The 57,671-nt window shown below is 61.0% G+C and carries 46 protein-coding genes and 3 pseudogenes (1 of these 49 running past the window's edge); 26 read left to right on the top strand and 23 right to left on the bottom strand.

All coding sequences use genetic code 11. The annotated features are described in order from the left end of the window. The 5 genes and pseudogenes from ACODSV_RS21100 to ACODSV_RS21080 form a co-directional block, all read left to right on the top strand. Positions 1–1,007, top strand: partial view of an NAD(P)-dependent alcohol dehydrogenase gene (locus tag ACODSV_RS21100; protein WP_068575866.1) — the 3' portion only. Its footprint begins 1 nt before the window's first position; the window shows 1,007 of its 1,008 coding nt (coding positions 2–1,008); only part of the start codon is in view: it crosses the left edge, with 2 bases visible at positions 1–2; the stop codon is at positions 1,005–1,007. A 30-nt stretch (positions 1,008–1,037) separates the two neighbouring features. Then, complete coding sequence (gene cysC / locus ACODSV_RS21095) at positions 1,038–1,670, top strand: adenylyl-sulfate kinase (RefSeq protein ID WP_060765849.1); 633 nt, start codon at positions 1,038–1,040, stop codon at positions 1,668–1,670. Positions 1,671–2,400: 730 nt separating this feature from the next. Further along, positions 2,401–2,666: pseudogene (locus tag ACODSV_RS21090) on the top strand (Arm DNA-binding domain-containing protein); the annotation flags it as partial. Positions 2,667–3,410: 744 nt separating this feature from the next. Further along, positions 3,411–4,454, top strand: a complete 1,044-nt coding sequence (locus tag ACODSV_RS21085; protein WP_150055995.1) for a methyl-accepting chemotaxis protein — start codon at positions 3,411–3,413, stop codon at positions 4,452–4,454. Positions 4,455–4,522: 68 nt separating this feature from the next. Continuing rightward, a pseudogene (locus ACODSV_RS21080) lies at positions 4,523–5,230 on the top strand (PDC sensor domain-containing protein); the annotation flags it as partial. A 284-nt stretch (positions 5,231–5,514) separates the two neighbouring features. Here the strand turns inward: ACODSV_RS21080 and ACODSV_RS21075 are convergent. From ACODSV_RS21075 to ACODSV_RS21045, 7 genes are all read right to left on the bottom strand, one after another. Then, a complete protein-coding gene (locus tag ACODSV_RS21075) occupies positions 5,515–6,867 on the bottom strand; it encodes an OprD family porin (RefSeq protein WP_024073253.1) in 1,353 nt (450 codons plus the stop codon). A gap of 262 nt (positions 6,868–7,129) precedes the next feature. After that, positions 7,130–7,897, bottom strand: coding sequence for an ABC transporter ATP-binding protein (locus ACODSV_RS21070; protein ID WP_024073252.1), 768 nt, complete (start codon positions 7,895–7,897; stop codon positions 7,130–7,132). 6 nt (positions 7,898–7,903) lie between these two features. After that, positions 7,904–9,235 carry an ABC transporter substrate-binding protein gene (locus ACODSV_RS21065; protein WP_024073251.1) on the bottom strand — a complete coding sequence of 444 codons (1,332 nt, stop codon included), beginning with the start codon at positions 9,233–9,235 and terminating at the stop codon, positions 7,904–7,906. 48 nt (positions 9,236–9,283) lie between these two features. Further along, entirely contained in the window at positions 9,284–10,351 is a 1,068-nt protein-coding gene (locus ACODSV_RS21060) for a branched-chain amino acid ABC transporter permease (protein ID WP_024073250.1), read from the bottom strand. Positions 10,352–10,372: 21 nt separating this feature from the next. Next, the gene (locus ACODSV_RS21055) at positions 10,373–11,254 is read right to left on the bottom strand and encodes a branched-chain amino acid ABC transporter permease (RefSeq protein WP_102624497.1); all 882 of its coding nucleotides are present in this window, start codon (positions 11,252–11,254) and stop codon (positions 10,373–10,375) included. Between the two features lie 2 nt (positions 11,255–11,256). Beyond that, positions 11,257–12,057, bottom strand: coding sequence for an ABC transporter ATP-binding protein (locus ACODSV_RS21050; protein ID WP_102624498.1), 801 nt, complete (start codon positions 12,055–12,057; stop codon positions 11,257–11,259). Between the two features lie 8 nt (positions 12,058–12,065). After that, positions 12,066–13,157: an AMP-binding protein gene (locus ACODSV_RS21045; protein WP_069075229.1), complete on the bottom strand. Its 1,092-nt coding sequence runs from the start codon at positions 13,155–13,157 to the stop codon at positions 12,066–12,068. Positions 13,158–13,589: 432 nt separating this feature from the next. On the opposite strand from ACODSV_RS21045, the gene ssuD reads away from it, so the two are divergent. From ssuD to pgeF, 8 genes are all read left to right on the top strand, one after another. After that, the gene (ssuD, locus tag ACODSV_RS21040; RefSeq protein WP_024073246.1) at positions 13,590–14,735 is read left to right on the top strand and encodes an FMNH2-dependent alkanesulfonate monooxygenase; all 1,146 of its coding nucleotides are present in this window, start codon (positions 13,590–13,592) and stop codon (positions 14,733–14,735) included. Then, positions 14,732–15,577, top strand: coding sequence for an amidohydrolase family protein (locus ACODSV_RS21035; RefSeq protein WP_102624499.1), 846 nt, complete (start codon positions 14,732–14,734; stop codon positions 15,575–15,577). The genes ssuD and ACODSV_RS21035 overlap by 4 nt, the downstream gene beginning before the upstream one ends. A 79-nt stretch (positions 15,578–15,656) precedes the next feature. After that, positions 15,657–16,829, top strand: coding sequence for an acyl-CoA dehydrogenase family protein (locus ACODSV_RS21030; RefSeq protein WP_454843099.1), 1,173 nt, complete (start codon positions 15,657–15,659; stop codon positions 16,827–16,829). Positions 16,830–17,043: 214 nt separating this feature from the next. Beyond that, the gene (locus ACODSV_RS21025; protein WP_024073243.1) at positions 17,044–18,471 is read left to right on the top strand and encodes an LLM class flavin-dependent oxidoreductase; all 1,428 of its coding nucleotides are present in this window, start codon (positions 17,044–17,046) and stop codon (positions 18,469–18,471) included. A 31-nt stretch (positions 18,472–18,502) separates the two neighbouring features. Then, positions 18,503–19,753, top strand: coding sequence for an acyl-CoA dehydrogenase family protein (locus ACODSV_RS21020; RefSeq protein ID WP_150056210.1), 1,251 nt, complete (start codon positions 18,503–18,505; stop codon positions 19,751–19,753). Positions 19,754–19,946: 193 nt separating this feature from the next. After that, positions 19,947–20,726 (top strand): PhzF family phenazine biosynthesis protein, encoded by a 780-nt coding sequence (locus tag ACODSV_RS21015; RefSeq protein ID WP_150095170.1) that lies wholly within the window; start codon positions 19,947–19,949, stop codon positions 20,724–20,726. A 36-nt stretch (positions 20,727–20,762) separates the two neighbouring features. After that, positions 20,763–22,592, top strand: a complete 1,830-nt coding sequence (gene ggt / locus ACODSV_RS21010) for a gamma-glutamyltransferase (protein ID WP_150095169.1) — start codon at positions 20,763–20,765, stop codon at positions 22,590–22,592. 23 nt (positions 22,593–22,615) lie between these two features. Then, positions 22,616–23,338: a peptidoglycan editing factor PgeF gene (pgeF, locus tag ACODSV_RS21005; RefSeq protein WP_102624501.1), complete on the top strand. Its 723-nt coding sequence runs from the start codon at positions 22,616–22,618 to the stop codon at positions 23,336–23,338. Between the two features lie 55 nt (positions 23,339–23,393). On the opposite strand, the gene ddlA is transcribed toward pgeF, so the two are convergent. Continuing rightward, a complete protein-coding gene (ddlA, locus tag ACODSV_RS21000; RefSeq protein ID WP_069075235.1) occupies positions 23,394–24,488 on the bottom strand; it encodes a D-alanine--D-alanine ligase in 1,095 nt (364 codons plus the stop codon). A 43-nt stretch (positions 24,489–24,531) separates the two neighbouring features. Further along, positions 24,532–25,170 carry a LysE family transporter gene (locus ACODSV_RS20995; protein ID WP_069075236.1) on the bottom strand — a complete coding sequence of 213 codons (639 nt, stop codon included), beginning with the start codon at positions 25,168–25,170 and terminating at the stop codon, positions 24,532–24,534. A gap of 138 nt (positions 25,171–25,308) precedes the next feature. Here ACODSV_RS20995 and ACODSV_RS20990 point away from each other — a divergent pair, with 138 nt between their 5' ends. After that, positions 25,309–26,118, top strand: a complete 810-nt coding sequence (locus ACODSV_RS20990; RefSeq protein WP_069075237.1) for an AraC family transcriptional regulator — start codon at positions 25,309–25,311, stop codon at positions 26,116–26,118. A gap of 40 nt (positions 26,119–26,158) precedes the next feature. Here the strand turns inward: ACODSV_RS20990 and ACODSV_RS20985 are convergent, their stop codons facing one another. The 3 genes and pseudogenes from ACODSV_RS20985 to ACODSV_RS20975 form a co-directional block, all read right to left on the bottom strand. Continuing rightward, positions 26,159–26,734 carry a flavin reductase family protein gene (locus tag ACODSV_RS20985; protein WP_024073235.1) on the bottom strand — a complete coding sequence of 192 codons (576 nt, stop codon included), beginning with the start codon at positions 26,732–26,734 and terminating at the stop codon, positions 26,159–26,161. A gap of 50 nt (positions 26,735–26,784) precedes the next feature. After that, a pseudogene (locus tag ACODSV_RS20980) lies at positions 26,785–26,891 on the bottom strand (methyl-accepting chemotaxis protein); the annotation flags it as partial. An 85-nt stretch (positions 26,892–26,976) separates the two neighbouring features. Continuing rightward, positions 26,977–27,309: a DUF2790 domain-containing protein gene (locus ACODSV_RS20975; RefSeq protein ID WP_069075238.1), complete on the bottom strand. Its 333-nt coding sequence runs from the start codon at positions 27,307–27,309 to the stop codon at positions 26,977–26,979. A 225-nt stretch (positions 27,310–27,534) separates the two neighbouring features. Here ACODSV_RS20975 and ACODSV_RS20970 point away from each other — a divergent pair, with 225 nt between their 5' ends. The 3 genes from ACODSV_RS20970 to ACODSV_RS20960 all read left to right on the top strand — a co-directional run bounded on the left by ACODSV_RS20970 (position 27,535) and on the right by ACODSV_RS20960 (position 31,268). Then, a complete protein-coding gene (locus ACODSV_RS20970) occupies positions 27,535–28,854 on the top strand; it encodes an OprD family porin (protein WP_150055432.1) in 1,320 nt (439 codons plus the stop codon). A 339-nt stretch (positions 28,855–29,193) separates the two neighbouring features. After that, positions 29,194–29,868, top strand: a complete 675-nt coding sequence (locus ACODSV_RS20965) for a heavy metal response regulator transcription factor (protein WP_024073232.1) — start codon at positions 29,194–29,196, stop codon at positions 29,866–29,868. Then, the gene (locus ACODSV_RS20960) at positions 29,865–31,268 is read left to right on the top strand and encodes a heavy metal sensor histidine kinase (protein ID WP_150055433.1); all 1,404 of its coding nucleotides are present in this window, start codon (positions 29,865–29,867) and stop codon (positions 31,266–31,268) included. The genes ACODSV_RS20965 and ACODSV_RS20960 overlap by 4 nt, the downstream gene beginning before the upstream one ends. Before the next feature lie 114 nt (positions 31,269–31,382). On the opposite strand, the gene ACODSV_RS20955 is transcribed toward ACODSV_RS20960, so the two are convergent. The 4 genes from ACODSV_RS20955 to ACODSV_RS20940 form a co-directional block, all read right to left on the bottom strand. Next, positions 31,383–34,526, bottom strand: coding sequence for a CusA/CzcA family heavy metal efflux RND transporter (locus tag ACODSV_RS20955; protein WP_310168568.1), 3,144 nt, complete (start codon positions 34,524–34,526; stop codon positions 31,383–31,385). 18 nt (positions 34,527–34,544) lie between these two features. Beyond that, positions 34,545–35,651 carry an efflux RND transporter periplasmic adaptor subunit gene (locus ACODSV_RS20950; RefSeq protein ID WP_454843098.1) on the bottom strand — a complete coding sequence of 369 codons (1,107 nt, stop codon included), beginning with the start codon at positions 35,649–35,651 and terminating at the stop codon, positions 34,545–34,547. A gap of 18 nt (positions 35,652–35,669) precedes the next feature. Beyond that, positions 35,670–36,893 (bottom strand): TolC family protein, encoded by a 1,224-nt coding sequence (locus ACODSV_RS20945; RefSeq protein WP_150053874.1) that lies wholly within the window; start codon positions 36,891–36,893, stop codon positions 35,670–35,672. A 108-nt stretch (positions 36,894–37,001) separates the two neighbouring features. Beyond that, positions 37,002–37,907 (bottom strand): cation diffusion facilitator family transporter, encoded by a 906-nt coding sequence (locus tag ACODSV_RS20940; protein WP_150053875.1) that lies wholly within the window; start codon positions 37,905–37,907, stop codon positions 37,002–37,004. A gap of 216 nt (positions 37,908–38,123) precedes the next feature. On the opposite strand from ACODSV_RS20940, the gene ACODSV_RS20935 reads away from it, so the two are divergent. Further along, entirely contained in the window at positions 38,124–39,494 is a 1,371-nt protein-coding gene (locus ACODSV_RS20935) for a GntT/GntP/DsdX family permease (RefSeq protein WP_150053876.1), read from the top strand. A gap of 3 nt (positions 39,495–39,497) precedes the next feature. Here the strand turns inward: ACODSV_RS20935 and ACODSV_RS20930 are convergent, their stop codons facing one another. Further along, entirely contained in the window at positions 39,498–40,787 is a 1,290-nt protein-coding gene (locus tag ACODSV_RS20930; RefSeq protein ID WP_150053877.1) for an MFS transporter, read from the bottom strand. Positions 40,788–40,972: 185 nt separating this feature from the next. Here ACODSV_RS20930 and ACODSV_RS20925 point away from each other — a divergent pair, with 185 nt between their 5' ends. From ACODSV_RS20925 to ACODSV_RS20910, 4 genes are all read left to right on the top strand, one after another. Continuing rightward, positions 40,973–42,391: a short-chain fatty acid transporter gene (locus ACODSV_RS20925; protein WP_150053878.1), complete on the top strand. Its 1,419-nt coding sequence runs from the start codon at positions 40,973–40,975 to the stop codon at positions 42,389–42,391. A 92-nt stretch (positions 42,392–42,483) separates the two neighbouring features. Then, positions 42,484–44,184: an acid phosphatase gene (locus tag ACODSV_RS20920; RefSeq protein ID WP_102624509.1), complete on the top strand. Its 1,701-nt coding sequence runs from the start codon at positions 42,484–42,486 to the stop codon at positions 44,182–44,184. A gap of 122 nt (positions 44,185–44,306) precedes the next feature. Beyond that, positions 44,307–45,476, top strand: a complete 1,170-nt coding sequence (locus ACODSV_RS20915; RefSeq protein WP_150053879.1) for a hypothetical protein — start codon at positions 44,307–44,309, stop codon at positions 45,474–45,476. Positions 45,477–45,618: 142 nt separating this feature from the next. Then, positions 45,619–46,143, top strand: a complete 525-nt coding sequence (locus tag ACODSV_RS20910; protein ID WP_150053880.1) for an SET domain-containing protein — start codon at positions 45,619–45,621, stop codon at positions 46,141–46,143. On the opposite strand, the gene can is transcribed toward ACODSV_RS20910, so the two are convergent. Continuing rightward, entirely contained in the window at positions 46,140–46,784 is a 645-nt protein-coding gene (gene can, locus ACODSV_RS20905; RefSeq protein ID WP_010213394.1) for a carbonate dehydratase, read from the bottom strand. The two genes, ACODSV_RS20910 and can, sit on opposite strands and share 4 nt — an antisense overlap. Before the next feature lie 154 nt (positions 46,785–46,938). On the opposite strand from can, the gene ACODSV_RS20900 reads away from it, so the two are divergent. Beyond that, positions 46,939–47,343 (top strand): serine kinase/phosphatase, encoded by a 405-nt coding sequence (locus ACODSV_RS20900; protein WP_150053881.1) that lies wholly within the window; start codon positions 46,939–46,941, stop codon positions 47,341–47,343. 121 nt (positions 47,344–47,464) lie between these two features. On the opposite strand, the gene rimI is transcribed toward ACODSV_RS20900, so the two are convergent. Both rimI and ACODSV_RS20890 read right to left on the bottom strand, forming a co-directional pair. Further along, positions 47,465–47,917: a ribosomal protein S18-alanine N-acetyltransferase gene (gene rimI, locus ACODSV_RS20895; RefSeq protein WP_003188286.1), complete on the bottom strand. Its 453-nt coding sequence runs from the start codon at positions 47,915–47,917 to the stop codon at positions 47,465–47,467. Beyond that, positions 47,910–48,653, bottom strand: a complete 744-nt coding sequence (locus ACODSV_RS20890; protein WP_051448866.1) for a hypothetical protein — start codon at positions 48,651–48,653, stop codon at positions 47,910–47,912. Before ACODSV_RS20890 ends, rimI begins: the two co-directional genes overlap by 8 nt. A gap of 187 nt (positions 48,654–48,840) precedes the next feature. Here ACODSV_RS20890 and mksB point away from each other — a divergent pair, with 187 nt between their 5' ends. From mksB to mksF, 3 genes are read left to right on the top strand one after another with little or no spacing between them, the layout of a single operon-like run. After that, positions 48,841–50,118: an Mks condensin complex protein MksB gene (gene mksB / locus ACODSV_RS20885; RefSeq protein WP_069075245.1), complete on the top strand. Its 1,278-nt coding sequence runs from the start codon at positions 48,841–48,843 to the stop codon at positions 50,116–50,118. Next, the gene (gene mksE, locus ACODSV_RS20880) at positions 50,108–50,815 is read left to right on the top strand and encodes an Mks condensin complex protein MksE (protein WP_024073214.1); all 708 of its coding nucleotides are present in this window, start codon (positions 50,108–50,110) and stop codon (positions 50,813–50,815) included. The genes mksB and mksE overlap by 11 nt, the downstream gene beginning before the upstream one ends. Next, the gene (gene mksF / locus ACODSV_RS20875; protein ID WP_024073213.1) at positions 50,812–53,652 is read left to right on the top strand and encodes an Mks condensin complex protein MksF; all 2,841 of its coding nucleotides are present in this window, start codon (positions 50,812–50,814) and stop codon (positions 53,650–53,652) included. The genes mksE and mksF overlap by 4 nt, the downstream gene beginning before the upstream one ends. A 172-nt stretch (positions 53,653–53,824) precedes the next feature. Here the strand turns inward: mksF and ACODSV_RS20870 are convergent, their stop codons facing one another. Genes ACODSV_RS20870 through ACODSV_RS20860 form a run of 3 tightly spaced genes read right to left on the bottom strand, consistent with a single transcriptional unit; the run spans position 53,825 to position 57,390 of the window. After that, complete coding sequence (locus tag ACODSV_RS20870; protein WP_024073212.1) at positions 53,825–56,128, bottom strand: PqiB family protein; 2,304 nt, start codon at positions 56,126–56,128, stop codon at positions 53,825–53,827. Then, positions 56,121–56,744 (bottom strand): paraquat-inducible protein A, encoded by a 624-nt coding sequence (locus ACODSV_RS20865; protein ID WP_024073211.1) that lies wholly within the window; start codon positions 56,742–56,744, stop codon positions 56,121–56,123. Before ACODSV_RS20865 ends, ACODSV_RS20870 begins: the two co-directional genes overlap by 8 nt. Continuing rightward, entirely contained in the window at positions 56,731–57,390 is a 660-nt protein-coding gene (locus ACODSV_RS20860) for a paraquat-inducible protein A (RefSeq protein ID WP_069075247.1), read from the bottom strand. Before ACODSV_RS20860 ends, ACODSV_RS20865 begins: the two co-directional genes overlap by 14 nt. Positions 57,391–57,671 lie beyond the last annotated feature (281 nt).

Raw genomic sequence — 57,671 nt, 5'->3', positions numbered from 1 at the left:
TGACACGCACTACTAACGGCTGGGCCGCCTATGGGCCGGGCTCTCCACTGGAACCGTTCACCTACCTACTCCCGGATCCCGGGGCCAACGAAGTGGAGATCCAGGTGACCCATTGCGGAGCCTGCACCAGCGATCTGCATTTGATTGAAGGCGATTGGGGTGAAGCTTCCCAATACCCACAGGTGTGTGGCCATGAAGTTGTGGGGCGCGTGGTGCGCACCGGGTCGGCAGTTACCCACCTTAGCCCCGACCAGCGCGTCGGCGTCGGCTGGTACAAGGGCGCCTGCCTGGCGTGCGAGTGGTGCCTCAAGGGTGAAGAGCAACACTGTGCGGCCGTGCTGCCAACCTGCAGTAACGGGCAAAAAGGCGGGTTTGCCGACTTCCTGACCTGCGACAGCCGCTTCGTGTTCTTGCTCCCCGACAACCTGCCCTCTCATGTGGCCGCGCCGCTGTTCTGCGCCGGGCAGACGGTGTTCACCGCGTTGCTACGGGGCACCCGGCCAGGCATGCGAGTGGGCGTGTTGGGCATCGGTGGGCTCGGCCACCTGGCCATCCAGTTTGCAGCCAAGTTCGGCTGCACGGTCACCGCGTTATCGAGCTCCGATAACAAGAAAGCCCAGGCATTACAGCTGGGTGCGCGCCATTTCTACACCCTGGACTTGGCCACGTTGCAGGCACAGGAAAATACCCTGGACTTCTTGCTAATCACCGCTTCCAACGACCAGGACTGGGAACGGGCCATCGCCCTGCTGCGCCCCCATGGCACCCTGTGTTTTGCCGGGATGCCCGGCCCGGTCACGCTGGACATTCCTGCCATGACCTACAAGACCTTGACCGTCAGTACCGCCAACGTCGGCGGGCGTCACGACATGCTGAAAATGCTGGAATTTGCCAGCGAACACCATGTCTGGCCGATGGTGGAGATTTTCCCGACAGAGCAGATCAACCAGGCCTTGGACGCCCTGCGCAACAACACAGTGCGCTACCGAGCGGTAATTGAATTCTGACTGTCATCCGCCCCCATGGAGATGTCTTTCATGCCCCCGTCACTGGTACTACCTTCACATCCCCTGCGTACCCCGGACCTGGTGCCCCACCCGTTTGAGATCGAACGCCAGGCCCAGTCCACCCTCAAAGGGCATCGCTCATTGCTCTTGTGGTTCACCGGTATGTCGGGGGCCGGCAAGTCGTGCATTGCCAATCGCGTGCAGGCCGGCCTGCACGGTAAGCGGCTGCACACCTGCCTGCTTGACGGCGACCGGCTACGCCAGGGCTTAACCGCCGACCTGGGCTTTGCCGATAACGACCGCAAGGAAAACATTCGGCGCACGGCCGAGGTCGGCAGGCTGATGGTAGATGCTGGGGTCATCACCCTGGTCTGCCTGATCTCGCCCTTCGAACAGGAACGCCGCATGGCCAGGGCGCTGTTCGTCCCCGGCGACTTTATTGAAATATTTATCGATGCGCCTCTGCATGTCCTGGAGCAGCGCGACCCCAAGGGCCTCTACGCCAAGGCACGTAAAGGCCTGATCAAGAATTTCACCGGCATTGACTCGCCCTATGAACGCCCGGTGGCCCCCGACATTGTCATTGACAGCACAACCTCCTCAATCGAGCAGGCCGCACACACCATCGAGAGCTTCCTCAAACGCCAGCAGGTATGGGGGTAACCGTTACATCAGCAACAGGCAAGCACTACGAAAACACTTGTTGTCGTCCAGGCCGGTTTCAACGGTGTGGCGGCGTCCAATAAAACCAAGCATCGGAAGCTCGTACCAATACGCTTAGCACTAACTGGTTAGCGCCGAAGCCGCAAACGACACCCCATCTGCGGAGATAGCTTGTTTGACGACTGTCGCCAACACCAAAGTCATTAAGACTTTCAGACCAAGCCCCTGAACATAGGAAGGCTCCGCATTCCTATGTTCAGGGGCTCACATCAAAATAACGATTGGCGGCTAACCATCTATCCAACATCACCCACAAATCCAGTTTTTCCAGCCTATTTGGCTAGTAATGCCACTTGAAGGCAATGGACGCCATGTTTTGGTAGATCAGTCCGAGGTCCGTCGTTTTGTCGAGACGCACGACATTATGCCAAGATCAGGTATGAGAGGAGCATTCGTTGAGATCCCGGCGGCATGTATGCCTACATGTATGCCAACCTGACTTAACAGCTAAAAAAAATATTAAATACAGTAGGTTATGAATTTGGTTCAAATGACTGTGTACACCAAGTACCGATCCATAGATGTCTACAGCAGTCTATGAATCACCTCAAGAAGCCCGCCTAGTGCGGGCTTTCTTGTTTCTGGCTGTTCACCTCTATCCTCCTATCATCCCCCTCCGCCTATGCCCACGTGTATGTTTCACAAATAATTGAACTGAAGACATACAAGGATGAAACGCACCGATATCAGGCGACGCGCCCTCTCGCTGGCACGACACTTTCCAGCCTGGAGCCTGAGGCCGGGGCATACCGCGAACTAGACAGCCCAGGCCTGTATTTCAGGGTCAAGCCAAACGGCCAAAAGTCCTGGGAGTTACGCTACAAGAAGCCAGACGGCAAATGGTCATGGCTTGGTCTTGGCGGCTACCCGGAAGTGGGCGGCGCTTTCGCTCGGCAGAAAGCGGCTGATCTACGCGCAGACGCATCCCAATCAAGGGCCGGTGGTGCGCAGCGATTCATCCTTACTGGTCGCGCTTCACTATGAGAACCGTCCCGATCCCGTAAAAAATCGCGCCGAGAACAAGCGAAATTCCATAATTCGCCAGCACACTTGGCAAAGGATCACCTCGGTAGAGTTTCCAAAGGTGAAACGCTGCCATACCAATTGCGTAACCCCTCATATACTGCCAAAAACTAAGCTTCATCGTCTTTTCCCTTAGCTGATGATATTCCTGATGATCCGTGCAAGACCAAGTGGATTTCACGGGTAGCAACCCAACTGACAACCAGAACCAGAGCTATCTATCCGATCTGAACGATGCTCATGTGATTGCTCCACCCGAAGCAACTCCCTGCACTGCACTGAGTTTTCTGAATGAAACCGTCTAGGTTCGGCGCTTGATGCGCACAGGGTCAACCCTATGCGGCACGGCCGCCCTGCCCTCCTAGGACTGACCACGTCAAGAATGCCGTATTCAAACTGCTGAGTCTCTAGGCTCTTGCCAGCGCTCAGGGGGGCCCCATTCCTTACGACCCAAGCCAAGAGGGATCCGGGGCTTGAATATTTGGATTAATTTTTTCGGATTCACCTAATGGCCCAATGAAATCAGCCGATCTTGTTGTGAGAGGGGTCCCAACCTTCATTCGATTAGAGGGCAGCTATAGCCCAGTTTTGTATTTTCTTCGTTCATTGATAAGCAACCCACTGCCGCCATCAATAACTGGTAGAAGCAGAAAGAAAATGATCGAACCCGAACGGATCGTCTCCCTTTCCCGGGAAGTGGAGTCTCTGGCGAATCGTGGTGTCAGTGATATACAGGCAATCACTCGCCAAACTCGGTTGCTGGCAATCAATGCACTCATTGAAGCCGCCCATGCAGGCAAGGCCGGGATGGGGTTCTCGGTTGTGGCCGAAGAAGTCAAAAATATCTCCGAACGTATCTCGAAAATTGCCAGCGGGCTGACCGAAGACTTGCAGGTTTCGGTCAATGAACTGACAGCGCTCGGTCGCGGTATGTGCTTTGACGTACGGGGTCAGCGATTGGCTGATCTGTCGCTTAACATGATCGAGATAATCGATCGAAACCTTTACGAGCGCACATGCGACGTGCGCTGGTGGGCAACTGATGCATCGTTGGTAGACGCGCTGACCAATCGCTCACCAGAAAGCTGCGTCTATGCCAGCGAACGCCTTGGCATCATTCTCGACAGTTACACCGTGTACTTAGATATCTGGGTCGCTGACAGCAGTGGACGAATCATAGCGTCGGGCCGACCGGGGACCTTTGGCAGAGTCATCGGAGCCAATGTCGCGAACGAGCCTTGGTTTAAAAGAGCAATGCTTCACTCTTCAGGTGATCAGTATTTCGCTGGCCAAGTAACTGCCGAGCCGCTTCTGAACGACTCACAAACCTGCGCATTCAGTGCGGCTGTGCGCAGCAAGGCCGGTAAACAGACGCCTGTGATTGGCGTTATCGGGATTTTTTTCGACTGGAAAAATCAAGCCGATTCCGTTCTAAAAGGAGTTCGCTTGAGCGAAGAAGAACGCCCGCGAAGTCGATTGATGATAATCGACGACAACCACAGGATAATTGCTAGCTCAGATACACAGAATCATCTGGGCGAAAGCGTCGAGTTAAAGACTAAAGCCACCCAATCGAGCGGATACAGCGTCCTGAGTAAAAACCTCATTCAGGGCTACTCGATAACGCCAGGCTTTGAAACATATCCGGGTATGGGGTGGCTAGGCGTAATCGAACAGCATTTGCCCTCAATTGACGCGTAACCCAAAGCGCTTGAGCGTTACCAACGCGCTGGACGAGCACCGCTAGCTCGCTTAGCAGATCTCTAAGCCTGGAAAACTATTTGACTGAAATGGGTGACTCTACCTCCACCAATATTCGCAACCTGCTGGAGGGGCGGATTAATTTGGTGAGGAATCTGGCGCAGAACATTGCCAGGGAGCCTGCCAATGCCGAGACGCTGATGGATGAGAGCGTCGTGACCTCAAGTTTTCTCACCGACTACCTAGGCAAGGTCGACGGCAGTTTCAGTATTCGTCCGAACACCAAGATGCCCGATGGTTATGACCCGCGCTCCCGCCCTTGGTACAAGGACGGTATGAACGCCAGCGGCGCCATACTGACTGAGCCCTATATTGATCTGGCCACCAACAAGATGGTCATTAGTGTCATCAGTAAGGTTTCCAGCAGCATCGGTGTGGTCGGCGGCGATCTGGCGCTGGATGGCCTGGTGGAACTCATCAACTCGTTGAACTTTGGCGGCATGGGGTATGCGTTCCTGGTCAACGAGCAGGGCAAGATACTGGTCCATCCGGACAAAGCGCTGGTCATGAAGTCGCTTTCGGATTTGTACCGTACACACACACCGAAACTTTCCGGCGAGCTGACCGAGGTCCAGTTCAACGGGCAAGCCCGCTTGCTGACCTTCGCACCAATCAAAGGGCTACCTTCCGCCAACGGGTACATCGGCCTCTCTATCGATAAAGACAAGGCTTACGCGACGCTGAGCCAATTCCGATATTCGGCGGTGATTGCCACCAAAGATGCTCGAGGAGCGGCAAGTCGGCGCGCGGGATTCGGTCAGCACCATGGGCGACAGCCAGCGCCATAGCCAAGACAGCATGGAAATCGCCAACCTGGTCGGCGAGCGCTTGAACAGCAGGCGGCACGGCTGAAGCATCTGGTGGGCAGTTTCCGCATCTGACCTATTCCAAGCACCGATCCATAGACGTTCACAGCCGCCTATGAATCCCCAAGAAGCCCGCCTCGTGCGGGCTTTCTTGTTTCTGCCATTACACTCTGTGGCAGGAATGGATGGCGCGGTTACAGCATGCGCAAATCCAACGGGTATTCGACGATGACCCGCAGCTCGTCAACGTTGGAGTCGTAGTTACCGAAATCGCCTCCCACACGGTGCGTGGCTTGAAGTACCTGAAGCTTCAAGTCCTTTGCCGGGCCGCTCTGAACGACGTAGCTCGCCCAGAAATCGCGCTCCCAGTGCTTGCCGTCACTGACGCTATTGAACGCCGTGTAGCCGCCCGTTGCCCGTGTGCCATCAATGTTGTCACCGCGCAGGTAGCGGCCCGTGAGGCTAAGCCCCGGTAGACCCAACCCGGCGAAGTCATAGGTATAGCTGGCCTGCCAGGAGCGTTCGTTGGGGTTGTTGAAGTCCGACCATTGGGAGGCGTTGTCGAGTTCCAGGTCGTAGGTGTTCCACACGTAGTCGAACGGCGAGTCACCGCGCACTTGCTCGTATGCCAGCAGAAAACGGTTGAATCCGACATTCAGCCCCAGGTGAGTACTCCAGCTATCGTTATCGATTTTCCCGAGCAAGGCCTCGCCACTGTCACGGGTGCGGTAGTAATTGAGCCCCGTATCCCACGTGATGGTGGGGGTGAGCCTTTGCTTGAAGTCGACCCGGGCAAAGGACTGGTTCCAGACGTTATCCAGGCGGCTGGTGTGCAGCTTGAAACTCCAGTTGTCGTTGAAACGATAATCCGCGCCGATGTACTGGACATTATCCGCCCCGGTCAAGCGACCACCGTAGACCGTGCCCAGGTCGCCGCTATGGTTGACGCCGCTGCGATCGCTGGACGCCGTCAGTTTGCCGCCCTCAATTTTCAAGCCGGCGATGGAGGTGTTGTCGAAGATCAGACCGGTCAGGGTTTGCGGCAACAGGCGGATATCACCGGCATGGAGTACCGGGCTGGTTGGGGATACATCGCCGTATTTGACCACCGTATCGAACGCTCGCACCTTCACGGCGCCGCCGGCCTTGCCCCACTCATCCTTGGGCTCGCCGTTATTGTCGCCTTTACGCGGAATCAACCCCGGCCCGCCGACACCGTTGCCCACCACGCCATCACCGCCGTCGAGCTTGACCCCGAACTGCCCGTAAGCATCGACCCCAAAACCCACGGGGCCCTGGGTAAAGCCGGATTCAAAGCGCCCGATTACCGCATGCGCCCATTCCGCCCGGCGACTCTGGGGCGCGCCCGTGTGAGGGTTGGTTGCACTGCTGCCATTCCGGAAGTCCTGACTGAAATAGAAATCCCGGTTGAGAATGTTCAAATGGCTATCTTCAATAAATCCATTTTCATTTTTATCACTGTCGGCCCATGAATAACCGGGCGTGGTAACGGCAAAAAACGCAGACAAAGCGGCCACTTTACGCATGATGTTCTCTTCAAATTATTAAGGCGGTAGGGATGCAAAAAATGCTGATCCTTTCGCAACAATCCGAAAATCATGCCAATCCAATAACAGCATATATTTCAATTATTTAGACTAACTTAACGACTATTTTTCGGGCGTATTAATCCGCACTTTGTGAACTCGGTGTTGCACTGCAAACACTTGGCACACGTTAAACTTGTCTGGCGCACAAACAAAAAAAGGAAAGGCTTATGGCCTTTCCTTTTTCAACACGCAACACCGCCTAAGCCTGCGCAGCGCCCAGGTAATAGTTCTGCATTTGCTTACGTGTCGCCAGTTCGGCTGCCGAACCTTCATCCACTACCCAACCGTTCTCCAGCACAAACGCGTAATGCGCGTAATCCAGGGCGATGTTGATGTTCTGCTCGGCCACCAGCAGGCTCAACCCCTCATCGCGATTGAGCCGGGCAAGGATCTCGAAGATTTCTTCGACCACCTGGGGCGCCAGGCCCATGGACGGTTCGTCCAACAACAACAGGCACGGCTCGGACATCAGCGCGCGACCGATGGCGACCATTTGCTGCTCGCCACCGGAGGTCAGGCCCGCCAGGCGTTTGCGCAGCAGGCGTAACCTGGGGAAGTAGCCGTAGATGCGCTCCAGACGCTGGTTCAATACCTTGCGCGACGGTCGCCCGGAAAAGCCGCCGATCAGCAGGTTCTGCTCGACCGTCAGGTGGGTGAAGCAATGTCGCCCTTCAAGCACCTGGGCCAACCCCGACAGCACCAGGTTGGCGGGGTCGCTATCGGTGACCACTTGCCCTTGGTAAACCACCCGGCCCTCGGTCACTTCACCGCGCTCTGCGCGCACCAGGCTGGAGATGGCCTTGAGGGTGGTGCTTTTGCCCGCACCATTCGCCCCGAGCAACGCCACCATCTGCCCCTTGCCGACCTTTAGCGTTACGCCGCGCAAGGCGAGGATCGACTGTTCGTAGAAAACGACGACCTGCTCGACGCTCAGCAAGGGCGGGGTGGCGTATAGGCTCTGGCTCATCGGACCTTATTGCTCCTGGCTGCAATTGCGCGGGGTGATGCCTTTTTCCTTGGCGTACTGGGCGGCGGAAGCCTCGATGATCGGCCGCAACAACGCACGGTCGGCCTGGACCCAGTCGCTGATCAGGTTCCAACGCTGGCCGTCCCATTGCTGAAAGCGCACCGCACCGCCGCCTTCATGATCGGCGCACGACAACTTCAACGGCTGCACCAGGCCCTTGGCGCCCAATGCCTGCAAGCGCGCATCGTCGAGGTTCAGGTGTTCGAAGCCCCAACGCACCTGCTCGCCGGTCAATGGCTTGGCGCCGTATTTTGCCTGTGCAAGGCGCACGGCTTCGACGTTGAGAATGCCGTTCACCACACCGAGGTTGTAGTACACCGTACCGAAGCGCTTCGGATCGGCCAGGTTGCCCTTGCCGGCGTCCACCACGCTTTGCTTGATGCCCTGCAGCACCGGGAAATCTGTGCCGGAAGGGTGGGTAGTGATGGAAATGAAGCCTTTGGCGGCCGCGCCTGCCGGCACCACGTCCTCTTCCGAGTTGCTCCAGATGTTGCCGATGATGTGATCCACCGGGTAACCGACCTTTTGCGCGGACTTCAGCGCCACCGGATTCATCACCCCCCAACCGCGCAGGATCACCCAGTCCGGCTTGAGGCGACGGATATTGAGCCACTGCGATTGCTGCTCGTTGCCGGGGTGCGGCACTTCCAGCAGGGTCAGTTCGAAACCGGCGTTTTTCGCCAGGGTTTCCAGGACGCCATTGGTTTCCTTGCCATACGGCGAGCCGTGGTAAAGCACGGCGATCTTCTTGCCTTTGAGTTTGTCGGCCCCGCCTTCGCGCGTGCCGATGTAGTTGATGATTGCCGAGACTTCCGAATACGGGTTGAGCTGCAGCGGGAACACGTAAGGGAACACGCTACCGTCGGTGGAGTCGGTGCGACCGTGGTTGATGGTGATCAGTGGCAATTTGTCGGCGGTCGAACGTTCCAGCGTCGCGTAGGCAATGCCCACCGACAACGGGTTGGTCGCGGCGGCCGGCGCACCATTAAGGCCACCCTTGAGGCGCTCGTAGCATTCCACGCCCTTCTCCACCACATACTCCGTTTCGCACTCGCTCCAGGTCAGCTTGACGCCGTTCACCCCACCCTTTGCGTTGATGTATTGCAGGTAGTCGATAAAGCCGCCGAAGAAGCCGGTGCCACCGGCGGCGTAGGGTCCGACCCGATAGCTCTGCAAAGGGAAGTACTGTTCGTTGTCGGCGTGAGCGCCGGCACTGAGCCCGGCAGTGATCAAGGCCAAGCCTAATAGCAGGCGACGCAGCGGTGTGCGGTGAGTCATGAAGGCAATTCCTCGTGAACGAAGGATGGGGGTCAGGGATGAGAACAATCAGTAACGCAACGGCCAGATCCGGGCCCGTTGGCGAAAGCGTTGCCACAGTCGGGCCAGGCCCTCGGGTTCCTTGATCAGGAAAGCGATGATCAACGCGCCAAAGAGCATTTTCTGGATGTTTTCCAACTGGCCGGAATCGATCAGCCCGCCGGGCAACAGCCCGAAGAGGTTGGCCAGCAGAATCGGGAACAACACGATGAAAGCGGCGCCCAGGACATTGCCGAGCACACTGCCCAGGCCGCCGATAATGATGATGAAGAGCACTTGAAATGAGCGGCTGAGATCGAAGCCGTGGGGCTCCACCGTGCCCAGGTAGGCAAACGCCCACAGCGAACCCGCAACCCCGAGGTAAAAGCCACTGATGGCAAACGCCAGCAGCTTGGCCTTGAACAGGCGAATGCCGATCACGGCGGCGGCGGTGTCCATGTCGCGCACAGCCATCCAGTTGCGGCCCAACTCGCTGCGCACCAGGTTTTTGCCCAGCCAGAACAGCACCACGACCACCGCCAGGGTCAACAGATAACGCCCACGGGGCGAACTGAAATCCAGCCCCGCGATGAGCAGCGGTGGCGAGGTGATGACCCCGGAGGCGTTGTCGTTGGTAAACCAACTGAACCGGGTCAGTACCCACTCCACCACGAACTGCGCGGCCAGGGTCGCCACCAGCAGGTAAAAGCCCTTGATCCGCAGGCTCGGCAAACCGAAGACCACAGCCACCAGCGCAGCGATCACCCCACCCAGCGCGAAACTCACCAGCAGCGGCAAACCCGGCACGCGCAATTGCAGGTTGTAGGCGGCGAACGCACCCACCGCCATGAACGCCGCCGACCCGAGGGACAGCTGCCCGGCATAACCGGTCAACAGGTTCAACCCCAGGCCCGCCAGGGACAACACCAGCAGCGGCAGCAGAATCGCGCTGAACCAATAGTCATTGCCCAGCCAGGGCACCGCAATGAAGGCAAACCCCAAGAGCAGCCACAGGCCCACGCGGTCCTGGCGCAAGCGGAACGTGCGCCGTTCCATCGCATAAGAGGTGCTCAGTTGACCGGCTTCTCGATAAAGCATGAAGGCATTCCTTGAAAAAAATCAGACCCGTTCGATCGCCCGCTCGCCGAACAACCCGGCAGGCCGCACCAACAGAAACAGCAAGGCGAGGACGTAAGGCACCCAGTTTTCGATGCCGCTGCCGATGACCGGGCCGAGGTAAATCTCCGCGACTTTTTCCGCCGCACCGATGATCAGCCCACCGACAATCGCCCCGCCGATGGAGGAAAAACCGCCGATGATCAACACCGGCAAGGCCTTGAGCACCACCAATGACAAGGAAAACTGCACCCCCAGACGAGCGCCCCAGAGCAACCCGGCCACCAGCCCGACAAAACCTGCCACCGCCCACACCAGCGCCCAGATGCGTGGCAGGCGGATGCCCACGGCCAGGGACGCCAACGGATCATCGGCAACCGCGCGCAGCGACAAACCGACTCGGGTCCGGTTGAACAGCAGCGACAAGGCGATCACCAAAGTGGCCGCCGTTCCGGCAGCAAACAGGTCGAATTGCGAGAGCAACATGCCGCGGATTTCCAGCGGCTCATCGGCGATGCCCAATTCCAGACCGTGGACTTGAGCCCCCCATAGAAACTGCGCAAAACCTTCGATCATGTAGGACAGCCCGAGCGTGGCCATGAACAGGATGATCGGTGCTCGATTGACCAGGGGCCGCAGCACCATTTTTTCGATCAGCAACGCCAGCACCACCATGCTCGCCAGCGTGATGACAAACGCCCACGCGAACGGGAAGCCGCGTTCGAGCAGGCTGACAAAGGTCAGCGCGGCGAACAGCACCATCGACCCCTGGGCGAAATTGAACACGCCGGAAGCCTTGTAGATCAGGACAAAACCAATTGCCACCAGGGAGTACATGACGCCCGCCAGCAGCCCGCCAATCAGCACTTCGAAGAAAAATTGCATGTTCAGTGGCTCTCCGCACGGGAACGCCGCGTGCCCAGGTAAGCGGCAATCACATCGGGATTGGCACGCACTTGCTCGGGCGTGCCATCACCGATCTTGCGGCCGTAATCGAGCACGACCACGTGGTCGCACAAGCCCATGACCACCCCGATGTCGTGTTCGATCAGCACCACGGTGGTGCCGAACTCGCGGTTGATGTCACGGATGAATTGGCTCATCTCGTCCTTCTCTTCAGCGTTCATGCCGGCCATGGGTTCATCCAGCAGCAGCAACCTCGGCTCAGCGGCCAGGGCGCGGGCCAGTTCGACACGTTTCTGCAAGCCGTAAGGCAGCTTGCCCACCAGCACATGGCGCCAGGGGTGGATGCGCAGGAACTCGATGATTTTTTCCGCGCGACGGCGCTGCTCGTCGTCCTCGCGAGGCGCACGGCCCAGGCGCAGCACCTGCTCGATCCAACTGCTGCGGAGCTTGAGGTTGCGGCCGGTCAGCACGTTGTCGAGCACGCTCATGCCCTTGAACAGCGCGATGTTTTGAAAGGTCCGCGCAATACCGCGCTCGGCGGCCTGGTGCGGGCGCATACGCCGCCGGGCCTGTCCGGCATAGGTGACAATGCCGCTCTGGGCCTGGTAGACGCCGTTGATCACATTGAGCAGCGAACTTTTGCCCGCGCCGTTGGGGCCGATCAATGCACAGATTTCCCCGGCCTTCACGGCGAAACTGATGGAGGTAATGGCCTTGACCCCCTTGAACGACAGGGAGATGTCATCGAGCCGCAGTAATTCGGATTCAGTGGTTGCGCTCATGGGGCTCGTCAGACGGATTGAGAAATCAGGGGGATGCGGGTATCGGCAGGTTCCTGCCGGGCGGAAGGTTCCTGCCAGTTGCCTGGGTGGATGCCCAGGGCACCAAAAAAAGCGGCGCTCTCTTGGCTCAGCGCGGGCCCGACCAGCAACGGCACGCGCAGGCGGCTCATGCCCAACACATCGAGCAAGGGTCTGCGGATCAGCCAGTAGCCGAGCCAGCGGCGGAAAGCCTGCGCGTCCGGCACCATCGCCCAGCGGTACAACCGATGACCGAGCGTGCCGGGTAACGGCAGACGCTCTCGCGCCCACTGCTCCAGACGGGCATAGGACTCACGCGTGCCCAGCACCAGGGTTGGCCCCAACTCACGGCGGTCGGTGTCGCGCGTGGCCATGGCTTCCGGGAAATTCAGGCAGAACCCGGCGCAGAGCCAGGGCGCCAGCAGGTAACGCGCCTGACCGCTGGCGGCGAACACACGGGCCGCCAAGGCTTCTTCGGCGCCGCTCAGGTGCTCGCGCGCTACCAGCTTGCGGGCGCCCCCCAGCAGCTGCGCATGGCTCAACCGTAGGGAAGGCCCGTGCGTATCGGCATGGAACACGAAGGCGATAGCCGCCGGTTCAGTCGCGCAGACCGGCGGTTCCGCCGCCACGCCAGAGAACAAATCGGCGTAAGCGCTCAACCCCTTCCCTTCACCGGCATTCAGGCCGCGCCCGTCGAGGAACAGCAGCACACGGGGTGGAAGATCGGCATGCCGGACCTGCTGCACGGCATCCAGGGCTTCGGCCAGCACGAAGCTCGGTCGCAGGCGGGCCAGCAATGCGCGGTTGTCGCGTTCGGGGTCCAGCAACGTGACACTGCCGCCCAGCCACTGCGCGGCCAGGGCCAGCAACAAAGCTTCGGAACGCGCCTGGCTGATGATCAGTAAATCGTCGTGGCGACCGAACCCGCGCTGATGCAGCGCTGCCGCAAGACGGCCGACATCCTGCGCCAACTCGCTCCAACTGCGGGCGTGCCAGATGCCCAGGCGCTTGTAGCGCAGGGCTATCGCCGAACCTCGGGTTTGGGCTTGCTGTAACAACGCCAGCGGCAGTGTCTGGGCCATGGGGACTCTCCTTCAGAGTGCTATACAGCCACTTTTGCAGTCTCCATGCCAAGATTTAAATTGTTATTTATCAACGAGTTATATGCATTTTGCGGAAACAATCATGTATTGATTTGGCACAGCCTGCTTAAAGCCTGTTGCCCAGCGAACACTTCTCTCTTTGCGCACAACTGTTTGCCGGGCAACAGCGTTTCAACACTTGCCCGCTTCCAGCGACAGTCATCGCCCCACACAAACCAATCATCACCTTATAAATCAATAAGTTAACGAATTGGTACGATGCTTGCTCTCTTGGAACTATCGGCCACAGCCACAGACTTGTTCCAACAAGCGCCTCTATAGAGCCGTGCCGGCCCTGCGTTGCACAACCTGCTGCCGTCTTACCTTACCCAAGGCAGCGGGCTTCTTATTTTTGCAGCGAGGAGCGTGTTGATGAGTCTTGATATCTTTTGGTTTCTGCCCACGTCCGGCGACACCCGTTATCTGGGCCGATCCGACAGCGGCCGCCCGGCCACCAACAAATACATGCAGCAAATCGCGGTAGCCGCCGAGAGCCTGGGCTATGACGGGGTGTTGATTCCCACAGGCAGCAGTTGCCTGGACCCGTGGATTACCGCCGCCAGCCTGGTACCGGTCACCCATCGCCTGAAGTTGCTGGTGGCGCTGCGCACCTCGCTGGGCAACCCCACGGCGTCGGCCCGTCAGGCGGCCACACTGGACCAGGCCAGCAACGGCCGCTTGCTGCTCAACGTCGTACCCGGCGGCGATGCCACCGAGTTGGCCGCCGACGGTATTTTCCTCGACCACGACCAACGCTACGAAGCCGCTGGCGAGTTCCTGACCGTTTGGCGTCGCTTGCTCAGTGGCGAGGTGGTGGATTTCACCGGCAAGCATGTGCGCGTCGAAGGGGCGCAGAACTTCTTCAAACCCATACAGCAACCGCACCCGCCCCTGTATTTTGGCGGGTCGTCCCCTGCTGCCCATGAACTGGCGGCCCAACAGGTCGACGCCTACCTGACCTGGGGCGAACCGCCGGCGGCCGTGGCCGCGAAAATCGCCGATGTGCGCGAGCGCGCGAAAAAATATGGGCGCACGCTGCATTTCGGTGTGCGCCTGCATGTGATCGTGCGTGAAACCAACGAGCAGGCCTGGGCGGCGGCCGAAGAACTGATCAGCCACCTCGATGACGATGTCATCGCCGACGCGCAAAATAATTACGCCAAGATGGACTCCGAAGGTCAGCGCCGCATGGCCGCCCTGCATGGTGGACAGCGCGACAAGCTCGAGGTCTCGCCCAACCTGTGGGCCGGTGTCGGCCTCGTGCGCGGAGGCGCCGGCACGGCGCTGGTGGGCGACCCTCAGACCGTGGCCAAGCGCCTGCAGGAATATGCCGACCTCGGCGTAGACCGCTTTGTACTGTCCGGCTACCCGCACCTGGAAGAGGCTTTCCGCTTTGCCGAACTGGTGTTCCCACTGTTGGGCAAACAGCCTGTCACGGTCCGCGACCAAGTACTCACCGGCGGCGCGTTCGACGTGCGGGCCGGCCACACATCGGTCAAGGACGAGGCCACGGCATGAACGTGATTGATATGCGCTGCCGCCCGGCGTACCTGCACGATTTTTTCGGCGCCACCCCAGGCAGCGCCGAGACCGCCACCGCCCGCTGGCTGAACCGGCGGGTGGGCACGCGTGGCGACGACGAGCACTTCGCCCGCTCGCGCACACCCCAGGGGTTTCTCGATGAAGTGCGCGACGCCGGGTTGAGCCGGGCGGTGGTGGTCGGTCGGCACACGCCCGGCCAGCATCTGCCCAACGACCTGATTCACAGCATCGTGCGCGACCACACTGAGTTGCTCGGCATCGCCAGCATCGACCCGGCGCTGCAGGGTATCGACGGCGCGCTGGGCGAGATCGAGCGCGCCATCTCGGCGCTGGGCCTGGCCGGGATCGACCTGGAGCCAGGGTTTGGCGAACCGGCCAGGCAGCCGGATGACCCGTTGTACTGGCCGATCTACGAGCATTTGCAGGCACACGGCATTCCGCTGTTTCTGATGAGCGGGCCGACCACCCCGGACCCCGCCTTCAACAACCCCGAACACCTGGCCAAGGTCGCCCGGGCGTTCCCGCAGCTGTCGATCGTCTGCTACCACGGCTACTGGCCCAACGTGCAGCAAGCGCTGGGCGTGGCGTTTCGCTACCCGAACATCTACCTGGTGCCGGACATGTACCTGTTCCAGCCCGGCAGCGACGCCTACGTGCAGGCGGCCAACGGCTTTCTGGCAGAGCAGTTGCTGTTCGGCTCGTCCTATCCGTTCCGCCCGATTCGTCAATCCATCGAGGATGTCCTGCGCCTGGGTTTCAAACCCGAGGTACTCGACAACGTCCTCTACGGCAATGCCGCCCGGCTGTTTGGGCTGTAGAACACCTCGCGCTACACGCTGGGACCCGCCGTCATCCAGGGGCGGCCCGGCGCCGTTTTCAACTTCAAGGAGTTCCCCTGTGACCCCCCCCAACGATCCTGTGCTCGTCGCCCGCCGCCTGGCGGCCGACTGGGCCAGTACGGCTGCCGAGCGTGACGAGCGCGGCGGCACGCCGAAACGCGAGCGTGATGCCCTGCGCGACAGCGGCCTGTTGACCCTGAGTATTCCCCGTGAATTCGGCGGCCTCGGCGCCAGTTGGAGCGACACGCTGAACATCGTGCGCGAGTTCGCCAAGGTCGACAGTTCGATGGCCCACGTGTTTGGTTTCCAACACTTGATGCTGGCCACTGTGCGCCTGTTCTCGCGGCCCGATCAGTGGCAGCCCTGGCTGGAACAAACCGTCCGCCAGCGCTGGTTCTGGGGCAACGCCCTCAACCCGCTGGACACCCGTACCGTGGCCACGCGTATCGATGGCGGGCGGGAGTTTTCCGGGATGAAGAGCTTTTGCTCCGGCGCCAGCGACTCAGACCGGCTGATTGCCTCGGCGTTGGAGGACAGTGGCGCAGGCAAACTGCTGATCGCCGCGATCCCTACCGACCGCGTCGGCATTACCCTGCTCAACGACTGGAACAATATGGGCCAACGCCAGACCGACAGCGGCAGCGCCCGTTTCGAACGCGTGCGGGTGGCCGAGGATGAACTGCTGCTGGACCCGGGCCCGCTGAGCACGGTGTTTTCCGGGCTGCGGCCGCTGTTGGCGCAACTGACGTTCGTCAACCTGTTCCTGGGCATTGCCGAAGGCGCCTTTGAGCAGGCGCAGCACTACACCACCCACGAAGCACGCGCCTGGTTCAAGTCCGAGGTCGACCGGGCGGTCGACGACCCATATGTGCTAGCCCACTACGGCGAGTTCTGGGTCGGCCTGGAGGCGGTACGCGCCCTGGCAGAACGGGCCAACGCGTTGTTCGACAACGCCTGGAACCGCGGCGAACAGCTGCGCGCCGAGGAGCGCGCGAACCTGGCCCTGGCCATCGGCAGCGCCAAGGTCCATGCCACCCGGGTGGGCCTGGACCTGAGTTCGAGGCTGTTTGAGGTGACAGGCGCCCGCGCCACCCATGCCTCGCGGCGCTTTGATCGCTACTGGCGAAACCTGCGGACCCAAACCTTGCACGACCCGGTGGACTACCGCATCCGCGAACTCGGCGAGTGGGCCTTAAAGCAGAAACCGCCAACGCCGAGCTTCTATTCCTGAGGCTCGCGATCACGGCCAGGCAGGGTCGGTGTTCGCCACCATTCACCAAAACAACAAAGTGTTACCCAGTGATAGGCGCCCAGCCCAAAAGCCGGAAAAAACCCAGGTATTACAGCCCTTTAGCACTCGGCATGAACTATGCAATCACCCCTTTAAACCACGATTGAACCGCCGTGCGTGCCCCATGAATCAAGACAACTGGAGTTAATCGACTATGGCTTCCCGCATAATCCTCAATGCGTTTGAAATGACCTGCGTGAGTCATCAGGCCGCGGGCACCTGGCGTCACCCAGACAGCCAGGCATGGAAATACAAAGATATTGATTACTGGGTGGAGTTGGCCAAGCTGCTTGAGCGCGGCTATTTCGACTCGGTGTTTATCGCTGACGTCGTCGGCGTCTATGACATCTATCGCGGCTCGGTGGAAACCTCCTTGCTTGACGCCGATCAGGTGCCGGTCAACGATCCCTTCTTTCAAGTGCCAGCCATGGCCACCGTCACCAAGCACTTGGGCTTTGGCGTGACATCGGCGCTGACCTATGAACAGCCTTACGCCCTGGCGCGAAAGTTCTCGACCCTCGACCATCTGACCAAGGGCCGCGTGGCGTGGAACGTGGTGACCTCATACCTCAACAGCGCGGCGGTCAACCTGGGCCTCAAGCAACAGATCTCGCACGACGAACGCTATGACATCGCCGATGAGTTTCTGGACGTGACCTACAAACTGTGGGAAGGCTCCTGGGATGAAGACGCGGTGCTGCGTGACCGTGAGCGCGGGATCTTTACCGACCCGAGCAAAGTCCACCCGATCGGTCACAAGGGCAAATACTACGATGTGCCGGGCATCCATTTGTCCGAGCCGTCGCCACAGCGCACCCCGGTTATTTTCCAGGCCGGCGCCTCCAGCCGTGGCCGCGCCTTTGCCGCCAAGCACGCCGAAGGGGTGTTCATCAGCCCGGCCACCGCAGAACAGGCGCGCGAGGTGTCCGATGACATCCGCAACCGCGCCGTGGAAGCGGGCCGTAGCCGTGATTCGGTCAAGGTGTTCACGCTGTTGACGGTGATCACCGCTGAAAGCGATGAAGCCGCGCAAGCCAAATACCGCGACTACCTGAGCTATGCCAATGGCGAAGGCATGTTGTCGTTTTATGGCGGCTGGACCGGCATCGACTTTTCCGAATACGACCCGGACCAACCCCTGGAGGCGATCGACAACGACAGCATCCGCTCGGTGCTGGAACTGCTCGCCACCGCCGACCCCGACCGCAAGTGGACGCCACGCGACATCATCAAACACCGCAGCATCGGCGGCCTAGGCCCGGTGTTGGTGGGCGGCCCGAAAACGGTGGCCGACGAGATGGAGCGCTGGGTGGACGTCGGCGGTATCGACGGCTTCAACCTGGCCTATGCGATCACCCCGGGCACGTTCGAAGACCTCGTTGAGTTCATCGTTCCGGAGCTGCAACGCCGGGGCCGTGTCCGCACCTCCTATGAGGGCGACACCCTGCGCGAAAACCTGCTCGACGGCACTTCGCCGTATGCCGCCGACGACCATCCGGCGGCACGTTATCGCGGTGCATTCAAAACCGGCGCCAACGCCACCGATCACACCAAACCGTCCAAATTCTCTGACCTGACTTGACGCTTATCTGCGCTGAAGAGGAAGCCATTCCATGTCCAGTTTCGCCACGCTGAACACACTGTCTGTCGGTACGGATTACGCAGCGCTCGCCGCGCGTTTTCGGCCGATCTTTGCGCGTATTGCCGAGGGCGCGGTCGAGCGCGAACGCACTCGCGCACTGCCGTTCGAACCGATCAAATGGCTCAAGCAAGCCGGGTTCGGCGCCGTGCGTGTCCCGGTCGAATTCGGCGGGGCCGGCGCCTCGCTGCCGCAACTGTTCCAACTGTTGATTGAACTGGCGGCTGCCGACTCCAACGTGACACAAGCCCTGCGCGGGCATTTTGCGTTTGTCGAAGACCGCCTCAACGCCCAGGCATTCAGCCCGCAGAACGCCTGGTTCGGGCGGTTTGTGGCCGGGGAGCTGGTCGGCAATGCCTGGACCGAAGTCGGCGACGTGAAGATCGGCCAGGTGATTACCCGCATCAGCCGCCAGGGCGAGCAATGGGTCGCCAACGGCACCAAGTTCTACAGCACCGGCAGCCTGTTCGCCGACTGGATCGACCTGTACGCCCAACGGGACGACACCGGTGCCGATGTGATCGCGGCGGTCCGCGTGCAGCAACCGGGTGTGCGTCAAAGCGACGATTGGGATGGCTTCGGTCAGCGCACCACCGGCAGCGGCACTTCCGTGTTTGAAAACGCAGTGGTTGAAGACGACCACCTGATCGACTTCTCCACGCGCTTTAAATACCAAACGGCGTTTTACCAACTGACCCTGCTGGCCGTCCTGGTCGGGTCGGGGCAGGCGGCCGTGCGAGAGGTGGCCCAACAGGTACGTGTTCGCACCCGGGTGTTCAGCCATGGCAATGCCGCGGCGGTGCGTGACGATGCGCAGGTGCAGCAGGTGGTCGGCAAGGCCTCGGCGCAGGTCTACACGGCCGAAGCGGCTACCCTGCGCGCCGCACAAGCCTCACAACGCGCCTACGTGGCGCACTTCGCCAAGGATGCGCAAGCCGAACGCGAGGCCAATATTGCTGCAGAGCTGGAGTCGGCCCAAGCGCAAGTGGTGATTGCCGATCTGGTGCTTCGCGCCACCAGCGACCTGTTCAACGCCCTTGGCGCATCCGCCGCACGCACGAGCCTGCAACTCGACCGACACTGGCGCAATGCGCGCACAGCGGCCTCACATAACCCATTGATCTATAAAGAGCGGATCATCGGTGACTGGGAGATCAATGGCACCGAACCGCCCTACGTGTGGCAGATCGGCGGTGGCGGCCAGCAAAACCACGCGCAGAAATAGCGCCGGACTGTGTAAACCGCGACCTGAAAATGCCCCGGCCTGTCGGGGCATTTTTTCTGAGACACAGAAAAAACTCCGCCGCCCCCTTCCCTGCAGCTTGCATGCGCGCAAAAAAACACGCCTTCTGTATTTTGACGCTCCCCAGAGCCCGCTGTTAGTGTCCAGCCTCCCACCACGCATGGAGTACACCACGGTGAAACTGGACATCTACCAAGTCGACGCCTTCAGCCAACACCCCTTCGGCGGCAACCCCGCTGCGGTGTGCCCACTGACCGAATGGCTGAGCGACGCGCAACTGCAAAACATCGCCGCCGAAAACAACCTGTCCGAAACCGCCTACTTCGTACCCCGCGACGGTTTTTATGAGCTGCGCTGGTTCACCCCGACCGTCGAAGTCGACCTGTGCGGCCATGCCACGCTCGCCGCGGCGTGGGTGTTGATTCATGCGTTGGCGGATGCGCCTGAGGTGTTGCGGTTTGCGACCCGCAGCGGCGAGCTTCGGGTAACGCGCGAGGGCGATGAACTGGCGATGGACTTCCCGGCGAAAGCGCCACAACCGTGCGAGCCGCCGGCCGGAATGTTGAGCGCGCTGGGGATTGAACGCGCCGAGGTGTTCGGCACCGATGACTACATTGTGTTGCTCGACGATGAAGCCCAGGTTGCTGCGCTCACGCCGGACTTCGCCCAGCTCAAGGGCCTGCCCAAACGCGGAATTGCGGTGACGGCCAAGAGCACGCGGTTTGATTTCATTTCCCGTTGGTTCGGGCCGAATGTGGGGGTCAATGAAGACCCGGTCACCGGTTCCGCGCATACCTCGCTGGCGCCGTTCTGGACCGAGCGCCTGGGCAAAACAAGTCTGAGCGCCGAGCAAGGCGGTACGCGCAAGGGCCAGTTGCGCTGTGTCCTCAAGGGCGACCGGGTGATTATTTCCGGCAAGGCGGTGCTGTATATGCAAGGCACGATTTACCTGTAGAACGCAGTAACCCACGAACAACAGATCATTCTCAAAATGAACGGAGTTCAGCGCGTGTTTTCGATTTACCGCCGTCAGTTGACGATCATTGCCGCAACCCTGGCCCTCGCGGCCTGCCACACCCCCGTCAACGAACAGCCACCGGCGCCGGAGTTGGGGTCGGGCTATCGCGCCGACCTCACCACCCAGCACGCCAAGCACCATATGGCGGCCGCCGCCAACCCGCTGGCGGCCGAGGCCGGGCGTGAAATGCTGCGCCAGGGCGGGTCTGCCATCGACGCGGCGATTGCCATGCAGGCCGTGTTGACCCTGGTGGAACCGCAATCGTCCGGCATCGGCGGTGGTGCGTTCATCATGCTGTGGGACGGAAAAAACGTGCACGCGTATGACGGCCGTGAGACAGCACCGGCCGGGGCGACTGAGCGCTTGTTCCTGAAGGCCGACGGCCAGCCGATGGCGTTTACCGATGCGCAGATTGGCGGGCGTTCGGTGGCGACGCCCGGTGTGTTGCGTGCACTGGAAATGGCGCACAAAAAGACCGGTCGCCTGCAATGGGCCAAGCTGTTCGAGCCTGCGATTCGTCTGTCGGAACAGGGCTTCGCGATTTCCCCGCGCTTGCACAGCCTGATTGCCGCTGACCGCTTTATCCCGCAATCGCCAGACATGGCCGCCTATTTCTTGAATGCCGATGGCACGCCGAAAGCCACCGGCACCCTGCTGAAAAACCCGGCGCTGGCCGCCGTATTCAAGCGCATCGCCCAGGAGGGGCCGGACGCGCTGTACAACGGCCCGATTGCCGAGGAGATCGCCCGCAAGGTGCAGGGCAACCACAATGCAGGCAGCCTGTCGGCAACCGACCTCAAGGGCTATGCGGCAAAGGAACGCGTGCCGCTGTGTAGCGATTACAAGCGCTGGAAAATCTGTGGCATGCCACCACCGTCGTCGGGCGGGATTGCCATCGCGCAGATCATGGGCACATTGCAGGCGCTGGAGGCCCGCGACCCACGCCTGGCCATCGCCCCCATGAGGCCGGTGAAGAGCGCTTCGCCGGCCGGCCTTGAGCCGGTACCCGAAGCCGTGCACCTGATCGCCGAAGCCGGTCGCCTGGCCTTTGCCGACCGTGCGCTGTATGTGGCCGATGCAGACTTTGTACCGGTGCCCGTGGCCGGCCTGGTCGCGCCGAGCTACCTGGCCCAACGCGCCGCGCTGATCGGTGAACGCAGCCTGGGCATCGCCAAGCCCGGCCAGCCGGCCGGTATCCAGGTTGCCTACGCCCCCGACCGCTCGCCGCTGCGCATCTCCACCTCGCAGGTGGTAGCGGTGGACGACTGGGGTGGCGCCGTGTCGATGACCACCACGGTGGAAGCCGCGTTTGGCTCGCACCTGATGGTCCAGGGCTTTGTACTCAATAATCAGATGACCGACTTCTCGTTTATTGCCGAAGAAAACGGCCAGCCGGTGGCCAACCGCGTACAGCCCGGTAAACGCCCGCGCTCGGCCATGGCGCCGACCCTGGTGTTCGACCGCCAGAGCGGTGAGCTGCTGGCCACACTGGGCTCGCCGGGCGGGTCGCAGATCATCGAGTACGTCAGCAAGTCACTGGTGGCCATGCTCGACTGGAACCTCGACCCGCAAGCCGCCATCAGCCTGCCCAACTTTGGCAGCCGTAATGGCGCAACCGAACTGGAAAGCGGTTTGTTCAGCCCCGTGTTGAAACAGGCACTCAAGGACAAGGGCCATGCGCTGAGCGAGATTGAGATGACCAGCGGTATCCAGGCGATCATTCGCACGCGCGACGCCCAAGGTAAGGTATCGCTGAGCGGCGGCGCGGACCCTCGACGGGAAGGCGAGGCATACGGTGACTGAGGTTAATCAGCGGAGAAAGCCCCTTGCAACAGGCCAATAATCTCGGCGCCCTCGCGGGTGTCGACCATGGTTTTTGTTTGATCGACGACCCATCGCGGCCAGATGAAGTATTCATCTGTAAGCAAGTGCACAGCGCGGCGGTGATTGAGTGGCAAGCGGGCCAGGTGGCCAATACGATCGAGGCGGATGGGGTACATACAGGCCATCACCAGCCGATCGCAGTGATCACCGCCGATTGCCTGCCCATTCTGTTCGCCGCCAAAAATGGCGAACGCGTAGCGGCCGTTCATGGCGGCTGGAAAGGACTGCAACGCGGGATTGTCGCCACTACCGTGCAGCACTTTGCCGACGCAGGGATTGGCGTCGATCAGTTGCTGGTCGCCATCGGGCCATCGATCAAGCCGTGTTGTTATGAAGTGAGCGAAGGGTTCATTGCCGAGTTCCAGGCTGACCAGGGCCACTTATGGCAACACGACCGGGCGCCATGGAGCATTGAGCAACCGCGACCGCTGCTGGCGCCGCACATCACGCCCCCCCAAGCAAGACACACAGACAGTGCCTGGTTTGACCTGAGCCGGTACGGGCTGATGCTGCTGCAAGCGGCCGGGGTTCGGCGCGAACAGATCGAGGTGAGTGAAGTGTGTACGTATTGCACGTCGCCGCTGTTTGCCAGCTACCGCCGAAGGACCCATCACCCGCAGGAGACGAAGACGCTGATCTACTCGTGGATCGCTCGCAAACCCTGAGCGCGTACATCCCACCTGTGGCGGGGCCACTCGTCACAGCACCCTCTCGGTATGTTCAGCGGCTGATCTTCAAGCCCTTGCGCCCCGCGTGCCGCTCCAGCGCCAGCTCGATCAACCGGCTCACCAACTCGCTGTAACTCATCCCCGCCGCCTGCCATAACTTGGGGTACATGCTGATACGGGTAAAACCGGGCAGTGAGTTGATTTCGTTGATCAACACTTCACCGTCATCGGTGAGGAATACATCGACCCGAGCCAACCCTGCGCACCCGAGCACCTCAAACGCCTCGATCGCCAGGCGGCGAATTCGCTCGCTGGCTTCAGTGCTGATATCGGCCGGGACCACCACCTGGGCGGCCTGGTCGTCGATGTACTTGCTGTCGTAGGAATAGAACCCGCTGCTCACCACGATCTCGCCGCAGCCGCTGGCGATGGGGTTATCGTTGCCGAGTACGGCGCATTCGATCTCGCGCCCCTGGACAGCGGACTCCACCAGCACTTTCTCATCAAAGCCCAAGGCCAGTTCGACGGCCGCGTGGTATTCGGCTTCGTTGGCGACCTTGCTCACCCCCACCGAGGAGCCTTGGTTGGCCGGTTTGACGAACATCGGCAGGCCAAGCGTATTCACGGCCGTGTCAAACGAGGTGCGGGCCGCGGTACGGCGCGTGAGGGTGATGAACGGGGTGACGGCAATGCCGGCGTCGCGCAGCAGGCGTTTGCTGATGTCCTTGTCCATGCACACCGCCGACCCCAGTACGTCGGAGCCGACAAAAGGCAAGTCGGCCATGCGCAGCAAACCTTGCAGGCAGCCGTCCTCGCCGAGGGTGCCATGGACGATGGGGAAGATCACATCGATGTGTTCCAGCAAACCACTGCCTGAGGTTTCCACCACTTGCTGGTTGGCCTTGCCGGGCACCACCGCCAGTTCACGATTGGATTGGTTGAGGGCGATCAGGGCCGGGTTTTCCTGGTTGATCAGGAAGTTCGAGGTGTCGTTGAGGTGCCAGTGGCCGGCCTTGTCGATGCCGATCAGGATGGGCTCGAAGCGTGACCGGTCAAGGGCATCGACAATGTTGCGCGCCGATTGCAGCGAGACTTCGTGCTCGGCCGAACGGCCACCAAAAATAATCCCTACGCGCAACTTGCTCATGATCCGCCTCGCTTTTGAAAGTAAGGCTTCTTACCACGGGTGGTCAGCGATTCGCTACCAGATGTGCGCCGAACAGCATGTAGCACCCACCGGCAAAGCGGTCGAGCCATTTACGCGAACGGCTGTAGAGGTTGGCCATGCGCGCGCTGGAAAACACCAGGGCCACGCTGGAGTACCAACTGAACGACAAGGTCGCCATGGTGATCACCGCCAGGGTCAGCAGCATCGGAGACGGTGACGGCGGCATGGTGGATGCGAAGATGGTCGCGACGAACAGTGCAGCCTTGGGGTTCGACAGGTTGCCCAACAAGCCCAGGCGCCAGGCGGAAAATAGCGAACGCCGGGGTTCGTCCGGCAACAGGCTCTGGCCCATGGCCGGAGCCGAGCGCTTGAACAGTTTCAACCCGAGGTAGATCAGGTAGCAGCCGCCGATGATCTTGAACGCCAGGTACAGCATCGGCGCGGCGGTAAACAGCGACTTGATGCCCAGGCCACCCGCCAACCCCCACATGATCGTCCCGGTGGCCACACCTGCCGAGGCCACCACGCCATGGCGGCGCGAACAGCTGGCGGCGAGCTGCGCCGTGTTGAAGAAGTTGGGGCCGGGCGTGACCACTGCCACCGTCCACAGCAGGGCCAGCGAGACCAGCGGCGCCACGTAGGCGGGGTTGATAACATCCATGGGAGCAACTCCATCAGCACAGGGCACGAACCGCGATCATAGGCCTCGCCTGCCCCCTGCACAATCGTACAAGACCCCGGCAGACAAGGGACGCAGACTGGGTTAACGTGTTTCCACCTCTTTTTGTGACAAGTCACCATGGGTAAACCCACCCCCGCTCTCGACTGGCTGCACCGCGCCCCGCACGCCAGTGGCCTGGACCGTATCGAGGCGTACTTTGCCGGCTTCGCGTTCGACCCGCATCGCCATGACACCTACGCCATCGGCCGTACCTTGTTCGGCGTGCAGAGTTTTCATTATCGCGGCGACATGATCCACAGCCTGCCCGGCACGACCATGGTGCTTCACCCCGATGAGACCCACGACGGCCACGCCGGCAGTGACGAGGGCTTCAAGTACCGGATGATTTACGTAGAGCCGTCGCTGATCCAACAGATCCTCGGCGGCAAGCCGTTGCCGTTTATCCCCAACGGTTTATCCACCGACCCAAGGCTGTTCCGCGCCAGCGAAGTGTTATTGCAAAACCTGGATAACCCTATCGACCCGTTGCAGGAACAGGACGCGATGTTCGATCTGGCCCACGCGCTGAGTAACGCCTCCGGGGCCATTATCAGCCGCAAGACCTTCGATTACGTGGCCGCCGAGCGCGCCCGCGAATTTATCCACAGCGCCCTGGGCCGCAGCATCACGCTGGATGAAATCGCCGATCACGCCGGGCGCGATCGCTGGGCCTTGTCGCGGGATTTCCGTTTGCTGTTCGGCACCAGCCCCTACCGTTACCTGACCATGCGCCGGCTGGATCTGGTGCGTCACTTGCTGGCCCAGGGCCAATCATTGGTGGATGCGGCGATGACCGCCGGCTTCACCGACCAGAGCCATATGACCCGGCAATTTCGCAGCACCTACGGCATGCCGCCATCGCGTTGGGTGAAGATGCTCGGGCGCTGACCGCGCCCGCGTTGAAACACGCTCAACCACGGGGACATGCCTAGAGCTGATGCCCATCAATCGGCTGGCCGATGGTGAGGAAATGCCCACCCGCCACATGGTGCAAGGTGCGCAGCTCATCAAAACCTTCGAAGTGCCAGCGGCCATCACTGAACACGCGCTCGTCGGCATAGGCCGCGACCACTTCGCCGAGGAACAGGTCGTAGGTCTGCTGGTTGTGGGGTTCGGGCAGCAGCCGGCATTCCAACCAGGCGACGCAGCCTTCCAGCAACGGCGCGTCGGTGTATTCCCCTTGGAAAGTGTGCAAGCCATAGGCGGCGAACTTGTCGCGCTCGGTGCCGGTAGTGTTGCCGACAGTCTGCACCAGGTCGGCCTGCGCCGCGCAAGGCACTTGCAGCACGAAGGTACCGGCGCCTTCCAGCAGTTGGCGGGTCCAGGTGGCTTTGTCCAGCACCACAGCGACTTTCGGCGGTTCAAAGTCCAGCGGCATGGCCCAGGCGGCGGCCATAATATTGCGCTGGCCATTATGCGCCGCGCTGACCAGCACGGTCGGGCCGTGGTTGAGCAAGCGGTAGGCCTTGGACAGCGGAACGGGGCGACGGTGGGTAGGGCTCATGGAGGGTCGGCTCTTCAAACGTGAAAAAGCCTACGATACCTCAAGCACAAGCCCTGCGGGTCGGCTCGCGCCGCCTTGATGGCCGCGTTGAGCGCCAGCAGGTTGGTCTGTTCGGCGATGCACTGATGGTCTTGACGATGCTGCCGATCACTTGGGACTGGGCATTCACTGCCCTGCATCGGCGCTGCCGGCGTTTTCTGAAGAGCCGTTCCAGGCTGCGCCCCATTGTTTTTCCAGAGCCATTAACTGCCGTTGTTTCGGCACACGCCCATCACTTGGTATTCCAGGGTATTGAGCTTGCCGTTGGAGTCTTCATAGGTCATCCGCGACGGTACAGCGTTGCACGAGCGGATCGGCGGCGTCACGTTGACCACCTTGGCAATGTCCAACTCCAGGCCATAGCGATACGCCTGCACCTCGGGCGCCGGCTTGCCCTGTTTCGCGGCGTAGGCGGCCATGGCTTGTTCGTTGCGCTCCATCATCAGGGCGAAGGTACGGTCACCGCCGCCTTCGGCCAGCGCACCGAATGACAGAACGGCAGTGAATACACCCAGGGCAGTTTTATAAAAGTTCATCACAGGTTCCTCGACTGAAAGTTCAGTGCCGAGATTAACCAGCGAACCCTGACGCCATGTTCACTGGAACATTACTTATCTGTTAGGTGGCCGCAAGTTTCCAGAATTGTAATGTCCGCGCCACGCAGCCGTTATCTTCGGTTTGCAACTATCAGCCCGGGCCAGATCAATAAGAACGCCCACCTCCATAAGAAGCTGATAACTGCCAACACCGAGGAGCTGAACATGCGTATCCGTTACGTCACACTTCCCCTTTCACTGTGTGCGGCCTTGCCCCTGGCAGCCGTGGCCGTGGAAGACACACCCGAAGGCTTTATCGAAGGCAGCAGCGTGAACGTGCTGGCGCGTAACTTTTACTTCAACCGCGATGATCGCAAGGGCCAGTCCAGCCCCACCGGCAATGGCTATTCCGAAGCCTGGGCCCAGGGCCTGATCGGCAAGTTCGAATCGGGCTTCACCCAAGGCACCGTAGGGTTCGGCCTGGACGCCTTTGCCATGGTCGGCGTAAAGCTCGACTCGGGCACCGGCCGCAGCGGTGGCAAGGGGTCGTTCGGCGTCCTGCCGGTGGACAGCAGCAACCACCCCGAGGACAACTACAGCAAAGTCGGCGGCGCCGCGAAACTGCGCGTGCTGGACACCGTGATCAAGGCCGGTGACGTATTCCCGCTGACCCCGGTGGTGGCCTACGGCGATTCGCGTGTACTGCCCGAGAGTTTTCGCGGTGTGACCTTGCAGAACACCAGCCTCGAAGGCTTGAGCGTGCAAGGTGGGCGCCTGAGTGGCATGAGCCAGCCCAACGAGAGCGGCATGAACAAAGGTTTCGCAACGTTTTATGCCGGCCCAGTCGACTCGCCCTGGATCGGCTATTTCGGCGGCGATTACCAACTCAACAAGCATCTGAGCGTCAGCCTGTACAGCAGCCGCCTGAAAGACGCCTGGGACCAGTACTACGTCGGCAGCGCCGCCAGTTACCCACTCAATGACGACGTCTCGCTGTTTGGCGACGTCAACTATTACAAGGCGGTGGATGAAGGCAAAAAGCTGCTCGGGCAATTCGACAACAACATCTGGAGCGCCCGCCTCGGGGTGAAGGTTGGCGCCCATAGCCTGGCCGTGTCGCACCAGCGCAACAACGGCGATGACGACTTCGATTACCTGCGCCAGTCGGACTCGATCTTCCTCAACAACTCGATCCAGTACAGCGATTTCAACTCGCCCAAGGAGCGCTCGTGGATGGTGCGCTACGACCTGGACATGCAGGCCTTCGGCATTCCCGGCCTGTCATTCATGACCCGTTACGGCAAGGGCACCGACGCCGACTACAGCAACGCCAACGCGGTGTATATGCGCCGCGATGGCGCCGGCAACCCGCTGACCGACCAACGTCGCTGGGAGCGGGATATCGAAGCCAAGTATGTGGTGCAAAGCGGCAATTTGAAGGATCTGTCGCTGCGACTTCGCCAGGCCACCGTGCGCTCAAGTTCGTTTGAATCCGATCTGGAAGAAGTTCGGGTAATTATCGAATATCCCTTGGCGGTGCTCTAAGACACCCGCTTACATTCACTTGCCGATGCCCTACATCTGTTCACAAGTTGAAGTCTGTCAGAACTGTAATATCGGCCTCACCTTCCCGTTAAGTTGCACTTTTTATACTGCGCATCGAACACATCTCATCTCTGCGGCTTTTGTGTAGCTCCTTTGGAACAGAGATGAATTTTTACGCCCCAGCCGGGGCGTTTTTTTTGTGTGCCGGTTCAGTGACGAATCGTCGCACCGGCCTGACGCGGCTTGACCCTAAAGTTACTTCAGGCTTCAGAGTTTTCCTACGCCCATTCAAGCCTCTATGAGGTCATCTCCTTTCGTTTCACTTGAAGGTAAATCCCCATGCGTATCCTTGTGGTTGAGGACGAGCAGAAAACCGCCGACTACCTGCAGCAAGGCTTGACCGAAAGTGGTTATGTCGTCGACTGTGCCGCCAGCGGCATCGATGGTCTGCACCTGGCCAGGCAGAACACCTATGAACTGGTGATCCTCGACGTCAACCTGCCCAACACTGACGGTTGGGAGGTACTGGAACAACTACGCCGCGACGGCAATCAACGCGTGATGATGTTGACCGCGCGTGGCCGGCTGGCCGACAAGATCAAGGGCCTGGACATGGGCGCCGACGATTACCTGGTCAAGCCCTTCGAGTTTCCCGAACTGCTGGCCCGCGTGCGCACCTTGCTACGGCGCAGCGAACATATTCCGTTGCCCGACGTGCTGCGTGTCGCGGACCTGGAACTCGACCCGCGTCGGCATCGCGCCTATCGCGGCAGCCGGCGCATCGACCTGACCACCAAGGAGTTCGCCCTGCTGCACGTGTTGATGCGCCAGGCCGGTGAGGTGATGACCCGCACGCAGATCATTTCCCTGGTCTGGGACATGAATTTCGACTGCGACACCAACGTAGTGGAAGTCTCCATCAGCCGCCTGCGTGGCAAGGTCGATGACCAGAGTGAGGTCAAGCTGATCCATACCATTCGCGGCGTCGGCTATGTGCTGGAGGCGCGCCCATGAGGACCAGCAGCCTGTCGATGCGCCTGGGCCTGACGGTCAGCCTGATGGGCGCCGGCCTGGTCGTGCTGTTGGCGACCCTGGCCTACCTGGCCTTGACCCACGAACTGGAGAAACTTGCGCGCAGGGGCCTGGAAAACAAGCTGGAGCAGCTGGAGCACAGCCTGCGCCAGGGCCTCAACCTCGACGACATCAGCGCCCGCCCCCATTCGCTGCTGGACCTGATCATGGGCCACGACAACATCTACCTGACCATCATGGGCACCGGAGCCGATGCGCCGGTCTTGCTGAGCGTCGGTGCCAAGCCCCAGCAGCCGCTGTTGCTCGACGTACCCGCCGGCAAGGCCCTGGCCTACCTGAACTGGGTGGATGACCGTGGCAACCGTATCCTCAGTGCCACCCGCCTGCTGCCATTGCACAGCGGGGAAAACGTGCGTGTGTTGCTGTCACTGGATCGCTCCGATGACGAGGCGTTGCTCAGTGCCTACCTGCGCTCCACGGTGATCGCCCTGCCGCTGCTGCTGATCCTGATCGGCATGGGCGCCTGGTGGCTGGTGCAACGCGGGCTCGCCCCATTGCAGCAGTTCAGCCGCGTGGCGGCCAAGGTCAGCACCCAGAACCTGACCCATCGCCTGAGCCTGGACAACCTCCCCAAGGAGCTGGGTGAGTTGGCCCAGGGTATCAATTTCATGCTGCATCGCCTGGATGACGGTGTACGGCAGTTGTCGCAGTTCTCCGACGACCTGGCCCACGAACTGCGTGCGCCGTTGACCAACCTGATGGGCAAGGCCCAGGTCACGTTGTCCCGCGACCGCCCCTTGGAGGAGTACAAGGCCGGGCTGGAATCCTGCACCGAGGAAATGGCGCGCCTGTCGCGCATCGTCTCCGACATGCTGTTTCTCGCCCAGGTCAGCCACCCAGCGGCGCGGGCCGGGTTTAGCCCGGTCTCGTTGGGCGAGGAAGCGCAACGGGTGATGGAGCTGTTCGCCCTGAGTGCCGAAGACAAGCACCTGACCCTCAACCTGCGCGGCGACGCCTGGGTCATGGGTGATCGCCTGATGATTCAGCGAGCCATTTCCAATTTGCTGTCCAATGCCATTCGCCATACGCCCGAAGGCTCCAGCGTGTTGCTGCTGGTGGAGACCTACGACCAGAGCGTGTCGTTGTCGGTGGGCAACCCGGGGCGCGGCATCGAAGCGCACCACTTGCCGCACCTGTTCGAACGCTTCTACCGCGCCGACAGCAGCCGTACCCGCGCCGAAGGTGGCACCGGGCTGGGGCTGGCCATTGTGCAGTCGATCATGCACCTGCATCAGGGGCACGCCGACGTCAGCAGCCAGCCCGGGCGCTTCACGCGGTTCAACCTGGTGTTTCCCCAGCACCTGAAAACAGCGCAGGTCTAGAGTGGGAGGGGGCTTGCCCCGATAACAGTGTGTCAGCTGACACCTGTATCAACTGACCCACCGCCATCGGGGGCAAGCCCCCTCCCACATGGTTTTGCGGTGCTTTTAAAGAAGTCAGGCAACCTCCTCTTCACGGCGATGTGCCCACTGGTACAACGCCGGCAACACCAGCAAGGTCAGCAACGTAGAGGAGATAATCCCGCCGATCACCACCGTCGCCAACGGTCGCTGCACCTCGGCGCCGGTGCCAGTGGCCAGGGCCATGGGGATAAACCCGAGGGACGCCACCAGCGCCGTCATCAAGACCGGGCGTAGGCGGGTCAACGCGCCCTCATTGATCGCCATTGACAACGAACGTCCTTCCTCACGCAGGTTGCGGATAAACGCGATCATTACCAGGCCGTTGAGCACCGCCACCCCGGACAACGCGATAAACCCCACCCCCGCCGAGATCGACAGTGGAATATCCCGCAACCACAGGGCCATGATCCCACCGGTCAATGCGAACGGAATTCCGGTAAACACCAACAACCCGTCCTTAAGGTTGTTGAACATCATGAACAACAAGCCGAACACCAACAGCAACGCCACCGGCACCACGATGCGCAAGCGCTCGGAGGCTTCCTTCAACTGCTCGAACTGGCCGCCCCAGGTGGTCCAGTAGCCCGCCGGCACTTTGACCTGGGCGCTGATGGCCGCCTCGGCCTCGTCCACGAACGAGCCGATATCCCGCCCACGCACGTTGGCGCTGACGATCACCAGGCGCTTGCCGTTCTCGCGGCTGATCTGGTTGGGGCCGAGCACCAGGTCCAGGCTGGCGACCTGGGACAAGGCAATAAAGCCCAATTGCGCGGACGCGCTACCCGCCAACGCAGGCACCGGGATCAGCAACCGCGACAAGCCGTCGATATCGGTGCGCAGCGCATCGGACAAACGCACGACCATGTCGAAACGACGGTCACCTTCGTACAGCGTGCCCGCCTGGCGCCCACCGACGGCGACCGCAATGGTGTCCTGCACATCCCCGACGTTCAGGCCAAAACGTGCGGCTTTGTCGCGGTCGATATTGATGGTCAGCACGGGCAGGCCGGAGGTTTGCTCCACCTTCACCTCCGAGGCGCCGCCAAGCCTTTGCAAGGTCTCGGCGATTTCCCCGGCGGTGGCGTTGAGCACCGCCATATCATCGCCAAAAACCTTCACCGCCACGTCGCTGCGCACCCCCGAAATCAACTCGTTGAAGCGCAGTTGAATCGGTTGCGACAACTCGTACGCACTGCCTGGCACGATTGCACTGGCGCGCTGGATATCGGCGATCAGGGCATCCCGCGACTTCTTCGGATCAGGCCACTGATCCTTGGGCTTGAGCATTACGTAACTGTCGGAAATATTCGGTGGCATCGGGTCCGAGGCAATCTCGGCAGTGCCGGTGCGGGCAAACACCCGCTCGATTTCCGGCACCTGGGCCATCAAGGTTTTTTCCAACTGCTGCTGCATCTGCACCGATTGCGTCAGGCTGGTACCGGGCACGCGCAGGGCCTGTTGGGCGAAGTCGCCCTCGCTGAGGCTGGGGATAAATTCACTGCCCATGCGGCTGGCCACCACCCCTGATGCAACGATGGTCAACACCGCCAGGCCGAACACCAGTGGCCGGTGTGCCATCACCCAATCGAGCACCGGCGCATAGGCGCGGCGCGCACTGCGCATCACCAGGTTTTCTTCCTCCTTGACCTTGCCGGTGACGAACAACGCAATCGCCGCCGGCACGAAGGTCACCGACAGAATCATCGCGCCAAGCAGGGCGATCACCACGGTGAAGGCCATGGGATGGAACATCTTCCCGGCGACACCGGTGAGGGCGAAGATCGGCAGGTACACCACCATGATAATCAGTTGCCCGAAAATCAGGGCGCGCCGGGCTTCCTTGGCCGCGGCGAAGACTTCGTGCAGGCGCTCGCTGCGCGTCAACAGGCGGCCGTGCCGTTGCTGGGCATGGGCGAGGCGGCGGATGGCGTTCTCGACGATCACCACTGCACCGTCGACGATAATGCCGAAGTCCAGCGCGCCGAGGCTCATCAGGTTGGCGCTGACTTTGTTGGTGAACATCCCGGTAAAGGTGAACAGCATCGCCAGGGGAATCACCATCGCGGTAATCAACGCCGCGCGGATATTGCCGAGGAACAGGAACAGCACCGCGACCACCAGCAGCGCGCCTTCGAAGAGGTTTTTCTTCACGGTGGCGATGGCTTTTTCGACCAGGTTGGTGCGGTCGTAGACCGTGACGGCCACCACGCCTTCGGGCAGCGAACGGTTGATTTGCTCCAGCCTCGACGCCACCGCCTGGGACACTGTGCGGCTGTTTTCGCCGATCAGCATGAACACCGTGCCCAACACCACCTCACGGCCGTTTTCCGTGGCGGCGCCGGTACGCAGCTCACGGCCGATCTCAACCTGGGCCACATTGCGCACGCGAATCGGCGTGCCATCGGCCGTGGTGATCACGATGTTGGCGATGTCATCAATGGACGCGACTTGCCCCGGTGCGCGGATCAGCAACTGTTCGCCACTGCGCTCGATATAGCCGGCGCCGACGTTGGCATTGTTGCGCTCCAGCGCCGTGACCAGATCACTCAAGGTCAGGTTGTAGGCGGCCAGACGCTTGGGGTCGGGGGCAATCTGGTACTCCTTGGCGAAGCCGCCGATTGTGTTGATCTCGGCCACGCCGGGCACGTTGCGCAGTTGCGGCTTGATAATCCAGTCCTGGATCACCCGAAGGTCGGTCGGGGTGTAGGGCGTGCCGTCGTCCTTGCGTGCGCCCTCTTCGGCTTCCACGGTCCACAGGAAAATCTCCCCGAGCCCGGTGGAAATCGGCCCCATCGCCGTTTCGATGCCGGTGGGCAACTGCTCACGGGCCACTTGCAGACGCTCATTGACCAGTTGGCGAGCGAAGAACAGGTCGGTGCCGTCCTTGAAGATCACCGTTACCTGGGACAACCCGGAGCGCGACAGCGAACGGGTCTGCTGCAAGCCGGGCAAACCGGCCATGGCGGTTTCGATGGGAAAGGTGATGCGCTGCTCGGTTTCCAGCGGCGAAAAACCCGCGGCCGCGGAGTTGATCTGCACTTGCACATTGGTGATGTCGGGCACCGCGTCGATGGGCAGTTTCTGATAGCTGGCGATGCCGACACCGGCCATCAACAGCACCGCCAGCAGCACGATGATGCGCTGCTCGATGGCGAATTGGATAAGGCGCTCAAACATGAGAAATCACTCGCAGGATCAATGGGCGTGTTCGGCCGAGCCTTTGCCCAGTTCGGACTTGAGGATGAAGCTGCCGACGGTGGCCACTTGCGCCCCGGCGTCGAGGCCCTGGCGTACCTCGACGTAGCCGTTTTCGCTGATACCCAGTTCCAGATGGCGGGTGACGAAACCGTCTGCGGTGCGCACAAACACCGAGGGCTTGTCCTCGACGGTCTGGATCGCGGCTTGCGGTACGGTGACCTTGGCCGGGTAGGTATCCGTGGCAACTTGCACGGTCACAAACAGCCCAGGGCGCCAGGCATCATCGGGGTTGGGCACGCTCACGCGTACGGTGGCGGTGCGTGTCTGTTCACCCAGCAGGTTGCCCACGTAGGCCACGGTGCCGAGTACTTCGGTGCCCATTTCCGTGGAGCTGACCTTCACCGGCTTGCCGACGCGCACCTTGTTCAAGTCCTTGGGAAACACGCCGAACGTGACCCACACCTGGGACAGGTCCGAGAGGGTGAAGGCGTTGCTGGTCTCGCTGACCACCTCACCGACGCCAAGGTGTTTTTCCACTACCACGCCCGCAAAAGGCGCGCGCAGCTCATAACGATTGCCGCCCACCAGCACGGCGCTGCCGCTGAGAGCAGTCATCTTCTGTCGCGCGTTATTCAGGGCAATTTCGGCTTCTTGCAGGGTCTGGCGCGCCAGCAGGTAATCTTGCTCGGCGGAGATTTTGTCCTGCCACAGTTGGCGTTCGCGCTGGAAGGTGGTGCGCGCCAGTTCGACCCGGCGCTCGCTGGCCGCCAGCTCGCTGCGCTGATCGGAAATCTGTTGGCTGGCGATCACCGCCAGCAACTCGCCCTTCTTCACCGCCTGGCCAAGGTTGACCTTCACCGCCTCCACCACGCCGGCCGCGCGGGGCACGATATGCGAGGTGCGGTCTTCGTCGAAACGCACCTCCCCCGGCAATGACAACAGCGTGCTGATCGGCCGGGGTTGGGCCTGGGCCAGTTGAATACCAGCGGCTTCGATTTGCTGCGCGGTGAGCACCAACGTGCCCTCTTCCTCCTCGGCGTTTGCAACGCTGGACAGCATCAGGCCAAGGACGACAGCAAGCGCCGCGCCGTGTGTTTTGTTCATAGCAGACTCCAGGAAAAATCAGAACCGGGCGAGGTCGCCGTAAATCCGTTCGATACGTACCCAGGCCTCGGTGGCCTGGGCGGTCGCCGTGAGGTATTGGGTGCGCGCGGCGATCAAGGTGCGCTGGGCGTCGAGCACGTCGAGGAAGTTGAACTTGCCCATCTCGAAGCCGCGGGTGGCAGCGTCCACCGCGCTCTGGGCGGCGGGCAGGATCTGCTGGTTGAACGCGCGCACTTCGGTATTAGCGGTTTGCCACTGGTCCAGGGCCTGGCGGGTTTCGGTGCGCAGGCGCAGTTCGGCGGCGTTGCGCTGGTCACGGGCCTGGTCGGCGCGGCGCGTGGCGGCGAGCACGTTGCCCTGGTTGCGGTTGAACAACGGGATCGGCATTGACACCCCCACCAGGTTCACCCGCTCGCGCGCGCTGGCGTCGTATTGGCTGCCGATGGACACATCAAGGTCGGGAATACGCTGGGCTTTTTCCAGGCCAATGCTGGCTTCGCCCTGCAGGATCTGCAGTTCGGCCAGGCGCAGTTCGGCGGTCTGTTCAAGGCGCGCCAGCAAGTGCGCGGCGGACGGTAGTGGCGGTGTGGCAGGGCCTTGGGTGGCGACGGCCTGGAAGTCGGTCGCCGCACTGCCGGTGCTGGCGGCGAGGCGGCGATAGGCGTCAGTCAGGCCCATCTGCGCGCGGTTGAATTCAAGGCGGATCTCCGACAACTGCACCTGGGCGCGAGTGGCCTCCACCGGCGACGATTTGCCGGCAGTGACGCGACCGTTGGCGACCACCAGGCCGCGTTCGGCCAAGGCCAGCGAGCGTTGCGCCAGGTCGAGGCGTTCCTGGGCGCGCAGGGCGCCGTAGTAACCCTCGATGACATCGGCGCGCAACCCATTGCGGCGCTGTTCCAGGCTCAGCGCGGCGGCGTCCTGGGCGCGGGTGGCCACATCGATGCGCGCACCGCGCTTACCGCCCAGCTCCAGGGTCTGGCTGAGTTTGACGCTGGTGGTGCGGGTACTGCGGCGGGTGTCCTCGGCATCCCAGGATGCCACGGGGTTGGGGATCAGGCCGGCTTGTTGGCGAGCGCCCTCGGCAATCCCGATTTCCCAGCGCGCAGCGGCCAGGTCCGGGTTGTTGGCGAAGGCCGTTTGCAGCGCGGAGTCGAGGGTCAGGGTCTGTGCACCGACCCCTTGCGCTGTCGCCAGAAACAGGACGAGCGAGCACAGTAATGTTCTTGCACCAGTTGGCATAACGAAAGTTCCAGGCCCATGAATGGCGGATAAATCCAAGCCGGGGCACTGTAGCGTTCGGTACTTATCAGGGCGGTGGGCAGAACATTACAAATCCGTTAGCCAGGATCAGGCATGCACCTCGTCATGTTCGTCATGCTCAAAGCCGTCGCCTTCGACCTGAACCGTCGCATGGGAAATATCAAATTGCTTATGCAGCAATTCCGTCACCTGGGTGAGGATGTGTTGTTCCGTGCCGGACGCCGAATCCGCCACCAGGTGCGTGCTCAGCACGTTCTTGCCACTGGTGAGCGCCCAGATATGCAGGTCGTGCACGTCCTTGACCCCAGGCACACTGCGAATAGCCTGCTCCACCTGATCAATATCGATACCGTCCGGCACGCCCTGCAGCAGCACGTTCATGCTCTCCTTGAGTAACATCCAGGTGCGGGGCAACACCCAGAAACCAATCGCGGCCGCGACCAGCGAGTCGACCCAGCCCCAACCGGTAAACAGAATCACCACCGCCGCGATGATCACGCCAATGGAGCCGAGCATGTCGCTCCAGACTTCGAGGTAGGCGCCCTTCACATTCAGGCTTTCGCCGCTGGCGGCGCTGAGCAGGCGCATGGCGATCAGGTTGACGATCAACCCCAGCACGGCAATCACCAGCATGCCGGTGGACTGGATCTCGGCGGGTTCACGCAGGCGTTGATACGCCTCGTAGAGGATGTAGAACGCAACGGCGAATAACAGCAACGCGTTGAACGCTGCCGCGAGAATTTCGAAACGCGCATAGCCGAACGTGCGCTTGCGGTCGGCGGCGCGCTTGGCCACTTGGATCGCCACCAGGGAAATGCCCAGGGCCAGGGCGTCGGTCATCATGTGTGCGGCATCGGATAACAGCGCCAGGCTGCCGGTGATAAACGCGCCGATGACCTCGGCAATCATGAAGCTGCCGGTCAAGCCGAGGGCGATCCATAACAACCGTTCGTGACCGGCGCGTACCTGGGCGTGGCTATGTCCTGCGCTCATGGAAAATCCTCTTGAGACGGGTGCGGCGGATCATAGCGCTATAGGCCAACGTCACCGCTACAGGTTGCAAAATTGTCATCCGCGCGCCAGCAGCGCGTCATCCTTGGTGCACCAAAAGTGCACTTGAACGCTCTGGAACAGTTGTATCAGGTATGCTTTTCGAGCAGGAAACAAAAAGAAACATATTTCTCAACCTGTTCGATAAGGAGTCCCGTCTTGGTGTTATCGACTGCTGCGTGGATGGTTCACGACACCCGCCTCATGTTTTGCGTCCTGTTGGCCATCGCCAGCATCATCGTGCTGATCAGCGCAACCAAGTTGCCGCCGTTCCTGTCGATTCTGATTGGAACCTTTATCGCGGGTGTCGGCGCCGGGTTGCCGCCCGAAGAAGTTGCCAAAGCCTTCAGTAAAGGCGCCGGGGCAATCCTCGGTGAAGCCGGCATCATCATCGCACTGGGCTCGATGCTCGGCGCGTTGATGGCCGAATCCGGCGCGGCCGACCGCATCGCCACCACCTTGCTCGGATTGGGCAAGGGCAAGTCATTGCCGTGGGTAATGGCGCTGGTGGCCATGGTGATCGGCCTACCGCTGTTCTTCGAAGTGGGCCTGGTGATGATGGTGCCGATCATCTTCGTGATGGCCAAACGTTCGAACCAGCCGCTGCTGAAAATCGCCATCCCGGCGCTGGCGGGCATGACCACCCTGCACGCCCTGATGCCACCGCACCCGGGGCCGCTGATCGCGGTGGGCGCGTTGCACGCCGACCTGGGCCTGACCATGTTGCTGGGCTTCTGCCTGGCGGTGCCGGCGGTGATCCTGGCTGGGCCGCTGTATGGCAACTGGTTGTCCAAGCGCCTGCACGTGGATGAACCGGCCGACATCGGCGCGCTGTTCAGCGCACCGCCCAAGGCCCCGCGCCAGCCGAGCTTTGGCGTGTCGTTGCTGATCATTTTGTTGCCGGTGATTCTGATGCTCGGCAGCACCCTGGCCAAAGTCGCGCTGCCGGCCGACAGCACGCTCAGCTTGACCTTGAAGTTCCTCGGTGAACCGCTGATTGCCCTTGGCCTGGCGGTCATCGCCGCCGTCGTTTGCCTGGGCTGGGCCGCCGGCATGCCACGCGCCGATGTTGGCAACACCCTGCGCAAGGCCCTCGCGCCTATTGCCGTGCTGCTGCTGACCATCGGTGCCGGCGGCGGCCTCAAGCAAACCTTGCTCGACGCTGGCGTCAGCCAGACCATCAGCAAGGTCGCCGAAGGCGCGCACATGCCGTATCTGTTGCTGGCCTGGCTGATCGCCGTGGCCCTGCGCCAGGCCACCGGTTCAGCCACGGTGGCAACCACCACCACCGCCGGCATCCTCGCACCGATGATGGCTGGGCTGGCGGCGACGCAAAGCTCATTGGTGGCCCTGGCCATCGGCGCCGGCTCGGTGTTCTTCTGCCACGTCAACGACGCCGGGTTCTGGATGGTCCGTGAGTACTTTGGCTTGCAGTTGAAGCAGACGATTTGGGTGTGGTCGGTGTTGCAGACCATTGTGTCAGTCGTCGGTTTGGTCGGTACGCTGCTGCTGTGGCACTTCTTGACCTGACGCTCAGGCAGTCAAGGTGTGGCGCTTGCCAAACAGCGCCACACTCCCAACCCCCACCGCGCCCATCACCACGCAATACCCCACGCAAATCCAGGGGCTGGTGGGCATCAACGCGATCAACATCAGCGGCGTGGTGCTCGCCCACACTGCATAGGCGATGTTGTAGGTGAAGGAAATCCCCGATACTCGCACCTGCGCCGGAAACAGGCCGACCATCACCGACGGTACCGCGCCCACAACACCGCAACTCAAGCCCGCCAGCGCGTACGCGGCGCCGAGCCAGACACCACCGCTGATCAGGCTGGCGTACAGCACGAAAATACCCACCGGCAGCAGCAGACTGTAGACCAGCACCGCGCGCCAGGCGCCGATGCGGTCCACCAACAGGCCGGCGAGCACGCAGCCGATGTTCAGGAACACGATGCCCAGGGCGCTCAAGGCGAAGGTGTGGCTGGGCGTCATGCCGAACGTTTTCTGCATCATGGTCGGGGTGATGACCACCAGGACCACCACCGCGGAAGTGAGCACGCAGGTGAGGATCATCGCCGGCAGCAAGACGGCGCGATGGTCGCGCAATACGGTGCGCAGCGGCAGTTCGGCAGCGGCTTGGCGGCGAGCCTGCATTTCCAGGAACACCGGGGTTTCGCTGAGCCAGCGGCGCAGCCAGACGCCGATCACGCCGAATACGCCGCCGAGCAGGAAGGGGAAACGCCAGGCGTAGTCGAGGATTTCAGCCGGGGTGAAGACCTGCGCCAGCAACGTGGCAGTCAGCGCACCAAGCAGGTAGCCGAAGGTCAGCCCGGCTTGCAGGAAGCCCAACGCGTAACCACGGTGATGACGTGGTGCATGTTCGGCGACGAAGGTCCAGGCGCTGGGGACTTCGCCGCCCACCGCTGCGCCTTGCAATACGCGCAGTACCAGCAGGATCAGCGGTGCGAAATAACCGATTTGCGCGTAGGTTGGCATGATCCCGATAAGCAGGCAGGGCAATGCCATCATCAGGATGCTCAGGCTGAACACGCGCTTGCGCCCCAGATGGTCGGCGAAGTGCGCCATCAGGATGCCGCCCAGCGGCCGCGCCAGGTACCCGGTGACGAAGATGCCAAAGCTTTGCAGCAGGCGCAGCCACTCGGGCATTTCGGGCGGGAAGAACAGTTGGCTGAGGGTCAGCGCGAAAAACACGAAGATAATGAAGTCGTAGATTTCCAAGGCTCCGCCCAGGGCGGCCAGGCCCAGGGTTTTGTAGTCGGAGCGAGAAAAACGCTGCGCCTGTAGAACAGAGGTGGCAGTCATGTTGAGGCTCGGCAGGCAAACAAAATGGCGTGCAGGTTATGAGCTGAGCCGGTTGATGGCAATCGCGGCGGATATATTTGTTTTCCTCATGGATCGATGAAGATAACTGCATTCCCATATCAATGGCCGTAGCGGAACATGCCGTAAAACTGCCAAAACCATAATAAATACAAGAGGAATGACTCGTGGCCAATGCTATCGAAGAAAGCCGCTATGCCCGATTTGCCCTGCGTTGTTCAAACTTCGCCGAGCACTGGTTCCCTGACTCCTGGGTGTTTGCCGCGCTCGCCGTGATCATTGTGGCTGTGGCGACCCTGGGCATGGGCGCCGCCCCCGCCGAAGCCGCAAAAGCCTTTGGAGATGGCTTCTGGAGCCTTATCCCGTTCACCATGCAGATGGCCTTTGTGGTGATCGGCGGTTATGTCGTGGCCAGTTCGCCGCCGGCGGTGAAGTTGATTGATCGCCTGGCACGCCTCCCCAAGAACGGTCGCTCGGCCGTGGCGTGGGTGGCGCTGATCTCCATGGTTGCCTCCTTGCTCAACTGGGGCTTGTCCCTGGTGTTCGGGGGGTTGCTGGTGCGCGCACTGGCCCGTCGTACGGATTTACGCATGGACTACCGCGCGGCTGGCGCGGCGGCCTACCTGGGCCTCGGTGCAGTATGGGCGCTGGGGCTGTCGTCGTCGGCCGCGCAATTGCAGGCCAACCCGGCCAGTCTGCCGCCGTCGATCCTGTCGATCACCGGGGTGATCCCGTTCACTGACACGATCTTCCTGTGGCAATCGGGCGTGCTGTTGCTGGCGCTGATCGTGGTGTCGCTGATCATCGCCTACGCCACCGCCCCCGGTCCGAACAGCGCACGTGACGCCAAGGCCTGCGGCGTCGACCCGGCCTTCAACCTGCCCAAACCGCAAGCCCCGACCCGCCCTGGCGAATGGCTGGAACATAGCCCGTTGCTGACCATCCTGCTGGCGCTGCTGGCAGCCGGCTGGCTGTTCCATGAGTTCTCGACCAAGCCGGCGATCAGCGCCATCTCGGGGCTGAACACCTATAACTTCCTGTTCATCATGGTCGGGGCGCTGCTGCACTGGCGCCCGCGCAGCTTCCTCGATGCAGTGGCCCGCGCCGTGCCGACAACCACCGGCGTGCTGATCCAGTTCCCGCTGTACGGCTCGATCGCCGCGCTGATGACCGTGGTCAAGGGCGGCGACGGCCAGACCCTGGCGCACCACATCTCGACGTTCTTCACCTCCATCGCCTCCCACGATACGTACGCGCTGTTGATGGGCGTGTACTCGGCGGTGCTGGGGTTCTTTATCCCGTCGGGCGGCGGCAAGTGGATCATCGAAGCGCCTTACGTGATGCAAGTGGCCAATGACCTGCAATACCACCTGGGCTGGGCGGTGCAGATCTACAACGCCGCCGAAGCACTGCCGAACCTGATCAACCCGTTCTATATGCTGCCGTTGCTGGGGGTGCTGGGGTTGAAGGCGCGGGATTTGATCGGGTTTTCATTTGTGCAGTTGCTGGTGCACACGCCGCTGGTGTTGTTTTTGTTGTGGGCGTTGGGGACGACGTTGAAGTATTTGCCGCCGGTGATGCCATAACCGCATAACAGAGCTGTCTTCGTTCCGTCACATTGCATTGCTACCGTCCTGCGAAATATCTTGCAACATCTCGCCAGCAAGGACTCCCCGCAATGAGTGACGATCACGAAGACCGCCCTGCCCCCGACTCCATCGCCCAACCGCCGGTAGATACCAGCCGTCGGCGCTTCCTGGGGGGCGCGGCGGTGCTGGGGGTTGGCGCGACCTTGAGTGCCTGCGGCAATGGCAGCGAAGCACCGGGCAAGCCAGTGGCACGCCCGCTCACACCCCAGGAGCTGGACAAGGCGTTGCACGACCAGGTGAAGACCGTGGTAGTGATCTATGCCGAGAACCGCAGCTTCAACAATCTGTTTGCGGACTTCCCCGGCGTTGAGAAACCGCTGTCGGCGCTTTCTGCCGCCGACACGCAGCAACGCGACCGCGACGGCAGCTTATTGACCACCCTGCCCCCCGTCTGGGGCGGTGTGTTGCAGGTCGGCCCGCAAAGCGTGGATGGGGTGACCTACCCCAGCGAAGTGCAATTCCAGGAAAACCTGCCCAACGCCCCGTTCGCCCTCAAGGGCCCGAACGCCGAAGACCTGCCCTTGAGCCTGGTCACCCGCGACTTGTGGCACGTGTTCTATCAGAACCAGATGCAGATCAACGGCGGCAAGAACGATGGTTTCGTTGCCTGGGCCGACTCCGGTGGCCTGGTGATGGGGCATTACGCCCAGAGCCGTTATTCCCTACGCTTGTGGGACGTGGCCAAGGAGTTCGTGCTCTGCGATAACTTCTTCCAGGGTGCCTTCGGCGGTTCGTTCCTCAACCACCAGTACCTGATCAGCGCCACCGCGCCGTTTTATCCGAATGCCGCGCAGTCGGTGGCCAAGGCGCAGATCGCCACGCTGCAAAGCGATGACCCGACTGACCCGCGCCTCAAACCCCTGGATAAATCCCCGGCCAGCGCCATGACCGGCCCGCCGCAGTTCGGCCCCAGTGCGCTGACCCCTGACGGTTACGGCGTGAACACCCTGGCCCCGCCCTACTGGCCGACCTGGATTCGCGACCCGGAAAACCCGGACTACGCCAAAGCCGACCTGCCCAACGTGCTGGTGCCGCAAACCCACGAACACATCGGCGACAAGCTATCGAAAAAGAACGTCGACTGGGCCTGGTACGCCGGGGCCTGGCAGGCGACGCTGGACCAATTCAAGGACTCGGGCGGCATTCCGAAGATCCCGAATTTCCAGTATCACCACCAGCCGTTCAACTACTTCAAGCAGCAAGGGCCCGAAAACCGTGCGGAGCGTGACAAGCGCCTGCGCGACGCGGGCTTGGGCGACGAATCCAGCACCAACAAGTTCTTCGCCGACGCCGAGGCGGGCAAGCTCCCCGCCGTGACCTTCTACAAACCCCAGGGCAACCTCAATATGCACGCGGGTTATGCCGACGTGGCCTCCGGCGACCGCCATATCGTGCGTGCCCTGAAGGTGCTGCAGGAGAGCCCGCAGTGGAAAAACATGGTGGTGGTGGTCACTGTCGATGAAAACGGTGGCTGGTGGGACCACGTGGCACCGCCCAAGGGCGACCGCTGGGGCCCTGGTACGCGAGTGCCGGCGCTGGTGGTGTCACCTTTTGCGCGCAAAGGCACGGTGGACCATACGGTGTACGACACGGCGTCGATCCTGCGCCTGATTACCCGAGTCTTCCAGCTGGAGACCTTGGACGGCCTCAAGCAGCGGGATGACGCGATGATTGCCCGCGGCCAGAAACCCATGGGCGATTTGAGCAATGCCTTGCAGTTCAGCGTGTAGGACGGCTTATCCAATAACGACACACCCGACGATTTAGGACGCGGTTTTCCCGGTCAGCCGCTACTGTGTGGAGGTGGGCTTTCATCCCGCGCAGACGGGCTTTCGCTGACAAGGAATCAAGTATGTTCAAATCGACCAGGCTGTCCTTCGCCCTGGCCGCACTGATGGCCAGTGCGGTGGTACAGGCCGACATCGAAGTACCCCTGGGTAGCCCGCAACGGGTGACCCAGTTGTTCGCTTACCCCAATAACTGCAACGTGATCTGCTTTCGTCCATGGACGCTGGAGCAGACCGTCGAGCATTACCTGAACCAAAGCCTGCAACGCGACGGCTACAGTCGGGCCAAGGTCAGTGTCAAAACCCATGAGGGCCAGGTCGTCGCGACCTTCAGTGGCGTACCCGACAGCTACGGGCACCCGCTGACGGCACTGCTCGACACCGCCGACCTGGCCTACCGGGGCGCCAGCAAACTCAACGTCGACGGCAAGTGGGCCTACAACTGGTACCTGTTCCTGCCGTTGGGCATGGCCCTGGAAAACCGCAAGAGCATTGAGCTGCTGCACTTCCCCCCGGATTACTCACTGACCCAGGCCCAGGATTACCTGGAATCGGCCACCACCGACCGCTGGGCCACCTTGCTCACCGACAATGGCATACCGGCCACCGAAACCCCGGCGTACCAGACCATCATCGACATCGCGCCCATCGCCGCACCGTCCAACGCCGGCAAGGACTTGGAGAGCGTCTACGGTTACTTCACCGACTACCAGACCCGCATGGTCAAGGAACTGAGCGTGCGGCCCAGCGGCTCATTGCCAATGGTCGCGTTCGGCGCGCCGGTGCGCAGCTGGATCAAGCAACAATACGGGCAAACCGTGGGGGTGCTGGGCCTGGCGCAAATCAGCCCGGAAGCGGGTAAAACCGTGTCGGTCCTGGGCGCCAACCATCCCAGCTACATCTGGTATGCGGCCAGCCCCGACACCTATGACGGCGACGAGCAGAAGGCTGACGAAGCAGGCTTGAAAGTGATGGGCCAGGACCTGAGTGCCGCCTGCTGGCAAGCCGGGATGGGGCAAAAACCGGCGAGCGATCCGAATGTGCTACTCAAGGCATGCATGAACACCTGGCAGGTCACGCGCAAAGAACAGACCTGTGAATTGTTCTATACCTCGGTGCGCAACCTGAGCCCTGAACAGGCGAATGCCAAATGCGCCACGCCCGCGATCAAGTCACAGCTCAAACAGCTTAAAAACGCCGCGCCCACCCCGACGATCAGCATTCCAGCGCTCTAGAGCGCAAAAAAAACGATTTCTACTGTCAACTCTGACAGTAGAAATCGGTTCAATCTTGAGCGAGTCTTGAGCCGGGCCATCCGCTGCAAGACTGGCAGTCAGACACCATCCGCAGGTCGACGCAGCCCTACCAAGGAGAGTTATGAAGACTCAAGCCATGGATAAGGCTAAAACTGTTGCGACTGACTGCCTCTATCCCTTTGCGACATCGCTGTTTGAGTGCGGCTACCCCTCGACCCGCCAGTTTCAAGTGGTGCGCAACCGAAACGGCGACCCCACGGGGATCAAGGCCCGTGTCGCCTTTGACAGCCGAACGCGTATTGCCAAGGTGTCGGGCTATGCCCTCAGCGAGCGGCGCCAGCACACCTTCCAGATCTCATCGCGTATTCATCTGTACGACCGATGGTTCTGCGGCCTGCTGCGTCACTCTTGCAGCCCGAATGTCTATTTCGACACCCACTATCTGGAGCTATGGGCCGTGGTGCCGATTGCCGTCGGAAACTGGCTGACCATCGATTACGCCGACAGCGGTGACATCTTGCCCCATCAATTTGCCTGCCACTGTGGCGCGCCCAACTGCCGGGGCTGGATCAAAGGCCGAGAGGAACAGATAAGCGCCGAGGGGCTGCGCGTGCTGGAGAGCAAGCGCGGCCCCGAATACCGTTAGGCTTCGCCTAACGGGCGCAGGCGATATTGCGGTGGCAGTTGCTCAAAGCCACTGATGGTGGTGTTCAGGCTCTTCCAGCGGCCATCCTTGATGCCATAGATGCAACCATGGATCGACAGGCTCTGCCCACGGTGCCAGGCGTTTTGCACAATGCTGGTATGGCCGACGTTGGCCACTTGCTGGATCACGTTCAACTCGCACAGGCGATCGACGCGCTCTTCTTCAGTCGGCAACTGGGCCAGCAGGTCACGGTTTTCGTAGTACAGGTCGCGAATGGTGCGCAGCCAGCCGTCGATCAGGCCGAACTGGCGGTCCTGCATCGATGCACGCACGCCGCCACAGCCATAGTGGCCAGTGACGAGGATGTGTTTGACCTTGAGTACATCGACCGCGTACTGGATCACCGACAGGCAATTGAGGTCAGTGTGCAGCACCACGTTGGCCACGTTGCGGTGCACGAATAGATCACCCGGCAGCATGCCAACGATCTCGTTGGCCGGCACTCGGGCGTCAGAACAGCCGATCCACAGGTATTCCGGGGTCTGCTGGCGAGCGAGCTTGGCGAAGAATTCGGGATCTTCCTGTTTGATCGCATCCGCCCAGCGTTCGTTGTTATCAAGCAGGTCTTGTAGTTCGTTCATCAGGGAAAGCCTCAGGAATGATGCGCAGTTTTGTGACTGACAACCCGTCGTCCGGGTCACGCCCTGCCGGTGAATAACAAACATGAATCAGCTTGAATCTTTGGGGCGCAATGCCTGTCCACACACTATAAGCCCCACAGTATGAGGATTGGCCATGACTGAATCACGACGTCCGTACGGTGCTACCCAGCCCGAACCGATTGATGACAACGAAGATCGCATGGGCTCGATGCGCGAGCTGGACTTTGACGAGGAGGAGCCGACGGCGGGAATCGGTAATGAGATACCTCGCGGCGAGCGCAAACACTTGATGCCTGACGAACGGGTGCGCGAGGCGGGGATGACCGGGGCTTCTACCGATGATCATGAGTCGACTGATGATGATATGAGCCCGGAAACGCTGATCCATGAGGATGGCGCGCGAGATGCTCGGGAGGCGGGTGAAGACAACCCGGCGGATTTTGACCTGAGCATCGTGGATGAAGATGAAATTGGCGGCGGCAATGGCCTGGATGAGGCCGAATTAGCTGATCTGGACCCTGTCGACGGCAATCGCTGACTCTGCGAAAATCCCAATGTGGGAGGGGGCTTGCCCCCCGATGGCGGTGTGTCAGTCACTCGATGAGCTGGCTGGTCCACTGCTATCGGGGGCAAGCCCCCTCCCACATTGGGCTATGGATTTAGTCGACCAGGGTGCAGGCCATGACGACCGCATCTTCGCGCCCACCGACGGCCGGGTAGTAATCGCGCCGACGGCCGATTTCATTGAAGCCATAGCGCTCGTACAGCCGGAACGCGCCGGTGTTGCTGTCACGCACTTCGAGGAAACATTCCCGCGCGTTGGCCGCATAGGCGCGAGACATCAGGTGTTCCAGCAGCGCCAGGCCCAGGCCACGGCCCTGGTTTTCCGGCTTGACGGTAATGTTCAGCAAATGCGCTTCGTCGAGGATGATCTGCACCACGCCGTGGCCCACTTGCTGCTCGCCTTCAAACATCAACCAGATCTGGTATTTGCCCAGCCCGTCGAGGAAGATCCCGCGGGTCCAGGGATGGCTGAATGCCGCGTATTCGATTTTCAGCACGGCGTCGAGGTCTGCCTCGGTCATCGGGCGGAAGGATAAAGCCTCACTCATCGGTTGTTTTCCAGCGCGCCATCAGCCGGCGCATGGCTTGCCAGACATCAGCCTTACGCTGTGGCTCTTCCATTAATAATTCCAGGCCCGGCAGGGCCCATACCGAGCCCAGGCCTTCGACCTGCAGCTCGCGGTACCACGCCTCGGCATTGGCCTCACCGGCAAAGCGCACGGCAGGCAGGCCGATCAGCCAGAGGCACACGCAGGGTTCGTCTTCCAAACGCGCCGAGACAAAACCTTGGACAAAATCCCGCGCGGCTTCCGGGCCCTGGTCCATCGTGCCGCGCACCAGCAGCGGCCAACGCACGGGGTCGCCGACAATTTGCGGACTGTCGGGCAGGCCGGCGGCGCGCAGCATGTCCTTGAGCAGCATGTAGGCCGGGTCACGGGTCTGGAAGCGCTCGCCGGTAGGCAGTTCCACCAGCAACAGGCAACGTCCGGCCCGTAGCAATTGCAGGGCAAAACGCGGTGGCGGGACGACCGGCGCCTTGACCACGGGTGCCGCCTCTTCAGCGACTACCGGCTTGGCCATCGGCGACGGACGTGGCACCTCGACCTTGGCGCGCTCCACCACCGGCCGCACAGGCGGCTCTGGCTTGACCACCGCCACGGGCGCAGCGGCTTCTTCCCCGGAGGTCTCGAACGCCTCATAGGGCTCGAGCGCCTGCAACAACTCGGGCCGCGACGGGGCGGCAAACGGCAGTTCGGTGCGGGGCAGCCAGTTGACCACCTGCATGGCGGTCAAGTAAGCGCGACGTCGGGACTCGATAAGCACAGCTCGGCCACTTGTGGATAAGTAAAGAACGGGGATTCTACCGCTGTTCGGTAACAATCGCCCACTGCGCACTGACCGGCTGTGGATAAATCCCGCGCCTGATGCAGTACAATCGCGACTTTTAATCGCCAACCAGCCGGCCATTCCCATGATCGAACCCAAGCGCGTCCTGCGCGCCCTCGCCGAACACTGGGCCCTACTTGAGCCACTGTGCGAACACTTCGACCAAGGCACGCTGAGCCTGGGCGAGTTGCGCGCACAACTGGCCGCCCAACAATTGGACAGCACGCCCCAGGACATCACCAGCCTGCTGGACGTGTGGATTCGCCTGGATATCCTGGTACCTGTCGCCAAGAGCCCGAACCGTTTCGAGCTCAATGCACAGATCCACGACTTCCTCGCCTATCTTCGCAAGGAGCACCGGCTTGGCCTGTGCCTGGAAATCGAAGCTTACCTGCGCCACCTCGAGCGCTTGGCCGGTTATATCCAGGACGCCTTCGACATCCGTGATGGCCACGACCTGGCGCGGCAACTGCGCCTGCTGGACATGCGTGTGCGCGACGTACTGAAAAAACTCGCCAACGACGAACAGGCCCTCGCTGCCGTGGCCGACCGCGCCAAGACCAGCGACCGGCAGATCCCGTTGCGCCAGCGTTATGCCGAAGTCCTGGCGACCTGGGATGAATACGTCGAACCGATGATCCAACTGGTGAACGCCGACGGCGCCTTCGAGCAAGGCGTGCGCAAGGTGGAAAATGTGCTGCTGCGCATGCTCACCGAGCAACAGCGCCTCGGCCACCTGGTGGACGACGACATGCTGCTGCGTACCCACGCGCGCATTCTCGAGATGCAGACCAGCGCCCAACTGACCTTGCGTCACGCACGGGAACTGCTGTTGCCACTGCGTGAAGAAGCACGTCGGCACAACGCCGTGACCCGTGGCGCAGCACTCGCGCTATCGGCCATCCGCCGCAAAGGCCTGGATGCTGTGCCGCAGGCCGCGATGCCGATGTTTACCCGGCCGCAAAGCACCTTCCTTGGCAGCGCGAGTCAGGTCGAGGCCTACGTATACGCCCTGGCGAACTTCGAGCCGAAACCGGCGCGTTTCCCCAAGGCGCACAAGTCCCATAAAGGCGAAGCCCAGCGCGCACCGCGCACGGTCAAGGAAATGCTCGAACGCTGCGAAGACGCGCTGCCGATGCCGGACCTGATGACCTGGCTGCTGGAACAGGAGCCGGACGGCGCCACCGACGAATTGCTGTATTGGTTCTCACGCCTGTCCCGCGAAAAACGCTTCAAGCGCGAGCGTCTGGAACGCCGCGATTACCACACACACGAGCACCAGGTCAGCCTGCGCTCATTCGCCCTGCTCCCGGCCAGCCCTGACGCGGCCGAGCATTCTGCGAGCACTCCTTATGCATCTTGATCTATCCGAACTGTCCCAGCTGGCGCCGATTTTTCGCGAGCTGTTCAAGGGTTACCACGTCAGCCGCCGAGACCCGGAGCTGTACGCGCAACTGTCGAATTTCCAGGATCAGTACCGTACGCTGTTCAAGGCCCTTGGCTTTGAGCTGGTGTGCGATACCCGGGGCTTCTACTACTTCGTACCCGACTCCGCCATTGCCAGCGCGCAGGTGAACAAGACCGCCCAACGCCTGGCGTTGTTCACCTTCATCATCGTCGAGCATTTGGCCGACCAGGGCCGCGACCCGATTGCCGTGCTCGACGGTGGCAGCCTGGGCCGCGACGAACTGCCCTCGTTGTTGGAAAAGTACCGCGATCTGTTTATCCAGGCCGAAGTGCAGACCCAGGAAGAACTCGAAGAAAAAATCATGCGCCGCATGACCCAATTGGGTTTCGCCAGCGAAGACAACGGTATTTATCGCTTCCTGCCGCCGATGCACCGCTTCCTCGATGTGTGCCTGTCGGTGCAGCAGGACCGCGACCTGGCGGCCAGCGTGCACAGCGTGTTGCCGTTGCCTGCCCCGGTGATCATCGACGAAGACAGCGATGAAAAACTGCTGAAGACCGATGACCCGTTGGACTTGAGTGATTTTGACGACGAAAGCGAAGAAGACGCCCTGGCCCGCGCCATTGCCGAAGAACAGGAGACCGACGCATGAGCAAGGAACGCTACGGCATCCGCCGCTTCGCCCTATTGAACACCGCCGGCTACAGCCTGGGCCTGTTCCCGCTGGAAGAGCCGCTGTCGGTGTATGGCGCGAACAACCTGGGTAAATCCGCGTCGATCAACGCCTTGCAGTTCCCGATCCTGGCGCGCATGTCGGACATGAGTTTCGGCAAGTACACCCTGGAACAATCGCGGCGCTTCTACTTTGCCACCGACACCAGCTACATCCTCGTAGAGGTCTCCCTGCCCCACGGCCCGCATGTGATCGGCGTGGTCGGTCGCGGCCCGGGAGGCGGCTTTGGTCACCAGTTCTTCGCCTACGCCGGCAAGCTGGACCTGGCCCACTACCAGAAAAACGACACCTGCCTGCGTCAGAAAGAACTGTTCACCAACCTGGAGCGCGAGGGTCTGAAAGCCTACGAGCTCAAGCCCGATGAACTACGCCGTTTGCTGGTGGGCGGCCACACGTCGATCCCGCTGGACCTGACCCTGATCCCGCTGCGTTCCACCAGCGAACAGAGCCTGAAGACCTTCCGCGCACTGTTTATCAACCTGCTGCACATGCGCGAAATCACCGCGGCCAAGCTCAAGCAATTGTTCCTCGATGCGTTCGAGCACAGCCTGCGCTCCGGCAGTGTCGATTACATCGCCGCGTGTGAAGAAGCCTTCCGCGACGTGCGACGCATGGAGCAGGACTACAACTCCCTGGTCGCCGCAGGACCGCTGGTTGAAGCACTGGCCAATGGTGTGAAACAGCGCGACATCCTGCGTGGCAAATTGCATCGCCTGTCGCCGCTGCTGGATTCGCTGCTGGGCACCTGGTCGGACTACGCCAGTGCGCGCAAGGAAGAGCTGACCATCCAGGCCGAGCACTACCGCAACGAGCAGGACGCGCTGCAAAACGACCAGCGCGGCGGCACCCAGGAGCTGATGCGCCTGGAGCGGGAAATCAGCGGTATCCAGCGTTGGCTGGGCGAGCTGTCGGTGCTCAAGCATCGATTTGCCTTGGTCGATGACGTCAAGGTGCTGGAACAACAACTGCTGGCGGCCAAGGATGCCCACGATGAACTGGCCGGCGCCCTGGCGCAGTCACGGCAGTTCAGCGCCGAGGATTTGGACGAGCGTCTGCGCGACCTGGAAAAACGCTTGAAGTCGGTCAAGCAGCAGCTTGATCACGCGGATAACAATAGCTACGCCAAACTGCGTGAAGAATTCTCACAGCAGGATGTCGAGCGTCTGATGCGCTTGTTCAACAGTTCTCTGTTCAGCCTGCCGTTGGGCGAGCATGGCATTACGCTGGATGAGGACGGCCAGTGGGTCAAATCCCTGGAACTGATCCTGGATGGCTTCAAGGGCGAGCGTTTCGAAGTGCCGGGGCTGTCCATCGACATCTCGCACATCGAGCCCCCGGCATTACAGGCCCTGGCGGATCGCGCGGCATTGCGTGACCAGAAAGAACGCCTGGAGAAAGAACTCAAGCAGCTCAAGACCCAGCAGGCCGTGGCCTCTGACCGTGCCGCGAGCAAGACCCAGACTGAAGCGCTGTACCAGCAGGTGCTGGACGCACAAAAAGCCCTCGAAGACTTCCGCCGCGCGCAAACCCTGAGCGCCGAAGAAGGTGAGAAGCTGGAACAGCTGGCGCAAATGGAAGCCGCCCAGGATGAACTGAAGCGCTCCAGCGATGCGTTCACCGAACGTGTCCAGCAACTGTCGGCCAAGCTGCAACTGGTCGGTCGCCAGATCGGCGATATGGAAGCCAAGCAACGCACCCTGGATGACGCCTTGCGCCGTCGTCAGTTGCTGCCGGCGGACTTGCCGTTCGGCACGCCGTTCATGGACCCGGTCGACGACTCCATGGACAACCTGTTGCCGCTGCTCAATGACTATCAGGACAGCTGGCAGGGCTTGCTGCGCGCTGATGGCCAGATCGAAGCGCTGTACGCCCAGGTACGCCTCAAGGGCGTGGCCAAGTTCGACAGCGAGGATGACGTGGAGCGTCGCCTGCAACTGCTGATCAACGCCTATGCGCACCGTACCGATGAAGCACTGACCCTCGGCAAGGCACGGCGTGCGGCAGTCACCGATATCGCGCGGACCCTGCGCAATATCCGCAGCGACTATGACAGCCTTGAGCACCAGTTGGCATTGTTCAACCGCGAGATCAACAAACGCCAGGTGTCCAACCTGCAAAGCTTCCGTATCGTGCTGGCGCCCAACAAGGAAGCCCTCAAGCATATCGACCAGATCATCCACAGTGCCGGTCAGTATGAAGAAGGCGAAACCCTGTCGGTGTTCGACCTCAGCCAGAGCGCCGAGCAGGACAACAAGAACGAAGAGGCCAAGGAATACCTGGCGCGCCTGGTAGCGGCAAACCATAACCAGTTGGGCCTCAAGGATTTGTTCGAGTTGGCCTTCGAGATCACCAAGGTGCATGGTCAGCCGGTGATCCACACCGACATCGATGGTGCCGCGTCCAACGGCACCACGATGACAATCAAGGCGCTGACCAACATGTACTTGTTGCTGCACTTGATGGACCGCGACCAGGCCGGTCGCGTACGGCTGCCGTACTATCTCGATGAAGCCGCGGATATCGACGAGAAGAACCAGGCCGCATTGCTGGAGACCAGCCTGCAACTGGGCTTCGTGCCGATCCTGGCCAGTGTGAAACCGCAGGTCTCAGCCCAGGTCGCAATCGACTTGGAGGGCGGCAGCGGACCGAACGGGATCTATATCGATGAGGCGGATTGGAAGTACATCCGCCGCCACGATGTGGTGAAGGCCACGGTGAATGTGCAGGCAGATGAGCCGGAGTTGGATGAGGTCTGACGCTCGGCGTTGAAATGCAAAAAGGCCGCGATCTGATCGATCGCGGCCTTTTTTTGGGCTGGGTTTTACGTCGTCTTTGAGGCCCCATCGGGAGCAAGCTCCCTCCCACATGTTGAATGCGCTCACAAATCAAAATGTGGGAGGGGCTTACTCCCGATAGCGGCGCCCAGGTCTATTTACCGAGTGGGATTTTAGGCGCCCAGGTCAGCCACTCGTCTTCAAACTTGTCGAACAGCGGGAACGTTTGCTGCGGTCGCGCCGCACTCCCCATGCGCTCGCCATCGGGCGTGGCAAAGGCGATGCCGCCGGCGACCAGCGTCTCCAGGGACTCCGTCCGCACCGTCGCCCCCTTGAACAGGCCAAAGTCGAGACCAAAGCCGCTGGAGTTCCAGAAGCGGCTGCCGCTGCGTACCAGGGGAGCGTACTTGGGCTCGATCAGGATGTGGACCAGTACGCGGTCGGCGGTCTGGCCCAGTTCATATCCAGTCACTTTGCCCACGGTGACTTCACGGTAGGTGACCGGTACACCTTCCTTCAACGAACCACGGCGCGCGGCACTGAGCACCAGGCTCAGGCCCGCCTCCTGGTGGGCGGTTTCAGGGGGTTGGTCCAGGGCGACAAAGCTCTTTTGTGGCCCGGCGTTTTTCACCGCAGGCTGTACTTCGATGTACTGCCCGGTGACAAGGGTTTCCAGGTTGGAGGTTTTCATCAGGCCCAGTTCAGGCTTGACCACCCAGAACTGACTGCCGACGCGCGCGATGCGGTCCGCAACTTGGGTGATACGCGCGCCGAGCAATACCGACTGCATATCGGCGCTCAAGTCGACGCTCTCGATCTTGCCCACATCCAGCCCTTTGAAACGAACAGGCGTGCCAGGACGCAGCCCATCGGCGCGGTCGACCTTGATGGTCACCAGGGTGCCATGCTGGTTGGCGGCCTCACGGTCGGCGAACAGGCGGAAACGTGGAATGCGCTTTTTCAGCGGTACGTTCGGTTCCGGCGTTTCGAAGGCAATACCACCGGCCATCAAGCTGGCCAGGGATTCACTTTTCACTTGGATGCCGCCGGTGAGTCCGCCGGTCAAGGTTACGCCGCTGGCATTCCAGAAGCGCGTCGAACCGTTGACCAGATTGGCGTATTCCTTCTCGATGTGGACGCCGATCACCAGCTGTTTGTTCTTGCGCGAGAACTGATAGCTCTGCACCGAACCTACCTTGACCTGCTTGTAGAGAATCGGGCTGCCTACATCCAGGGACCCAAGGTTGTCAGTGAACAGCACCATGTGCAGGCCTGGCGAACGCAGGTCCAATGGCGGGGCCTTGGCCCGGGCGACAAATTCACGCTGTGGCGCACTGCCTTTGTCGCCAGGGCGGATGGCGATGTAGTTACCTTTGACCAACGCTTCAAGCCCGGTGATACCGGCCAGGGAAATGGACGGTTTGACCACCCAGAACTGGGTGTCCTGCACCAGATAATCTTCGGCCAATGGGTCAAGGGTCAGCTCAGCATTGGCGCTGGACAGGTCTGGATCGATCTTCAGGGTTTTCAGGCTGCCGACCTGAATGCCTTTGTACATCACCGGGGTGCGTCCGGCCTGCAAGCCTTCGAAGTCGGTAAGTTTGACCTTGACCTTGATACCGGCTGCGGCAGCGTCGAAATCTTCGTACAGGCGGAACGGCAGGCTCGGATCAGTGGGAGGGCTATCCTTGCGGTTCTCCGGCGTGGCGAAGGCGATACCGCCGGCAACGATACTGGAGAGGGACTCGCTGCGCACCTTCACTCCAGAGAGGTTGGCATCGATGCTGATGCCGCTGGCGTTCCAGAAACGCGTGTGTTTGCGCACCAGGTTGGCGTAGGTTGGTTCGATATAAACCTTGATTTCAACGGTGCTCTGGTCTTCGGACAGCAGGTAGCTTTTGACCTGGCCGACCTGGATCTGTTTGTAGAACACTGGGCTGCCACGGTTAAGCGATCCGAGACGGTCGGCCTTGATGGTCAGGTGCAGGCCGGGCTTGGCGTCGGATAATGGCGGCTCTTCGGAGAGGGCCTTGAATTTGCGTGTGGGTTCGCCGTCGCCTGGGCTGGCAGCGATGTAATTACCTGAGACCAAGGTTTCCAGGCCGGTGATACCGGCGAGGCTGACACTGGGCTTGACCAGCCAGAAGCGGGTGTTGGTCTTGAGGTATTGCTCGACGTCCTTGTTCATCTCGATGGTGGCAATCACCCCGCGATTGTTGCCCTCATCGTCAAGGGCCAAGGTCTTGACCTTGCCCACTGACATACCTTTGTAGACCACTTCGGTTTTGTTGGCCTGGATGCCTTCGCCACTTTCAAAACGCACTTGGATTTCAATGCCCTGCTGGGAATAGGCACGCCATCCCAACCAGCCACCAATGATCAGCGCAATCAGGGGAAGGACCCAAATTGCCGACCAATTCGAGGCCGGTCGGGTTTTAGCTTTAGGCAAATCACTCATGGTCGTCGTCCGACTCCGTGTTATCCCAAATCAGTCGGGGATCAAAAGTTACTGCGGCAAGCATCGTCAAGATCACCACACTGGCGAAGGCTGCTGCGCCGAGGTTGGCCTCGACGCTGGCAAGCCGCCCAAAGTTTACAACCGCCACCAGGATGGCGATCACGAAGATATCCAGCATGGACCAGCGGCCAATGAATTCGATAAATCGGTACATGATGATGCGTTGTTGCGCGGACAGCGGTTGGTGACGCTGCACCGAGAACAGTAGCAGACCAATGCCCACCAGCTTGAATGTCGGCACCAGAATACTGGCAATGAACACCACGGCGGCGATGGGGAACATCCCGTGCTGCACCAGTTGGATGACACCCGACATGATGGTACTGGGATCACCCTGGCCAAGGGAGTTGATGGTCATGATCGGTAGCAGGTTGGCGGGAATATATAAAATGGCCGCGGTGATCAGCAATGCCCATGTGCGCGTGAGGCTGTTGGGACGGCGGGCATGGATCAGCGCACCACAACGGCTGCAGGATTGCTCATCGGCATCCGGCTCTTGCTTGTTCAGTTCGTGACATTCGGTACAAATCAGAATGCCTGCATCAATCGCCCGCATGATCATCTTCTCCTGACAGTGCTTGCCAGATCTGGTGCGGCGACATCACCACCTCAAGCAGAACCTGAACCATTAATAGGCTGACAAAGCAGGCTAGCCCCAGACCGATTGTGATAGAAGCCATATCTGCGAGTTTTACGATCGCTACCAACACCCCCATCAAATAGACCTCCAACATCCCCCAGTCCTTCATATGATGGTAGATGCGGTACAGCAACAGCCCGTAACTGCGGCCCATCTTCCAGCGAATGCTGAGCAACACTGCCAGTTGGCAAAGCAGCTTGAGCAAGGGAATACCCATGCTGCACAGGAACACCACGGCGGCAACGCCTTGCATGCCGGTATCGAACAAACCGACAACGCCACTCCACACGGTGTCCTCAGAGGATTGCCCGAGTAGATTGAGCTGCATGATGGGTAAAAAGTTCGCGGGGATGTACAGCAACAGCGCGGCGAGCACGAGGGCAAGACTGCGCTCAACGACATTGTGGCGGTGAGCGTAAAGCTCGTACCCGCAACGCGGGCATTGGGCCTTTTCGCCAAGGGCAAGCGTTGGTTTGCGCATCAGCAAGTCGCACTCATGACATGCAACCAGGTCGTCCAGTGGTAAATCCGACACCTTGAGGGTATCAACCGGGTCGGGCATAGATAGGGCTCTGACTCTAAAAAAGGTTAGGTGCCTATTCTAGTGGTCTGGTTCAGAAATAACTGTGCAAATTTGTCGGGCGATTGGGGGCAAGTGCGGGGATTTGGAGTGGGTTCGGTGTGCCCGACGGTGCGCGTCAGCGTTATCGTCCTGCGTGAGCACGCTTGCGCCTGCGCTTTTCGATCGCCCAAAACAAAACCCCATCTGCTTTCGCAAATGGGGTTCTGGAATTTAATCTTGACGATGACCTACTCTCACATGGGGAAACCCCACACTACCAT

The organism is Pseudomonas sp. FG86 (assembly GCF_057808775.1).
The sequence above is the reverse complement of the archived record's forward strand: the minus strand, read 5'-3'. Positions and strand labels throughout refer to the sequence as shown.

Coding starts and splice junctions, on each gene's coding strand:
- ACODSV_RS21045 (WP_069075229.1), bottom strand. CDS start 13,157: ATGGCCCAGACACTGCCGCTGGCGTTGTTACAGCAAGCCCAAACCCGA.
- ACODSV_RS21075 (WP_024073253.1), bottom strand. CDS start 6,867: ATGCGTAAAGTGGCCGCTTTGTCTGCGTTTTTTGCCGTTACCACGCCC.
- ACODSV_RS21085 (WP_150055995.1), top strand. CDS start 3,411: ATGATCGAACCCGAACGGATCGTCTCCCTTTCCCGGGAAGTGGAGTCT.
- rimI (WP_003188286.1), bottom strand. CDS start 47,917: ATGAGTGAGGCTTTATCCTTCCGCCCGATGACCGAGGCAGACCTCGAC.
- ACODSV_RS20975 (WP_069075238.1), bottom strand. CDS start 27,309: ATGAACTTTTATAAAACTGCCCTGGGTGTATTCACTGCCGTTCTGTCA.
- ACODSV_RS20865 (WP_024073211.1), bottom strand. CDS start 56,744: ATGCGGGCGATTGATGCAGGCATTCTGATTTGTACCGAATGTCACGAA.
- ACODSV_RS21055 (WP_102624497.1), bottom strand. CDS start 11,254: ATGCAATTTTTCTTCGAAGTGCTGATTGGCGGGCTGCTGGCGGGCGTC.
- mksF (WP_024073213.1), top strand. CDS start 50,812: ATGAGCAAGGAACGCTACGGCATCCGCCGCTTCGCCCTATTGAACACC.
- ACODSV_RS21025 (WP_024073243.1), top strand. CDS start 17,044: ATGGCTTCCCGCATAATCCTCAATGCGTTTGAAATGACCTGCGTGAGT.
- ddlA (WP_069075235.1), bottom strand. CDS start 24,488: ATGAGCAAGTTGCGCGTAGGGATTATTTTTGGTGGCCGTTCGGCCGAG.
- ACODSV_RS20915 (WP_150053879.1), top strand. CDS start 44,307: ATGTTCAAATCGACCAGGCTGTCCTTCGCCCTGGCCGCACTGATGGCC.
- ACODSV_RS20955 (WP_310168568.1), bottom strand. CDS start 34,526: ATGTTTGAGCGCCTTATCCAATTCGCCATCGAGCAGCGCATCATCGTG.
- can (WP_010213394.1), bottom strand. CDS start 46,784: ATGAACGAACTACAAGACCTGCTTGATAACAACGAACGCTGGGCGGAT.
- ACODSV_RS21065 (WP_024073251.1), bottom strand. CDS start 9,235: ATGACTCACCGCACACCGCTGCGTCGCCTGCTATTAGGCTTGGCCTTG.
- ACODSV_RS20870 (WP_024073212.1), bottom strand. CDS start 56,128: ATGAGTGATTTGCCTAAAGCTAAAACCCGACCGGCCTCGAATTGGTCG.
- ACODSV_RS20990 (WP_069075237.1), top strand. CDS start 25,309: ATGGGTAAACCCACCCCCGCTCTCGACTGGCTGCACCGCGCCCCGCAC.
- ACODSV_RS20890 (WP_051448866.1), bottom strand. CDS start 48,653: ATGCAGGTGGTCAACTGGCTGCCCCGCACCGAACTGCCGTTTGCCGCC.
- ACODSV_RS21070 (WP_024073252.1), bottom strand. CDS start 7,897: ATGAGCCAGAGCCTATACGCCACCCCGCCCTTGCTGAGCGTCGAGCAG.
- ACODSV_RS21060 (WP_024073250.1), bottom strand. CDS start 10,351: ATGCTTTATCGAGAAGCCGGTCAACTGAGCACCTCTTATGCGATGGAA.
- ACODSV_RS20995 (WP_069075236.1), bottom strand. CDS start 25,170: ATGGATGTTATCAACCCCGCCTACGTGGCGCCGCTGGTCTCGCTGGCC.
- ACODSV_RS21050 (WP_102624498.1), bottom strand. CDS start 12,057: ATGAGCGCAACCACTGAATCCGAATTACTGCGGCTCGATGACATCTCC.
- ACODSV_RS20985 (WP_024073235.1), bottom strand. CDS start 26,734: ATGAGCCCTACCCACCGTCGCCCCGTTCCGCTGTCCAAGGCCTACCGC.
- ACODSV_RS20945 (WP_150053874.1), bottom strand. CDS start 36,893: ATGCCAACTGGTGCAAGAACATTACTGTGCTCGCTCGTCCTGTTTCTG.
- ACODSV_RS20950 (WP_454843098.1), bottom strand. CDS start 35,651: ATGAACAAAACACACGGCGCGGCGCTTGCTGTCGTCCTTGGCCTGATG.
- ACODSV_RS20960 (WP_150055433.1), top strand. CDS start 29,865: ATGAGGACCAGCAGCCTGTCGATGCGCCTGGGCCTGACGGTCAGCCTG.
- ACODSV_RS20910 (WP_150053880.1), top strand. CDS start 45,619: ATGAAGACTCAAGCCATGGATAAGGCTAAAACTGTTGCGACTGACTGC.
- ACODSV_RS20970 (WP_150055432.1), top strand. CDS start 27,535: ATGCGTATCCGTTACGTCACACTTCCCCTTTCACTGTGTGCGGCCTTG.
- ssuD (WP_024073246.1), top strand. CDS start 13,590: ATGAGTCTTGATATCTTTTGGTTTCTGCCCACGTCCGGCGACACCCGT.
- ACODSV_RS20920 (WP_102624509.1), top strand. CDS start 42,484: ATGAGTGACGATCACGAAGACCGCCCTGCCCCCGACTCCATCGCCCAA.
- ACODSV_RS21035 (WP_102624499.1), top strand. CDS start 14,732: ATGAACGTGATTGATATGCGCTGCCGCCCGGCGTACCTGCACGATTTT.
- ACODSV_RS20940 (WP_150053875.1), bottom strand. CDS start 37,907: ATGAGCGCAGGACATAGCCACGCCCAGGTACGCGCCGGTCACGAACGG.
- ACODSV_RS20900 (WP_150053881.1), top strand. CDS start 46,939: ATGACTGAATCACGACGTCCGTACGGTGCTACCCAGCCCGAACCGATT.
- cysC (WP_060765849.1), top strand. CDS start 1,038: ATGCCCCCGTCACTGGTACTACCTTCACATCCCCTGCGTACCCCGGAC.
- ACODSV_RS20965 (WP_024073232.1), top strand. CDS start 29,194: ATGCGTATCCTTGTGGTTGAGGACGAGCAGAAAACCGCCGACTACCTG.
- mksE (WP_024073214.1), top strand. CDS start 50,108: ATGCATCTTGATCTATCCGAACTGTCCCAGCTGGCGCCGATTTTTCGC.
- ACODSV_RS20930 (WP_150053877.1), bottom strand. CDS start 40,787: ATGACTGCCACCTCTGTTCTACAGGCGCAGCGTTTTTCTCGCTCCGAC.
- mksB (WP_069075245.1), top strand. CDS start 48,841: ATGATCGAACCCAAGCGCGTCCTGCGCGCCCTCGCCGAACACTGGGCC.
- ggt (WP_150095169.1), top strand. CDS start 20,763: ATGAACGGAGTTCAGCGCGTGTTTTCGATTTACCGCCGTCAGTTGACG.
- ACODSV_RS20860 (WP_069075247.1), bottom strand. CDS start 57,390: ATGCCCGACCCGGTTGATACCCTCAAGGTGTCGGATTTACCACTGGAC.
- ACODSV_RS21020 (WP_150056210.1), top strand. CDS start 18,503: ATGTCCAGTTTCGCCACGCTGAACACACTGTCTGTCGGTACGGATTAC.